This window comes from Lysobacter sp. A286 (assembly GCF_054052105.1).
The window spans coordinates 1-43,530 of record NZ_JBSVRJ010000002.1 but is presented as its reverse complement, the minus strand read 5'-3'; the positions used below and the strand labels follow the sequence as shown (position 1 = coordinate 43,530).

Annotated in this window: 45 protein-coding genes; 19 read left to right on the top strand and 26 right to left on the bottom strand. The window is 64.2% G+C overall.

Annotated features, from left to right (window positions below):
* The 3 genes from ACW7G0_RS10410 to ACW7G0_RS10400 form a co-directional block, all read left to right on the top strand.
* Positions 1–1,744: copper resistance system multicopper oxidase (locus tag ACW7G0_RS10410; RefSeq protein WP_456989558.1), on the top strand; the 1,744-nt coding region annotated here is incomplete at its 5' end.
* Positions 1,741–2,799, top strand: coding sequence for a copper resistance protein B (locus ACW7G0_RS10405; RefSeq protein ID WP_456989557.1), 1,059 nt, complete (start codon positions 1,741–1,743; stop codon positions 2,797–2,799). The genes ACW7G0_RS10410 and ACW7G0_RS10405, both read left to right, overlap by 4 nt.
* A 70-nt stretch (positions 2,800–2,869) precedes the next feature.
* Complete coding sequence (locus ACW7G0_RS10400; RefSeq protein WP_456989556.1) at positions 2,870–3,421, top strand: DUF411 domain-containing protein; 552 nt, start codon at positions 2,870–2,872, stop codon at positions 3,419–3,421.
* A 5-nt stretch (positions 3,422–3,426) separates the two neighbouring features.
* Here ACW7G0_RS10400 and ACW7G0_RS10395 read toward each other — a convergent pair whose 3' ends face one another.
* Positions 3,427–3,918 carry a hypothetical protein gene (locus ACW7G0_RS10395; protein ID WP_456989555.1) on the bottom strand — a complete coding sequence of 164 codons (492 nt, stop codon included), beginning with the start codon at positions 3,916–3,918 and terminating at the stop codon, positions 3,427–3,429.
* Positions 3,915–4,559 carry a DUF5671 domain-containing protein gene (locus tag ACW7G0_RS10390; protein WP_456989554.1) on the bottom strand — a complete coding sequence of 215 codons (645 nt, stop codon included), beginning with the start codon at positions 4,557–4,559 and terminating at the stop codon, positions 3,915–3,917. Before ACW7G0_RS10390 ends, ACW7G0_RS10395 begins: the two co-directional genes overlap by 4 nt.
* Before the next feature lie 186 nt (positions 4,560–4,745).
* Between ACW7G0_RS10390 and ACW7G0_RS10385 the strand changes: the two genes are divergently transcribed.
* The 4 genes from ACW7G0_RS10385 (at position 4,746) to ACW7G0_RS10370 (ending at position 7,797) form a co-directional block, all read left to right on the top strand.
* A complete protein-coding gene (locus ACW7G0_RS10385; protein ID WP_456989553.1) occupies positions 4,746–5,999 on the top strand; it encodes a sensor histidine kinase in 1,254 nt (417 codons plus the stop codon).
* Positions 5,992–6,774 (top strand): LytR/AlgR family response regulator transcription factor, encoded by a 783-nt coding sequence (locus ACW7G0_RS10380; protein ID WP_456989552.1) that lies wholly within the window; start codon positions 5,992–5,994, stop codon positions 6,772–6,774. The genes ACW7G0_RS10385 and ACW7G0_RS10380 overlap by 8 nt, the downstream gene beginning before the upstream one ends.
* A 12-nt stretch (positions 6,775–6,786) precedes the next feature.
* A complete protein-coding gene (locus ACW7G0_RS10375) occupies positions 6,787–7,215 on the top strand; it encodes a hypothetical protein (RefSeq protein ID WP_456989551.1) in 429 nt (142 codons plus the stop codon).
* A gap of 102 nt (positions 7,216–7,317) precedes the next feature.
* Positions 7,318–7,797: a DUF1203 domain-containing protein gene (locus ACW7G0_RS10370; RefSeq protein WP_456989550.1), complete on the top strand. Its 480-nt coding sequence runs from the start codon at positions 7,318–7,320 to the stop codon at positions 7,795–7,797.
* On the opposite strand, the gene rlmF is transcribed toward ACW7G0_RS10370, so the two are convergent.
* The 14 genes from rlmF to ACW7G0_RS10300 all read right to left on the bottom strand — a co-directional run bounded on the left by rlmF (position 7,794) and on the right by ACW7G0_RS10300 (position 21,282).
* Positions 7,794–8,774, bottom strand: coding sequence for a 23S rRNA (adenine(1618)-N(6))-methyltransferase RlmF (gene rlmF, locus ACW7G0_RS10365; RefSeq protein WP_456989549.1), 981 nt, complete (start codon positions 8,772–8,774; stop codon positions 7,794–7,796). The two genes, ACW7G0_RS10370 and rlmF, sit on opposite strands and share 4 nt — an antisense overlap.
* A gap of 61 nt (positions 8,775–8,835) precedes the next feature.
* On the bottom strand, positions 8,836–9,504 hold the full coding sequence (locus tag ACW7G0_RS10360; RefSeq protein ID WP_456989548.1) for a helix-turn-helix transcriptional regulator: 669 nt from the start codon (positions 9,502–9,504) through the stop codon (positions 8,836–8,838).
* 3 nt (positions 9,505–9,507) lie between these two features.
* On the bottom strand, positions 9,508–10,197 hold the full coding sequence (locus ACW7G0_RS10355) for a hypothetical protein (RefSeq protein WP_456989547.1): 690 nt from the start codon (positions 10,195–10,197) through the stop codon (positions 9,508–9,510).
* A 173-nt stretch (positions 10,198–10,370) separates the two neighbouring features.
* Entirely contained in the window at positions 10,371–10,874 is a 504-nt protein-coding gene (gene msrA, locus ACW7G0_RS10350) for a peptide-methionine (S)-S-oxide reductase MsrA (RefSeq protein WP_456989546.1), read from the bottom strand.
* Positions 10,871–11,320 (bottom strand): peptide-methionine (R)-S-oxide reductase MsrB, encoded by a 450-nt coding sequence (gene msrB, locus ACW7G0_RS10345; RefSeq protein ID WP_456963164.1) that lies wholly within the window; start codon positions 11,318–11,320, stop codon positions 10,871–10,873. Before msrB ends, msrA begins: the two co-directional genes overlap by 4 nt.
* Before the next feature lie 143 nt (positions 11,321–11,463).
* Positions 11,464–12,492 (bottom strand): glycerophosphodiester phosphodiesterase, encoded by a 1,029-nt coding sequence (locus tag ACW7G0_RS10340; RefSeq protein WP_456989545.1) that lies wholly within the window; start codon positions 12,490–12,492, stop codon positions 11,464–11,466.
* A gap of 26 nt (positions 12,493–12,518) precedes the next feature.
* Positions 12,519–14,057, bottom strand: coding sequence for a phospholipase D family protein (locus ACW7G0_RS10335; RefSeq protein WP_456989544.1), 1,539 nt, complete (start codon positions 14,055–14,057; stop codon positions 12,519–12,521).
* A 144-nt stretch (positions 14,058–14,201) separates the two neighbouring features.
* Entirely contained in the window at positions 14,202–15,515 is a 1,314-nt protein-coding gene (locus ACW7G0_RS10330) for an MFS transporter (RefSeq protein ID WP_456989543.1), read from the bottom strand.
* The gene (locus ACW7G0_RS10325) at positions 15,428–16,588 is read right to left on the bottom strand and encodes an MBL fold metallo-hydrolase (RefSeq protein ID WP_456989542.1); all 1,161 of its coding nucleotides are present in this window, start codon (positions 16,586–16,588) and stop codon (positions 15,428–15,430) included. Before ACW7G0_RS10325 ends, ACW7G0_RS10330 begins: the two co-directional genes overlap by 88 nt.
* Positions 16,589–16,624: 36 nt before the next feature.
* On the bottom strand, positions 16,625–17,344 hold the full coding sequence (locus ACW7G0_RS10320; protein ID WP_456989541.1) for a dihydrofolate reductase family protein: 720 nt from the start codon (positions 17,342–17,344) through the stop codon (positions 16,625–16,627).
* Positions 17,345–17,478: 134 nt separating this feature from the next.
* Positions 17,479–18,414, bottom strand: a complete 936-nt coding sequence (locus tag ACW7G0_RS10315; protein WP_456989540.1) for a TIGR03571 family LLM class oxidoreductase — start codon at positions 18,412–18,414, stop codon at positions 17,479–17,481.
* Between the two features lie 104 nt (positions 18,415–18,518).
* Entirely contained in the window at positions 18,519–19,502 is a 984-nt protein-coding gene (locus tag ACW7G0_RS10310; RefSeq protein WP_456989539.1) for an aldo/keto reductase, read from the bottom strand.
* 161 nt (positions 19,503–19,663) lie between these two features.
* Positions 19,664–21,097 carry a hypothetical protein gene (locus ACW7G0_RS10305; protein WP_456989538.1) on the bottom strand — a complete coding sequence of 478 codons (1,434 nt, stop codon included), beginning with the start codon at positions 21,095–21,097 and terminating at the stop codon, positions 19,664–19,666.
* Complete coding sequence (locus ACW7G0_RS10300) at positions 21,094–21,282, bottom strand: hypothetical protein (protein ID WP_456989537.1); 189 nt, start codon at positions 21,280–21,282, stop codon at positions 21,094–21,096. The genes ACW7G0_RS10305 and ACW7G0_RS10300 overlap by 4 nt, the downstream gene beginning before the upstream one ends.
* A gap of 181 nt (positions 21,283–21,463) precedes the next feature.
* Between ACW7G0_RS10300 and ACW7G0_RS10295 the strand changes: the two genes are divergently transcribed.
* Positions 21,464–22,459, top strand: a complete 996-nt coding sequence (locus ACW7G0_RS10295) for an RNA polymerase sigma factor (RefSeq protein ID WP_456989536.1) — start codon at positions 21,464–21,466, stop codon at positions 22,457–22,459.
* A 74-nt stretch (positions 22,460–22,533) separates the two neighbouring features.
* Positions 22,534–22,869: a rhodanese-like domain-containing protein gene (locus ACW7G0_RS10290; protein WP_456989535.1), complete on the top strand. Its 336-nt coding sequence runs from the start codon at positions 22,534–22,536 to the stop codon at positions 22,867–22,869.
* A 32-nt stretch (positions 22,870–22,901) separates the two neighbouring features.
* On the opposite strand, the gene ACW7G0_RS10285 is transcribed toward ACW7G0_RS10290, so the two are convergent.
* Entirely contained in the window at positions 22,902–23,315 is a 414-nt protein-coding gene (locus tag ACW7G0_RS10285) for a winged helix-turn-helix transcriptional regulator (protein WP_456989534.1), read from the bottom strand.
* A gap of 110 nt (positions 23,316–23,425) precedes the next feature.
* Between ACW7G0_RS10285 and namA the strand changes: the two genes are divergently transcribed.
* From namA to ACW7G0_RS10265, 4 genes are all read left to right on the top strand, one after another.
* On the top strand, positions 23,426–24,493 hold the full coding sequence (gene namA, locus ACW7G0_RS10280) for an NADPH dehydrogenase NamA (protein WP_456989533.1): 1,068 nt from the start codon (positions 23,426–23,428) through the stop codon (positions 24,491–24,493).
* 134 nt (positions 24,494–24,627) lie between these two features.
* Positions 24,628–25,626, top strand: a complete 999-nt coding sequence (locus ACW7G0_RS10275) for an LLM class flavin-dependent oxidoreductase (protein WP_456989755.1) — start codon at positions 24,628–24,630, stop codon at positions 25,624–25,626.
* Positions 25,627–25,839: 213 nt separating this feature from the next.
* A complete protein-coding gene (gene gstA, locus ACW7G0_RS10270) occupies positions 25,840–26,457 on the top strand; it encodes a glutathione transferase GstA (protein ID WP_456989532.1) in 618 nt (205 codons plus the stop codon).
* Positions 26,458–26,987: 530 nt separating this feature from the next.
* Complete coding sequence (locus tag ACW7G0_RS10265; RefSeq protein WP_456989531.1) at positions 26,988–28,181, top strand: serine hydrolase domain-containing protein; 1,194 nt, start codon at positions 26,988–26,990, stop codon at positions 28,179–28,181.
* A 43-nt stretch (positions 28,182–28,224) separates the two neighbouring features.
* On the opposite strand, the gene ACW7G0_RS10260 is transcribed toward ACW7G0_RS10265, so the two are convergent.
* The 4 genes from ACW7G0_RS10260 to ACW7G0_RS10245 form a co-directional block, all read right to left on the bottom strand.
* On the bottom strand, positions 28,225–29,394 hold the full coding sequence (locus tag ACW7G0_RS10260) for a serine hydrolase domain-containing protein (protein ID WP_456989530.1): 1,170 nt from the start codon (positions 29,392–29,394) through the stop codon (positions 28,225–28,227).
* Positions 29,395–29,548: 154 nt separating this feature from the next.
* On the bottom strand, positions 29,549–30,598 hold the full coding sequence (locus ACW7G0_RS10255) for an NAD(P)-dependent alcohol dehydrogenase (protein ID WP_456989529.1): 1,050 nt from the start codon (positions 30,596–30,598) through the stop codon (positions 29,549–29,551).
* Positions 30,599–30,626: 28 nt separating this feature from the next.
* Entirely contained in the window at positions 30,627–31,019 is a 393-nt protein-coding gene (locus ACW7G0_RS10250; RefSeq protein WP_456989528.1) for a cyclophilin-like fold protein, read from the bottom strand.
* A gap of 118 nt (positions 31,020–31,137) precedes the next feature.
* Positions 31,138–32,130, bottom strand: a complete 993-nt coding sequence (locus ACW7G0_RS10245) for an aldo/keto reductase (RefSeq protein WP_456989754.1) — start codon at positions 32,128–32,130, stop codon at positions 31,138–31,140.
* A gap of 396 nt (positions 32,131–32,526) precedes the next feature.
* Here ACW7G0_RS10245 and ACW7G0_RS10240 point away from each other — a divergent pair, with 396 nt between their 5' ends.
* The 5 genes from ACW7G0_RS10240 (at position 32,527) to ACW7G0_RS10220 (ending at position 36,972) form a co-directional block, all read left to right on the top strand.
* Positions 32,527–33,420, top strand: a complete 894-nt coding sequence (locus ACW7G0_RS10240; RefSeq protein WP_456989527.1) for a LysR family transcriptional regulator — start codon at positions 32,527–32,529, stop codon at positions 33,418–33,420.
* A gap of 42 nt (positions 33,421–33,462) precedes the next feature.
* A complete protein-coding gene (locus ACW7G0_RS10235; RefSeq protein WP_456989526.1) occupies positions 33,463–34,557 on the top strand; it encodes an alkene reductase in 1,095 nt (364 codons plus the stop codon).
* 23 nt (positions 34,558–34,580) lie between these two features.
* On the top strand, positions 34,581–35,606 hold the full coding sequence (locus ACW7G0_RS10230) for a GlxA family transcriptional regulator (protein WP_456989525.1): 1,026 nt from the start codon (positions 34,581–34,583) through the stop codon (positions 35,604–35,606).
* A 99-nt stretch (positions 35,607–35,705) separates the two neighbouring features.
* A complete protein-coding gene (locus ACW7G0_RS10225) occupies positions 35,706–36,347 on the top strand; it encodes an HD domain-containing protein (RefSeq protein WP_456989524.1) in 642 nt (213 codons plus the stop codon).
* Positions 36,348–36,375: 28 nt separating this feature from the next.
* Positions 36,376–36,972: a TfuA-like protein gene (locus ACW7G0_RS10220; protein WP_456989523.1), complete on the top strand. Its 597-nt coding sequence runs from the start codon at positions 36,376–36,378 to the stop codon at positions 36,970–36,972.
* An 18-nt stretch (positions 36,973–36,990) separates the two neighbouring features.
* On the opposite strand, the gene ACW7G0_RS10215 is transcribed toward ACW7G0_RS10220, so the two are convergent.
* From ACW7G0_RS10215 to ACW7G0_RS10205, 3 genes are read right to left on the bottom strand one after another with little or no spacing between them, the layout of a single operon-like run.
* Entirely contained in the window at positions 36,991–37,650 is a 660-nt protein-coding gene (locus tag ACW7G0_RS10215) for an SDR family oxidoreductase (protein WP_456989522.1), read from the bottom strand.
* Positions 37,651–37,660: 10 nt separating this feature from the next.
* Positions 37,661–38,206, bottom strand: a complete 546-nt coding sequence (locus tag ACW7G0_RS10210; protein ID WP_456989521.1) for a cysteine hydrolase family protein — start codon at positions 38,204–38,206, stop codon at positions 37,661–37,663.
* A 12-nt stretch (positions 38,207–38,218) separates the two neighbouring features.
* Positions 38,219–39,112 carry an MBL fold metallo-hydrolase gene (locus ACW7G0_RS10205; protein WP_456989520.1) on the bottom strand — a complete coding sequence of 298 codons (894 nt, stop codon included), beginning with the start codon at positions 39,110–39,112 and terminating at the stop codon, positions 38,219–38,221.
* Positions 39,113–39,235: 123 nt separating this feature from the next.
* Between ACW7G0_RS10205 and ACW7G0_RS10200 the strand changes: the two genes are divergently transcribed.
* A complete protein-coding gene (locus ACW7G0_RS10200; protein ID WP_456989519.1) occupies positions 39,236–40,231 on the top strand; it encodes a GlxA family transcriptional regulator in 996 nt (331 codons plus the stop codon).
* A 754-nt stretch (positions 40,232–40,985) separates the two neighbouring features.
* Here ACW7G0_RS10200 and ACW7G0_RS10195 read toward each other — a convergent pair.
* Positions 40,986–41,318 carry a low molecular weight protein tyrosine phosphatase family protein gene (locus ACW7G0_RS10195; protein ID WP_456989518.1) on the bottom strand — a complete coding sequence of 111 codons (333 nt, stop codon included), beginning with the start codon at positions 41,316–41,318 and terminating at the stop codon, positions 40,986–40,988.
* 658 nt (positions 41,319–41,976) lie between these two features.
* Positions 41,977–42,810, bottom strand: coding sequence for a hypothetical protein (locus ACW7G0_RS10190; RefSeq protein ID WP_456989517.1), 834 nt, complete (start codon positions 42,808–42,810; stop codon positions 41,977–41,979).
* Between the last annotated feature and the right edge of the window lie 720 nt (positions 42,811–43,530).

Genomic DNA, 43,530 nt, shown 5'->3' with positions numbered 1-43,530 from the left:
TGTCACCGCTTTTTCCGGGGGCGGCCTCGCGGCTGGCGGGGGGTTTGGGCGTTTCCGGGCTCTTCCCCCCAGCGCCGCTGCCCAGACCCTGCAGACCCTGAGCGGCACCGACTTCGACCTGTCCATTGGCGGCTCGATGGTCGACTTCACCGGTCGCGCGCGCCCTGCCGTCACCGTCAATGGCACGTTGCCTGCCCCGCTGCTGCGCTGGCGCGAAGGCGACACCGTGACCGTGCGCGTGGCCAACCGCCTGCGCGATGCGTATTCGTCCGTCCACTGGCACGGCATTTTGCTGCCGGCCAACATGGACGGCGTGCCCGGCCTGAGCTTTGACGGCATCGCTCCGGGCGAAACGTTCACCTACCAGTTTCAATTGCAGCAGTCCGGCACCTACTGGTACCACAGCCACTCGATGTTCCAGGAGCAGGCCGGGCTGTACGGCCCGATCATCGTCGAACCGCGCACACCGGCGCCTTACCACTACGACCGCGAGCACGTGGTGCTGCTGTCGGACTGGACCGACATGGATCCGACCGCGCTGTTCCGGCGCATGAAGAAGAACGCCAGCTACGACAACTACTACCAACCCACCTTCGGCGACTTCGTGCGTGATGCGCGCAGTGAAGGTCTGTCGGCCACGCTGCGGGACCGGATGATGTGGGGGCAGATGCGGATGACGCCGTCCGATATTTCCGACATCAACGGCCACACCTACACCTTCCTGATGAACGGCACCGCGCCGGCCGGCAACTGGACGGGCCTGTTCCGTCCGGGCGAGAAGGTCCTGCTGCGCTTCATCAACGGCTCGGCAATGACCTATTTCGACGTGCGCATCCCGGGCCTGAAGATGACCGTGGTCGCCGCCGACGGGCAGTACATCCACCCCGTCACCGTCGACGAGTTCCGCATCGCGGTGGCCGAGACTTTCGATGTACTGGTCGAGCCAGCGGGGGCGGACGCGTTTGCGATCTTTGCCCAGGACATGGGCCGTACCGGCTACGCCCGCGGCACTCTCGCGGTGCGTCAGGGCCTGCAACCGCCGGTGCCGCCGCTCGACCCGCGCCCGCTGCTGACCATGGACGACATGGGGCATGGCGGCATGGACCACGGCAGCATGGGTCACGGCAGCGCGGGTGATGCCGACACAGGGCATGCGGCCATGGGGCACGCCGGCCACGACATGCAGGCGATGTCCGGCATGGACCACTCGGCAGGCGGCATGCAGCAACACCCCGCCAGTGAAACCGGCAACCCGCTGGTCGACATGCAGGCGATGTCGCTGGCACCGAAACTGGACGACCCCGGCATCGGACTGCGCGACAACGGCCGCACGGTACTGACCTATGCCGCGATGAAGAGCCTGTTCGACGATCCGGACGGCCGCGAGCCCAGCCGCGAGGTCGAGCTGCACCTGACCGGCCACATGGAGAAGTTCGCCTGGTCGTTCAACGGCCAGAAATTCGCCGATGTCGAACCGCTGCGGCTCAACTACGGCGAGCGCATGCGCATCGTGCTGGTCAACGACACCATGATGAGCCACCCGATCCACCTGCACGGCATGTGGAGCGACCTGGAGGACGAGAACGGCGACTTCCATCTGCGCAAGCACACCGTCGATATCCCGCCGGGCACCAAACGCAGCTATCGCGTCCGCGCCGACGCCCTCGGCCGCTGGGCCTTCCACTGCCACCTGCTGTACCACATGGAAGCGGGAATGATGCGCGAAGTGAGGGTCGAGGAATGAGCCGTTCTCTTTTCCCCTCCACCACGGTGATGGCGCTCGCGCTGGGCATGGCTCTGCATGGCACTGCCGTTGCCCAGGATCATCACGACCACGCCGCGCCGACGCCGACGCCGGTTGACCATTCGGCAATGAACCACGGCGACGATGCCAGTCAAAAGGACATCGACCACGCGGCCATGGATCATGCCGCGATAGGGCATGGCAGCACGGATCAATCCCCACATCACCCGGCCACTGCATCACCTGCCAAGACTTCCGATCACTCGGGCATTGACCATGGCGCGATGGACCACTCGACCATGGATCACGCCGCGATGGGGCACGGCGCGCCACCACAGACGAAACCGATCACGCCGATTCCCACGGTAACCGATGCCGACCGTGCGGCCGCATTCCCGGTGCTGGCGCTGCCGATGACACACGCGCCCGAGATCAACCGCTACGTGGCGTTCAATCGCCTGGAAGCCTGGGATGCCCAGCCAGGCACGGGACAACTCTGGGAAGCTCAGGCCTGGGTGGGCAGCGACCTCAACCGGCTGTGGCTGCGCACCGAGGGCGAGCGCATCGGCGGCAAGACCGAAGCGGCCGAACTGGAAGCCTTCTACGGACGCAGCGTGTCGACCTGGTGGGACGTCCTGGCGGGCATCAAGCACGATTTCAACCCGGGTGGCTCGCAGACCTGGGCGGCCTTCGGAGTGCAGGGTCTGGCACCCTACAAGTTCGAGGTCTCGGCCACCGCCTACGTCGGCGAGTCGGGCCAGACGGCGGCCAACGTGGAGGTCGAGTACGAGTTGCTGCTGACCAACCGGCTGATCCTCCAGCCGCTGGTCGAGGTAACGGCCTTCGGCAAGGATGACCCGGCACGAGGAACCGGTTCCGGGTTGAGCACTGTGGAGGCCGGTATACGCCTGCGTTACGAGATCGACCGGAAATTCGCCCCGTATATCGGCGTGGTCCACGAACGCGCGTTCGGCAACACCGCGGACTTCCGTCGCAGCGAGGGCGAGGACACCCGCGATACCCGCCTGGTGGCAGGCGTGCGGATCTGGTTTTAGCCGCGGCGAACAGCCACTGCAGCCTCCACCCACGAGCCTTCACCTATCACGATACAAGTGAGAAACACGCATGAAACGCAACCAACTCGTATTGACCATCATCGCGCTAGCCTCTGCGCATGCTCTTACCGCATGCGCGCAAGCGCCCGACAACAACACTGCGCCGGCATCGTCGCCGACACTGTTCACCCACTCCGCATCGGACGTCTCCGCGCAAAGTCCGGTGCCCGCCCAGTCCGCCCTGCCGTTGATGGTCGTCAGCAAGAGCCCCAATTGCGGCTGTTGCCAGTTGTGGGTGGAGCACATGGAACACGCCGGCTTCACGGTCCAGGTCGTGAATACCCACAACGTGAATGCGATCAAGGAGCGGGTGGGCGTTCCGTATGGCAAGGGCTCCTGCCATACCGCGGAAGTGGACGGCTATTTCGTCGAAGGCCATGTCCCGGCGGATGACATCAAGCGACTGCTGACGGAACGGCCGGCAGGCAAGGGGCTGGTCGTGCCGGGCATGCCGGCCGGCTCACCGGGAATGGAACTGCCCGATGGCCGCGTCCAGCCCTATGTCGTCGAACTCGTCGCCCACGACGGCAGCACGTCCGCGTTCGCCCACCACGCGGATTGACACGCTCAGCCGATTGCAGCGCGCTGCGCCGGCGGTCCCTGGCCGGAGTCCGCCGCAGGCTCGTGCTTGCGGTCGAAGCAATGGCGACCGGCGGCGTGGTTCCACTCGACCCCGCTCCGCGGTTGGCCCGCTGCGGTGCGGGCGGTGTCGGTACTGAAGTTCGCGCAGAGACGATAGCCGCGCTCACCGGTGACCTGGTAGTCGTACGCCGTGCCGTCTACCGGGTCCAGCGGGACCTGCTGTCCCGGCAGGCTTGCCAGGGTGGCGATATCCGGTGGCAGTGCGTCGTGCTGCCGTGCATACAGATCCACCAACTGGACGATTTGCTGCAGGTCCTGCACCCGCTTGTTGTCCAGGGTGACCTCGCGCTGCGCCGAGGGTGAGCGCATCAGCGTGATCGCCGCCCCCACGGTCAGCACAACGACGACGGTGGCGACGATCGCCAACCAGCGACCCGCCCGCGCCTGCTCGCTACCCACTTGCCGGCCCTCACTCATGACGGCTTCTCCTCGCGGCGCAGATCCAGCAGGTAATAGCCGAAGATCGTGCCGGAAATCACGCCCACCACCAGCACCTTGAGCACGAAGCGCACCGACAGCTCTCCGCTCAGCAGGCTGTAGACCAGGGTGATCAGGTCGCCGATCAATATGCCGGCCGCGAGGAACAAGGTCAGATAGGTCAGCCAGCGACGCACCAGCGACTGCCGATCGACCGGACTGCGCGCCAGCTCCTTGCCCAAGTGGCGCGCGACAAACAGGAACACCGGGAACGCGATCACCAGCGATGCCACCGACCAGCGCATGGACTGGTCAATCTGGCGAACCGCGTAGCCCGAATCGGCCGGATCCGGGAACGCCCGGTTGATGAAGTCGAACAACAGTCCGCCCAGGTGATACGCCGACACGTACAGCGTCGCGAACAGGACCAGGTAGAGGAACGCCTCGCGCGCCGAGAGATACGGCCGCGGCCGTGGTACCGGCACCGGAAACTCGACATCGGCATACGCAGCCAATGCGCTGTGTGACTGCTCCGGTGGCCAACCGGCCGAGGTGAGGGCGGTCTCGATCGCATCCCTGGACACCCCCTTGGCGAGGGCGTCGCGTACGAACAGCTCCAGATCGTGCGTTGCGTTGGCCAAGGTGATCTCCTAGGTTCAGTGGTATCCAGTCGTGCAAGCTAGCAGGGTAATCCGCGCGCGGGGTCGACAACCAGACACGATTACCCCCGCTTCGTCGCCGTAGTTCCGGTTTCGTCACAATCCTTGTCGCTCCTCCAGCCTGGCTCGCTATGCTCCGGATCAGTCCAAAGCCGTGCGGGAATCACCGTGATCAGAAGCACCTTCTTCGTCCTCCGCCTTGCCATCGTCTGGATGCTGGCGATCTTCCTGTTCGCGGGACTGTGGTCCGAACTGCCGCTGATTGGCTGGCTGGAGTGGCCGATCGCGCTTGGCGGCATGATCATCATGGCACTGGTGGTCACCGGCGCGATCTCGCACCTGGGGCGGGTACGGTTGATTGCCGGTCACATCGACAAGTCCACGCTCGGCAACCGCCAGCGACGGCAGGTCGAGATCCCACTGGAAGCTGGCGAAGCCTTTGACCTGGTCGATGCGGCGATCCGGGAGTTGCCACGCATCCAGAGCGTCGAAAGCGCGCGCGACAGCCTTCAGGTCCGGGCCAAGGTCAAACGTCCCGACATCTACGGCGAACGTCCACTGGGACGCTGGAACCCGATGTTGTGGTTCGGCATCCCGCGCAACCAGATCCTTGCGACCGTCACCCCCGGCAATGACAGCGGCAGCGTGACCCTGATCTGCGAGCCGGAAAGTCCGGCCTGGAGTGACTGGTTCCTGGTCGACGACGGCACCAACTTCGAGAACGCCGAGGCGATCACCCGCGCCATCACCCGCCGTATCGCCGAGGGCCGTCGCAACGAGCAGGCCGCCGCCGCCCAGACCTCGACCGAGAAGGAGCTGACCGTGGCCAAGCTCAGCCTGTTGCACGCGCAGGTCGAGCCGCACTTCCTCTACAACACGCTGGCCAGTGCACAGTTGCTGACCCGCAGCGACCCGTCGGCGGCCGACGACATGCTGGGTCATCTCATCTTGTACCTGCGCCATTCGCTGCCGCGCACAGATGACGAACTCTCGACCCTGGGTGCGGAGCTGGAACGCGCATTGGCCTACCTGGAGATCCTCAGGATCCGCATGGGGGCGCGCCTGTCGGTGCAGGTCGACGTACCCGAGAACCTGCGCGCCACGCCATTGCCACCGATGATGCTGCAAACCCTGGTGGAGAACGCGATCAAGCACGGGCTGGAGCCACGGACCGGCGGCGGCACGGTGTGGATCCGCGCACGCCGCAGCGAGGAATCGGTGGCGGTGACCGTGGCCGATGATGGCGATGGCTTCAACAGCAAGACCAGTGGCACCGGCATCGGCCTGAAGAACGTGCGCGAACGGCTGCGGCTGATCTACGATTCCAATGCGGCGTTGACGGTGATTGCCAACTTCCCCGCCGGCGTCGCCGCGACCCTGACCGTCCCTGCCGGCCCCGCACAGGACCACCGCCATGTCTGATCCAGGCACCACCGGTACCTGCATCGTTGCCGAAGACGAAGCGCTGCTGCGCCAGTCACTGCTCGACCAGCTCCGCCACGCGTGGCCGCAACTGCAGGTGCTGGCCGAATGCGAGGACGGTGCCAGCGCGCTGGAAGCCCTGGCAGAGCACCGGCCCGACGTCGCCTTTCTCGACATCCGCATGCCGGGTCTCAGCGGCCTGGAGGTCGCAACGGCCGCCGCGGAAGTCAGCCCTGACACCCAGATCGTGTTTGTCACCGCATACGACCAGTACGCCATCGACGCCTTTGAGCGCGGGGCGATTGACTACCTGCTCAAACCCATCACCCCGGCGCGGCTGGCCGCCACCGTCACCCGCTTGCAGGCGCGCACCGGCAACAATGACGCCGCCACGCTGGCCGCACTGGTGGAACGGCTGGGCCCGGTCCGACCGCGCGACGACCTGCCCCCGCCGTTGACCTGGATCACCGCCAGCGCCGGCCGCGAGACCCGTCTGATCCTGGTCGATGACGTCGCCTACTTCCGCGCCGACCACAAGTACACGACGGTGATGACGGCCGAGGGCGAGGCCCTGCTGCGCACGCCGATCAAGGAACTGCTCACGGTGCTGGACACGACCACGTTCAAACAGATCCACCGCTCCACCATCGTCAACCTGAAAGCCATCGCCGGCATCGTCCGCGATGACAGCGGCCGCGGCGTCGTCCGCCTCAAATCGCGGCCCGAGACCCTGGCCGTCAGCGCACCGTTCATGACCCTGTTCCGGCATATGTAATCGAGGTGATTTATGAAATTCATGGCCCTGGTCTATTTCGTGTTGTCGTTGTTCGGCTGCGACATCGGCAGCAGTACGTATGTCACCCGCGCCACCGTCGACGGTGCCGACATCCTCTATAGCCAGGCCACCACCCAGGCCGGCGTCGCCCGTTTCGAATGCCTGCGCAGCGCCAGCGGTGCGTGCCACTACACGGTGTTCCCGCGGGAGTGTCCGTCAGCGTCCCAGCCGACGAATCCGCAGATCGAGCGCTGCGAATCCAAGCCAATCGAGCGCTTCACCGTCGCAAAAGGCGAGAGCCGCCAGATCGCCGGCCTGCAGGGTTTCCGGTTGTGCGTCAGTGCCGAAGACGAAGCCCCCGAGCGGGGTTGCGACCCGGAGGCCGCAGTATCCAATCCAGCACGTGATCGCATCACGGCATTCCATGCCGACAGCGACTGAAGGTCGTTACCCGTCGGCGAGCGTGGTATCGCGTCCGAATCCGGCGCGAAACGCCCCCGCCGCTCCACTAACCTGCCCGTCCACCGTCACCTGGACGCCGCCATGGCTTACCGCATTATCGGGCTCTCGCCCGCCCCGTTTGAACACCTGTTCGGACTGTCCGACCTGCAGTTGGCAGAGCATGGCGCCCAGCGCTGGATCGCGGACGCGGACTCCCGCCTACCCGACCGGGTGGAGATCCGCGATGCCGCGCAGGGCGAATCGCTGATCCTGGTCAACTACGAACATCAGCCCGCGGCCACCCCGTACCGCGCGGCTCACGCGATCTTCGTGCGTGAGGGCGCCTCGACCGCTTACGACCGTACCAACGTCGTTCCCGACGCTCTGCTTACGCGGATGCTGTCGCTGCGCGCGTTCGACGCGGCCCACATGATGGTGGCCGCCGAACTGGTCGATGGGCGGGACACCGAGTCAGCCATAGCGCGGCTGTTCGCTGATCCGCAGGTGAGCTATCTCCAGGCCCATTACGCCACCCGGGGATGCTATGCCGCCCGGATCGAGCGGGTACCCGCCGTTGCCTAATAGCCCTGCCCGTTCCAGCGCGCCGCGGCCCATGCCTCGCGGCGGGCCGCGTCGTGGAACGTCCAGGCGACGAACCGGCTTTGCTTGCTGCCCTGCGCCATCGCCACCTCGCGCACCTCATTTGCGCCGGCCTTGCGCAGTTGGCGGCGCACGTCGGCCAGGTGTTCGGACTTCGCCACCAGGCTGCTGAACCACAACACCTGCTGCGCGACGGCGGTGCTCTCGCGGATCATCCGGCGGATGAAGGAGGCCTCGCCGCCGGTGCACCACAACTCCGTGGCCTGGCCGCCGAAGTTCAAGGACGGGCCGTCGCGCGCCGGCGACGGTTTGCCGAGCTGCTGCCACTTGCGCCGGCTGCCGCTCGCGGCCTCCTTCGCGGAGGCGTGGAACGGCGGGTTGCAGAGACTCAGGTCGAACCTCTCATCGGGACGCAGCAAGCCGGCGAACACCTCACCTCGCCCGGACTGGTGGCGCAGCTCGATGGCCTCGTCCAGACCGGGATTCGCCTGCACGATGGCGGCAGCTGATCGCAACGCCGTGGCGTCGACTTCCGAGCCGACGAAACGCCAGCCGTACTCGCCGTGGCCCAGCAACGGATAGATGCAGTTGGCGCCCACACCGATGTCCAGCGCGCGCACCGCCGGGCCGCGCGGGACGATCCCGCCATTGGCCTCGGCCAGCAGATCCGCCAACCCGTGCAGGTAATCGGCCCGACCGGGGATTGGTGGACACAGGTAGCCGTCGGGGATGTCCCAGTGCGCAACGCCGTACTGGACCTTCAGCAGGGCGCGGTTCAAGGTCCGCACCGCTTGCGGATTGCCGAAGTCCAGGCTCGTCTCACCCGCGGGCGTGGTAATCAGGAAGGCTGACAACTCCGGGCAGCCGGCCGTCAACAGCGCGAAATCGTAGCGGCCTTGATGGCGATTGCGCGGGTGCAGCCCGACCGCCGCCGATCCGGATCGTGCCGGCGGCTTCAACCGTCGGCCCTGCGATAGCGTTCCCGGCAGCCCTGGTACCCAACGTCGCGGATTGCAGCGCTCACCGGTCGTGATCCCCGGAAGCCTTGTCGTGCTCCACCGCGGCGCCGAGCCGGAAGCGACAGGCGTCGCCGCCACGCACCAGGCATTCCAGGTGCTGCACCTGGTGCCCACTGGCTGCCTCCATGAAAGCGATGTCGAAACGGCACACCTCCGGATGATTGCGCGCCAGTTCGTGGAATACGCAGTTGTAGGCTTCGACCTGCATTTCGCCGTCGCGGCGGATGGCCTGCGCCTCGTAGCCCAGCGCGTCCAGTTGCTGCGCCAACGTCTTCGCAGCGTCACCCGTGTCGTTGGCGGTGTCGGTAGCCGCAGCCTGGTGACCAAGCTCGCGTCCCATCTCCACCAGCATCGTTTGCACCTGCGCGGGCCCGGCGTCGGTGTACAACCGTTCCAGCACTTTGGTTGCGATCAAGCCGTAATTGCGCGGGAACAATTCGCGCCCCGCCATCGTCAAAAGGTACCGCGCCTGAGGGCGACCGCCGCTCGCTCGCGCCACGCCGTGGCACACGAATCCACCCGCCAGCAACGCAGTGAGGTGCTGCCTCACTGCGTTGTGACTGATGCGCAGCGGCTTGCACAGCGCTTCGACCCCGAGGCCCTGCCCGGCGGGCAACAAGGCCCGCAACAGCTTTTGCTGGGTGGCGCCGAACCGGTGCAGGCCGCTCATGACTCAGCTCACCTTGTCCGGGAACTGCTTGGCAATCGCGCCAGCCAGCGCATCGGCGATTACGTCCATGTGCGCCTGCATGGCGACCCAGGTCTGCGCTTCGGCGTCCATGTCGCCGGTCATGATCTGCCGGGTCTGCGCGCCGTGATGGGCGCCGTGGGCGACCAGCAGCCCGCGAACCGCGTCGGCCGGCAGGTTCGGATTGGCGCCGGCCAGGAACGTGGCGATCTCGCCAGCGTTGGCGACCAGGTCGTCCATCGCCGCACTCGCCCCGGCGGTATCACCTTGGCGGTTGGCGTCGGTCAGCGCCTTGACACCACCCCAGTGGCCACCGAGCAGGCGCAGCATTTCTTCGCCGGCGGCGGCGCCATAGAAACCCGCCACCGCGTCGGAGATTGCCTTGGCGTTGTCGACGACCGCATGCGCAGCGAGGTCTGCGGCGGCGGCATCATCGGCTTTCACGGCGAGCGCATAGTTACGCGTTTCGACCGCGTGGCCGTGCCATAACCCGCGCAGGGCCGCTTGCAGCTTCGGCGCTGCGGGCGCGGCCTCGGCCTCGGCCTGCGTGGCGGTGGTTGCCGCTAACGCGGCGGGTGTCGTCAATGCGTGCTCGTGCGCCTGGAGAGGTGAGCCGGCGCACGCGAAGCCGGCCAAGGCGAGGGAAACAACGGTCGAGAGCAGTAAGGGTTTCATGGTCAAGGCTTCCAGTGTCTGGCCGCAGGAGTGCGGCAACACAAAGCGTGCCCGGTTTTCACATTAACTCAATTTGAATATGTGTAAAGGCCATGTTGCGTCGAAACTGCTGCATCCTGCCGGGCGAAACGACTGGCGCCAAACCTGCAAGAGGCGACCGTAGCAACGCGTATTCAGGCGTCGCGGCGCGGAAGCGTCCAGTCCGGCCGGATGAAGTGGCAGGTGTAGCCCTCGGGATAACGCTCCAGGTAGTCCTGATGCTCGGGTTCGGCTTCCCAGAAATCGCCCACCGGCTCGACCTTGGTGACCACCTTGCCGGGCCACAGGCCTGATGCATCGACGTCGGCGATGGTGTCCTCGGCAACCCGCCGCTGCTCGTCGGAGGTGGTGAAGATCGCCGAGCGGTAGGAACTGCCCAGGTCATTGCCCTGCCGGTCCGTCGTGGACGGGTCGTGGATCTGGAAGAAGAACTCCAGCACCTCGCGATAGCCCAGCTTCGACGGATCGAAGATGATCTCGATCGATTCGGCATGACTGCCGTGGTTGCGATAGGTCGCGTTGGGCAGATCGCCGCCGCTGTAACCGACCCGCGTGGAGATCACGCCGTCATAGCTGCGAATCAGGTCCTGCATGCCCCAGAAGCAACCGCCCGCCAGGACGGCACGTTCGGTACTCATTTCACGTCCTCCACCTGGTCCAGCCAGGCCTCGTAGCCCGCCGCCGCCATGTCATCCCGGTGGATGAACCGCAGCGATGCAGAGTTGATGCAGTAGCGTAGCCCGCCACGGTCCGACGGGCCATCGGGGAACACGTGTCCCAGGTGGCTGTCGCCATGTTTGGAGCGCACTTCAATGCGGGTCATGCCGTGGCTGGCGTCGTGCACCTCGTTGACGTGGGCCGGCTCGATCGGCTTGGTGAAGCTGGGCCAGCCACAATCGGAGTGAAACTTGTCGGACGAGGCGAACAATGGCTCGCCTGACACGATATCCACATAGATGCCCGGCGCCCGGTTGTCCAGGTACTCGCCCGTACCGGGCCGCTCGGTGCCACTTTGCTGGGTGACCCGATATTGCTCCGGCGAAAGCTTCGACAGGGCATCGGGGTTCTTGCTGTACACACTCATGGGCTTCTCCTGCAACAAACCCGGGCGCAGGCCGACAGGCGCGTCGGCGGCGGGGGAATGCTACCTAGATGGTGGTCATCCGCACCAATTCCAACACCCGATTTGCGTGGGCGCAGTATGACGGCACGCCGGGCAGGCGCCACTCAACGGCCGTCAAGCGCCTTGCGGCCAATCGCCGGAGCATCGGTGAAGAACGCATCGATGCCGGCATCCAGGCAGGCGCGGATCTCGGCGATCGAGCCGACTTCGTTGTACCTGCCCGGCTCGTCTCCCAGCCACAGATCACGCGGCAGGAACACGTTCTCCGGCCGGAACGTGTACGTATGCACCTCCAGTCCGGCCGCATGCGCGTCCCGCACCAGCGCCGTCGGCGTGCCCAGCGTGCCTTCGAGTGTGAGCGGAACGATCGCACGGGTGTCCGGACCGATCGCATCGGCATAGCCGGCGATCTCCTGCAGGCCCGCCGGCGTCATCATCTGCGCATAGCTGAGCGCAGCCCCGGCTGCCACCGCGTCGTAGGGTCGCTTCGCACCCACATCAAGCAACTGCAGCAGCCGGATGTTTTGCTGGCCGCCGGCAGCCAGCTTGCCTCGCAGGTACTTCAGGTTGGCGGTCTCGAACGACTGGATCTCCACCGGCGCCGTGCGCGTGTAGACATGCTCAGCCAACGTGCGCAGCAGCGCGTCTTCCATTGGCAAGCCAATTTGACGGAAGTAGGTCGGGTGCTTGATCTCCGGAATGATGCCGACCACCCGCCCGCAAGACGCAGCTTCGGCCGCCACGAAGTCGATGATCTCCGCCAGCGTGACCACGGGAAACTCGCCGTCGTAGCGTGTGCTGCGCCACTGCGGAAGCCGCTCACGCGCACGCAGCGTCTTCAACTCGGCCAGGGTGAAGTCTTCGCTGAACCAACCGCTGACCACGTCACCATTGATGAGCTTGCCGGTCTTGCGCGCGGCGAATTCCGGGCGCCCGGCAACGTCGGTGGTGCGGCCGATCTCGCTTTCGTGACGCGCCACCATCACGCCGTCTCGGGTCATCACCAGGTCCGGTTCGATGAAGTCGGCGCCGTCGACAATCGCCTGACCATACGCGGCCAGCGTGTGCTCGGGCCGCAACGCACTGGCACCGCGATGGGCAATGACCAGCACACGTTCCGCCAGTGGCTTCATGTTGTCCAACCCACCCGGTATGGCCGTCACAGCAACCACTCGATCGGCAGCACCGACATCACCGCCACTGCGGCGCGATCGAGAAAATCGGTGCCCGGTTCCTCGTCGTGCACGACCTGGTGGCCGTCGAGCATTTCCACCCACTGCAATTCACCGTCATCGCCAATGCGGAGGCGATAGGCATTGGCCGGGACCTGCAGCGAAAACAAGTCCGCGATCTGGCCGGCCAGCACCGGACTGTCGATCACGAAGCCCATCTCGGTGTTGAGCCGATCCGAGCGCGGATCGAAGTTGAACGAACCGATGAAAGCGTGCAAACCATCCAGCGAAAAGGTCTTGGCATGCAGGCTGGAGGCGGAACTGCCCGGCAGGCCGCGATCCCTGAGCCGGGATGACACCGTCTTGCGCTTCATCTCCCACAGGGTGACCCCGGCCTCCAGCAGCGGCTTGCGGCGCTTGGCATAACCGGAATGCACCGCGGCGACGTCGGTTGCCTCCAGTGAGTTGGTGAAGACAGTGACCTCGACACCCCGCCCGACCAGACCGGCAAAATAGTCGACCCCGTCCGCACCCGGGACAAAATAGGGTGACACCAGGTACAGCTCGCGCATCGGCGTGCCGATCGCCTCGCGCAGGCGCGTGGTCAGCAGGCCATCATCTTCGGCGCGCCCGAGCCCCTTGGCCGGGTCGTCGCTGACCAACCGCGTCGGCGCCCATTCGATCGGCAAACGTGCGGCCAGCAAGTCGCTCATGAACGCAGACGCGGCGATTGCCTCCAGGTACTCCCGCGCCGCCGGGTCGCGCGCCACCAACGCGGCGTCCCGGCTGAGCTCGTCGAGCAGGGCCAGATCGGCCGGCGCCAGGATGCGATCGGCCGGGTAGGACGAGGCACTGGCCCAGTAGCGATCAAAATCACGCGACACATCGTCGACCACCGGCCCGATCGCAAGCACGTCCAGGTCGGCGAACAGCAACTCGCCGCCCACGTCGAAGTACTCGTCGCCCACGTTGCGGCCGCCGATGATCGTGGCCTGGTTGTCGGCGGTGAACGACTTGTTGTGCATGCGCCGGTTCAGGCGTGGGAAATCCGTGAGGTAACCCAGCCAGCGCCAATCCCGGTTGACGAAAGGATTGAACAACCGCACCTCGATCTGCGGATGCGCGTCCAGCGCGGCCAGCCGCTGGTCGAGACCAACGGTGTTGTTGTCGTCCAGCAACAGGCGCACGCGCACGCCACGGTCGGCAGCGCGATGGGCCGACTCGAACAACAACGTGCCTGACAGGTCGTCATGCCAGATGTAGTACTGGATATCGAGCGTGCGCTCGGCCGCATCCGCCAGCAGGAAACGCGCGGCGAACGCATCGCGCCCCTCGATCAACGGCACGATGCCGGAGATGCCGGGATGGGCCGCGACGCGGGAGGCGATGGCGCGCCCCAACCGGGTATCAGCCGTGTCCGTCAACGTGGTCGAGACACTGCGCCCGCCAAGGTCGGGAAGCTCTTCGTGGCCCCACAGCAGGACGCTGATGGCCAGAAGCAGCGCCGCCAGCAGGATCCACCGCACGACGGGCTTTCGCGAAGGTCTCTTAGTCCCCGCCTGTAAATTTGATATAAATTTCTCCATCATTTACATCAAATTTACAGGACGACAGAAGATCGGCTCACGCTACCTGCTTATTCAGCGATCCGTCGGCTTCCACTCTGCATTTCAGGCAGGAGTCTTGTCGGCGCGTGACGCGAGGAACGCCAGGAATGCAGCAGCCAGCAACACCGCGGCGCTCACCACGAACGTGGTCGCATAGCCACTCGTGTCGAACAGCACGCCTCCGACCGTCGAGCCCAATGCGATGGACAACTGGATGACCGCCACCATCAGCCCGCCACCGGCCTCGGCGTCGTCCGGCATCGTCCTGGCCACCCACGACCACCAGCCCACGGGCGCGGCCGTGGCCAGAAGACCCCAGAGGCCGAACAGGACCGCCACGCCGACAAGCCAGCCGCCGAACGCGACCAGCGCCACGGCGATCACCGCCATCAGCACCGGGATCGCGACCAGCGTGCGGTAAAAATCCAGCTTCAGGAGCGTGCCGATGACCGCGGTGCCGATGAGGCCCGCGACGCCGATGATCAGCAGGATGAAGGACAGCGTGGCCACGTCCACCAGCGTCACCATCTCGAGGAACGGCCGCACGTAGGTGAACAACACGAACTGCCCCATGAAGAAGGCGCCGACCGCCAGCATGCCGAGGGTGACCAGCCGGCGCCTGAGCAGCCTGAAAACGTTTCCGGAGCTCGCCGTGCGCGGGCCGGGCGGCATCGACGGTAGGCTGATCCATTGCCAGACAAGCGCGATCAGCGCGACCGGCACCAGGCACAGGAACGCACCGCGCCAACCGACGGCCCCACCAAGCCACGCACCCAATGGCGCGGCCACCACCACCGCCAGCGCGTTGCCGCCATTGAAGATGGCCAGCGCCTTGGGCACCTTGTCGCTCGGCACCAGCCGCATCGCCACCGCCGCCGACAGCGACCAGAACCCGCCCACGACCACACCGATCAGCGCACGGCCGACCATGTAGGTCAGGTAGTCGGGCGCCAATCCAACGACCAGGCCCGAAGCGCACATCAGCCCGGTCAACACCAGCAGCAGGGTCTTGCGGTTCATGGTGCCGGCGAGCGTCGAGATGGACAGGCTGGTCAGCACCGCAAAGGCGCCGGAGATGGCGATCCCGTAGCCTGCCCAGCCTTCGCTGATCCGCAGATCCGTGGCGATCGGCGTCAGCAGGCTGACGGGCATGAACTCCGAGGCGATGAGCGCGAACACGCACATCGTCATCGCGAAGACGCCGCTCCAGTAAGCGGGTTCCGCCCCGGCCTGCTGCGCCGCGGGCGTGTCGCTGGCGGGGTTGCCGGGGTTGGCGGGATCGGCAGATGTCATGGCGTGCTTGCTTGTGTCGGAGCGGTCGCGGGCGCGGGATGCGCGCCTGCGGTCGCATCCTGACTGGTGCCGGACGTCCACCACGTCGTGAACACCTGCGGGCGATCGTCGAAGTGGACCGGCTGGCCGATCGTCGGCGTCCACAGAGCGTAGTCGCGCCCCTTGCTGGCCTCGACAAGACGTTCGAACGGGTCGTTCCAGTCATGCGGTGCGAGGGTGAAACGCCCCACGTGTTGCGGCGTCAGCGCCCGTGCCCCGAGGTCCACCGCGGCCTGGGCCGCCTGTTCCGGATTCATGTGCAGGTTCGCCCAGCGGGGGTCGTACTGGCCGGTGTCGAGCGCCACCCAGTCGAACGGGCCGTGGAGTTCCCCGATCGCGGAGAAGTGGTCGCCATAACCGGAATCACCGCTGAAGAAGATCCGCCGCTGCGGCGTCTGCATGGCGAAGCCGACCCACAGCGATTTGGCGCGGGTGAACGTGCGCCCGGAGTAATGCCGCGCCGGCGTGGCATGGAGCGCCAAGCCTTCCCCGAGCGCGAGCGTGTCGTGCCAGTCGAGCTCGTCGATCCTGTCGGCGTCGTAACCCCACGACTCGAAATGCGCGCCGACGCCGAGCCCGGTGACCACGCGATCGACCATCGGTTCGATCGCCAGGATCGTGGGGTAGTCCAAGTGGTCGAAATGGTCGTGCGTGATCAGCAGGACATCGATCCGCGGCAGGTCGTCCGCGGAGTAGATGCTGGTACCGGAGAACGCCTCGATGAAGCCCGGCAGCGGCGCCGCGTTGGCGCTGAACACCGGGTCGATCAGGATCCGTTGGCCCGCCAACTGCACGTACCAGGAGGAATGGCCGAGCCACACCACCAGGTCCTCGTTGACGTCAAGCGACTTCAGGTCGGTCTTCTGCGCGGGAATGTCATGCGGCGGCCGCGGATTGCCTTTCTCGGCCATCAGGTTGTCGATCTGGATCGACAGCTGGGTGGCGCCCGCAGTCAGGAAAGGCGTGTCGACCAGGTTCTGGAACCCGCCGTCGACATGGTTCGGAGACCGCTCGATGAGGATGAGCCGCTCGCCTTGCGGCATTTGCCCGAACACGGGCTTGCGCAAGTAGAGCAGCACGGAGACAACGACGATCGCGGCGATGGCGACCAGCACCATCAGGGAGCGGAACCAGGTGATGTTCTTCACTTCACTTCAATTCTTTATGGAATAGCGGATCCACAAGGTGCCGTGCTCCAGCTCCTCAACGGACTCGAGCTTGAAAGCCGTTTCCTTGACGGCGGTATACGGTTCTTTTGCGGCGAAAAACCGGTGGGCTGCTGGATCACCATTTGCGATGGGAGCCAGGATCACGCTCACTTCGTCGACCAGTCCGTTCTGGACGAACGACCAGTTGAGCGTTCCGCCGCCCCCGACCATCATCCGTTTGATGTGGAACAGGTTGTAGAACCTGTCCAGCATCAACTCGTAATCGATCTGATCCTTGCCGGCAACGATGTACGAGATCTTCTTCTTCCTGAGGAAATCCTTGAACGCGTTCGAAGCCTGCTCGGTCAGCACCTCGACGACGTGCGACGGGATGCCGCCATAGCCGAAGGTGTTGTCCTCGAACGCCAGCTCACCGCGCGCGTCGATCGACAGGTAATACATCGGCGCATCGGACACGGCAACGTAGTCCCCTTCAGGCACCGGGGCTGCGTTTTCATCGAGCTCGGGCTTACGGTAATGGGTGATGTTGTCTTGCGTTGACGTCTTGCCGTTCAGGTACCCCTGCACGTCCAACTGCTGCTTTTCAGGGGAGAGCGAAAGCTCTTGGTACTGCCGGCTCGCTTCCCTGAATTCCGGAAGATCCATGATGTCCAGATTGCCATCGATGGATGTGTGCGTATGGATGACGACGTAGGGCTTGTCCATTGTTCACTCCTCGTGGATTCAGAACCACAGTCTGGCGCGAACGCAATGCAATGATTAGATACTTGAACTTCATTGCACCTATTAGCTCGACTTATCAATCGAGGGCGATCTGGACGCGTTGCGGCGCCGGTCCCTTAGCCAAGAGCAGGTAGCACGTCGCGGGCGATGATCTCCAGGTTCTCATGCGCCTCCATGCCGTTCGGCACGATATTGAGGAGCGCGTGGTGGGTGCCGGCATCCCGCATGGCTTCCAGCACGCCGACCAGTGCAAGCGAGCCAGTTCGATAGCCGAGCTTGATGTCTTCGGCCGGAGCTGCGCGGTCTTCGACGAGTTCAATGGCCACCGCCACGCTGAAACTGCGGAACTCGCCCCCAGCGGAGCGATCGACAGCCGTCCGCCAAAGCGCATGTCGGTTGTGCTGCACTTCGGGCGGGCGATGATAGGTCGCCCATCCGCAGGCATTACGCGCGATCCAGTTGAGACTCTGACCGCCAGAACCGATGGCGAGCATGGGGATGATGCTTTGCGCAGAAGGCCGAAGCTCGAAGGCGATGTCCGGATTGGAAGCCGCCCGCAGGATGCGTGACGGCTGCTCCAGCGCCGCAGCGAGCTCGGCCCAGTGTGCGCGATAGAGTTCTCTGCGATCGTTGGAATCTGCCCCGAAAGCGGCAAACTCCTCGGGCCGATCGCCGGATCCGAGACCCAGCACGAAGCGCCCCGGGGCCAAGCGGTCGAGCGAGATCGCAGCCTTGGCGATATGGAGCGGATGCCGGAGCGTCAGCACGGTTGCTGCGGTGCCGATCGCGATGCGCGAGGTCGCGGCGGCAATGGCTCCCAGCATCGCGAAGGGTTCTGGATGACCGAACGCTTCGGGATACCACGGCCCATTCAGCGGAACGTCGCGCACCCAGACAGCGGCGAAGCCAAGCTGATCGGCAATCGCGGTCAATTCCACCTGTTGGCGAGCGTCAATATCCTCGGTCCCGGTTGCGCGGATCGGAAGCACAATGCCGATCGACATCTGACCTTCGCGAAACAGGCTTTCGCGGCTTTCCGGTTGTTGGGACATGATCGCCCTACTCCGAGGTTATCCATTGCGGTCCGACAGCAGCGAAGTTCCGGCTGATCTTCATGATGATTTCCTCGAAAGTTGTCTTGAAACGTCAACCGGCCTCAAGCCAGGGCGCTGGCATCGTCCAGGCTGGCGATATCGGTCGCAGTCAGCGTCAGTCGGGTGGCGCGGATCAGGCCGTCAACCTGCTCGACGCTGGTGGCGCTGGCGATCGGCGCGGTCACGCCTTCACGCGCGATCAGCCACGCCAGCGCGACTTCCGCCGGTTTGGCATCCCGCGCCTTGGCCACCGCGTCGAGCGCCGCGAGAATGCGCAGGCCGCGCGCATCGAGGTACTTCTCGACGCCGCCGCCGCGCACACTCTTGCCCAGGTCGTCCTTGCCGCGGTACTTGCCGGTCAGGAACCCCGCCGCCAGGCTGAAGTAGGTGATGACCCCCAGCTGTTCTGCCATGGCCAGGTCGCGCAGTTCGCCTTCGTAGCTTGAGCGGTCGTAGAGGTTGTATTCGGGCTGCAGCACGTCGTAGCGCGGCAGGCCGGCGTTGCCGGCGACATCCAGCGCTTCGCGCAGCTGCACCGCACTGTAGTTGGAGGCCCCGATGGCGCGCACCTTGCCCTGCTTGATGAGGGTTTCGTAGGCGCGCAGGGATTCCTCCACCGGCGTGTGTTCGTCGGGAAGGTGGCTGAGGTACAGATCGATGCGATCGGTCTGCAGCCGGCGCAGCGAGTCCTCGGCGGCGCCCACGATGCGCTTGGCCGACAAGCCGCTGCGATCCGGCCCCAGCGGCGAGCCGACCTTGGTGATGAGCACGACCTTGTCGCGGCGCGAAGCATCAACCTTGAACCACTGTCCGATGATGGTTTCCGATTCACCGCCCTCGTGACCCGGCACCCAGGCCGAATACACATCGGCGGTATCGATGGCGTTGAGGCCCGCACCGATGAAGCGATCCAGCATGGCGAACGACGTGTCCTTGTCGGCTGTCCAGCCGAACACATTGCCGCCAAAGACCAGCGGGGCGATCTGCAGGCCGGTCTTGCCCAGGGTGCGTTTGGCCGGGGGAGTGGCGTTGCTTTGAGTTGTCATGATCCGGTTGTTCCTGTTGTGCGGATAGGCTTCGTATGCGAAGTGCCGTCATCGAACAGCGCACCCTTGGCGACTTCGGATGGCTGATTTAGGTCTGGGTGGCGATTCATCTGACCATCGTCCTGATAGGGCCCCGCAAGCAGCGTTACATGAGGCCCACGCTACTTCGAATCAACTTTCCTCAGCCCGCTTGCCAGCTCCCCGGCTTTGTCCAGCATGGGATCCCGCAAGCTCGTGTAGTCGTCGAACGTGTACGGCACGCGGATGTCCGGTTCGAATGACGGGACGTGCATCGGGAACAACAGCGTTATCCAGAAGCAGCCGCGTTCGCCCCAGCATGGCTTGGTGTAGTCGTGGTAGCCGGTGGCGAAGTAGACCTTGATTTTGGAATTGGGCAGTGCGAACGAACCGCCTTCCGCCCAGATGCGCACTCGGTCGCCGGCGGGCTCCCCGATGACGGTAACCTTGTCGCCGCCATGTTCTTTCACCAATGCCAAGCTGACGTTGCCTGCGGAGAACGTCCACGCGCTGGTCAGTACATACACGTGCTGGATCGAATCCGTCTGCGTAGCAATGTGCTTCATCAACGAAGCGGTCTTCGTGAAATCGCCGCCTTGGTTCAGGCGCAGGTCGAGGACGATGAAACGCGGTTTGTCGGCAGCGATTCCTTGCTCCACGTGCGCAATGAATTTCCCGATGGGATGGCCTGGCTCGTCCATGTTGCTGCGGAATTGCACGTAATAGATCTGTTGGTCCGGCCACCACGCCGTCTGGAAAGGGTTGTCGTACTCGCGCAGAAACTGCGGTAGCTGGATGTCTCGTGGCAGCAGCGTTCTCCATTCTTCGCTTTCGCCGTCGATGCGCCGGGGCGACAGGAAGGAATCGGAATACACGCTGGGGGAGTTCGCATCAGGCGGATCGGCGATCACGGTCACGGCGCGCTGGCTGCCATCGAGCATCTGCACTCCCAGGCTTATTCGATCCGATTGTGTTGCGAAGCCTGCCGCATGCAGAATTTCTGGCGATTCTACGAAGATCTGGACAATGAACTGGTCGTAGTGATTGCGTGGGCCGAGCGTGTAGGCGTACATGCGATCAGCCACCGTGTCGATGGGCATTCCATCGATGGTCAACAGCTTGGCGCCGAGCAGTTCGGCACATTTTGGTTTTGCGCGAATGACGTAGTAGCCGTCCGCAAAGTGATAAAACCGACAGGGAATGCGGTTGTTTTGGGTAGACAGGTACCCCTTGGATACCGAGGAGTGGCCGTTGTCCGACAACGCAACCATCCGAGAGACTGCCAAGGCGAACCCTGTCGGCGATAAAGTGCCAGCGTTCGTCATCGCTTCGTCATGCAGGGCCTTCGCCTGCACGAGTGCTTCAGGCGAGTAGGCGCGGTTGAGCGTGAAGTAGTTCTGGAAGTAATCCAGGTCCTGCCGCTGCGCAGTGGCCAGATCCTGCGCCGGCGGGTAGTCCGCCTCCGGCGCGTCGGGATAGAAGGTATGGACAAAGACCAGCGCCAGCAACCCAACTACGGTCGATAACGCCAGCAAGCATCCAACGATCCATAAGCCAACTTTGTATCGAATTTTCACGTAGTCGTCCGGGTCAGGGCGTAATGCCAGTTCATGGCACGCAGTGGGCAACCGTACAGGAGGTGCCGCATGCGCCGGCGACAAACCCTGAGTCGACGGAATTGCAGCTTCGTCGAAGTCAGCCACTTCACGACCGTGGTGCCGGTCGCCTCGCGGAAGCGGCGGGTGAAGGTGCGGCGACTCATGTGGGCGGCTCCACGGCGACAGGATCGACCTTTGAGCTAGGCTCCACCGTATGTGCCAGCCAGTGCACGCCTGTCGCGTTCGGTGCGAGGCCGCTCGCCTTTTCCTGACCCGACGTAGGAGGTTCTGTCACATCTGCCTCGCTCGCTCGTTACTCATACAACACCTGACACATGGCCGACGATGAACGAGACAACTCCCGCGATGAACCCGGTCGGTGATGCCGACTTTTTCGCCGCCCAGCGCGGCGACCGAAACGCGTTCGGGCGGCTCGTGCTGGCGACGCAGAAGACCGTGGCGACCGTTGCGTTGGCGGTGACACGCGACGTGCAACTGAGTGAGGACATCGCGCAGGACACATACGTAAAGGCATGGCAGCGGATTGGCTCGCTGCGGAGCCCGGAGAGCCTACTGCCGTGGTTGCGGCAGGTCAGCCGGAACGGAGCGATCGACCATGTGCGGCGCCGTCGCCACCAGGAAGTCGCGCTCGACGTGGACGACGCGCGTATTGCCGGAGCCGCCGCGCACGGGCCGGAACCCGACGCCTGGGTGCACGACAGGCAACGCTCGGAACAGCTCGCTCGAGCGCTGGACGCCGTACCCGACGACAGCCGTGAAGTATTACTGCTCTTCTATCGCGAAGGTCAGAGCACCCGCCACCTCGCCGTCTTGCTGGGTCTCAGCGATGGCGCCGTGCGCAAGCGGCTGCAGCGAGCGCGCGATGCGCTGCAGTCCGAACTGCTGGCTCAGGTCGGCGAGGTCTCCCGTCACAGTGCCCCCGGCCTGGCCTTCGCTGCACTGGTGGTCGGCTCGCTGGGGCCGCGCGAGGCCGCAGCTGCCACGACCGCCTCGGCCGCGGGCGCGAAATGGGCGCTGGGTGCGATCGCAAGCGTGTTTGCGGCCCTGACGCTGGTGCTGGGCGCGGTGTTCATTGACGTCCGGCGTGCGGTGCGCCGCGCCCGTACACCCGCCGAACGCAGCGATTTGCTACGTCACGGCGTGATTTACGCAGGGGTGATGGCGAGCTTCGTCGGCGTCCTGTTCTGGTCGAAGCACGGCGACTGGTCGCTGGCACGGCTGCTGGTGGTATCAGGTCTGTATTCGCTGGTGATCATCGCTCTGGGCATCGGCCGGGCCCGCATCCATCGCCGCCATCGCCGCCATCGCCCCGATCGTTGAGCTTCTGTTTTGCGCTGCGCCCGGGCGACGGCCGTTGCGGCTTGCCCTGTCCATTTCCGCTGGAGAACGATCAAATGCTTGCATTGTTGATGGGCGTCAAGTCCATGTCCTGCAGGGACGTCCAGGCCCTGCCGTCCGACGGACGCGCGTGCGTGTTCGACGTCAACGATGAGTCGCGCTGGTTGGTTGCTCATGTTCCGGGCGCGCGAAACCTCAATCCGCGGGGATTCGCCGGGGATGAACTGCCCGCCGATACCGACACGCTGCTGGTTTTCTATTGTTCCAATCCGATGTGCCGCAAGGCACCGATGGCGGCGCGGCGGGCGAAGGCCATGGGCTATGCGAATGTCAGAATCATGGCGGCGGGGATCCAAGGCTGGATGGCTGCGAACCTGCCGGTGGAGCCCTAACGGGTTGTCGAGCGACCGGGCATCGCTGCCCGCTATCGCGGCGACCCTGCCGCTTGCCGTTCGCCAGCCTTGGCGGCCGGCTCGGAAAGTTCAACGCCCCGCGCGTCAAGCCACTTCTCCCCCCATTCGCTGAGCCCCACGAGGAAAGGCTCGAGACTGCGTCCCTCGTCGCTGACCGTGTACTCCACTCGCGGAGGTACCACCGGAAAAACGGTTCGGATCACCAGACCGTCTGCTTCCAGTTCCCGTAACTGTTTTACGAGCAATCGTGCGGTGATGCCCTTCAGGGCTCGCTGCAGCTCGTTGAACCGATGGGTGCCGTCCTTCAGCAGGTGGTAGAGGATCACCCCCTTCCACTTGCCGCCCATGATGTGCAGTGCCGCTTCGATCGCACAGCCAGGCGCTTCCTGGTAGTCCCTCAGTCTTCTTTTTGGGCTTGCATTCATACGCTACGCTTTTTTGTACTACCTACAGTTTTGTGCAGTAGATGCCACAGATGAAGTGACTCTAGCATGTCTCAACGCTGACACTTTCAAAGTGTCCTTACGGAGTTGATATGAGTTCTTTACTGCTGTCCCCCTTCGAGATCGCGGGCCTTGAGCTACGCAATCGCGTGGTGATGTCGCCCATGTGCATGCACGTCGCCGAGGAGGATGGTTTTGTGACCGACTGGCACCGGGTCCACTACGGCGCACGTGCCCAAGGGCAGGTGGGACTGATTTTTCCGGAAACCCTGGCGATCACTCGTGACGGGCGAACCGCTGACGGGGACCTGGGCATCTGGAGTGACGCCCATGTGGCCGGCCTGAAAAGCCTCGTCGACCTGTTGCATGGCTTCGGAGCCAAGGTCGGAGCGCAGATCGGCCATGGCGGGCGTAACGTTCTCCTATCGGGCGCCAATCTGATCGCGCCGTCCGCAATCCCTTTCAGCGAAGATCGCCCCGTGCCGAAGGCCCTTTCGAGGGATGAAATCGGGCAGGTGGTGGATGCGTTCGGGCAGGCGGCACAGCGCGCCGGGGCGGCGGGTTTCGATGTACTGGAAATCCATGCTGCGCACGGCTACTTGCTTAACGAGTTCCTCTCTCCACTGTCCAACACGCGGACCGACGAGTACGGCGGCGACGCCGAACGCCGCTACCGGCTCCTCGGGGAGGTCATCGACAAGGTGAAGCAGTGCTGGCACGGCCCACTTTTCGTCCGCATCTCCAGCACTGATTACACCGACGGTGGCAACACGCCCGAATCTTTTGTGAGATACGCCAAGCTGATGAAGGGTCAGGGGGTTGATCTCATCGACTGCAGCTCGGGGGGAATCGCGCCAGTCAAGGTCCAGAGCTATCCCAACTACCAGGTGCCCGCGGCTGAGCTGCTCCGTCGCGAGGCCGGCATTGCCACAGGGGCCGTCGGCTTGATTACGAGCGGACGGCAGGGGGAAGAGATCCTCCGCAATGGTCGCGCAGATCTGGTGTTCGTGGGGCGGCAACTGCTGCGCGATCCGTTCTGGGTTCGTACTGCCGCCGACCAACTATCTCAGCATATTCACACGCCGGTGCAGTACACCCGGTACGGCGCCGTCTGGCTGGATACCCCGCCTGCGCCTGCGGAGCAACAAAAAGCTGCGTAGCAGGTAGTAGTCTTTGGCCCGCGCCTCAGCCCCCTTTCCTGGAGTTAGCCGATGTCCTTCATGCGCCTTCATTACCCCCACTCATCCGCGCCAGGCGCAGCCGCCCCGGCGGTATCCCGATGACTGGCCATATCATGCCGCGCCTGTCGATCCTCGAGCTCGGTCGCGTACGCGAGGGAGGCGACCGCGGCACCGCGCTCGACGAGGCGCGTGAGCTCGCCCGCCAGGCCGAGGACTGGGGCTACCAGCGTTTCTGGATCGCCGAGCATCACAACATGCCGGCGGTCACCACCGCGGCGACCTCGCTGGTGATCGCCCACGTGGCCGCCGGAACCCGAAAGATCCGGGTCGGCGCCGGCGGCGTGATGCTGCCCAACCACTCGCCCTACATCATCGCCGAGCAGTTCGGCACGCTGGCCACGCTGTTCCCCGGCCGCATCGACCTGGGCCTCGGCCGCGCGCCGGGCACCGACCAGATGACCCTGCGCGCACTGCGCCGTGCCCCCGGCAACTCGGACAACTTCCCGCAGGACGTGCAGGAACTCCAGGCCTGGCTGGCGCCGGTGCAGCCGGGCCAGCGGATCGAAGCGGTGCCCGGCTCGGGCACCGAAGTTCCATTGTGGATCCTGGGTTCCAGCCTGTTCGGCGCCCAGCTCGCGGCCGAGCTCGGCCTGCCCTTCGGCTTCGCCTCGCACTTCGCGCCGCAGGCGCTGGACCAGGCGCTGGCCATCTACCGTGAGCGGTTCAAGCCCTCGGCGCAGCTCGACCGGCCCTATGCGCTGGTGGGCGTCAACATCGTGGCCGCGCCCACCGATGCCGAGGCCCGGCGCCTCGCCACCAGCCAGCAGATGTCGTTCACCGACATCTTCCGCGGCACGCGCGGCCTGACCCAGCCGCCCATCGACGACATCGAGGCCTACTGGACCCCGCAGGAAAAGGTCCAGGCCTCGCACATGCTGGCGCATAGCATCATCGGCAGCCCCGACACGGTGCGCGCAGGCATGCAGGCCCTGGTCGCGCGCACCGGCGCCGACGAACTGATGGTGGTCTCGGACATATTCGACTTCGAACTGAGGCTGCGCTCGTTCCAGATGACCGCGGAGATCATGGGAGCGCACCCGACGTCAGCGTAAGACTTCCGAACGCCGCTCTCGCATCAGCGCCGCCGCGAGAGCGGCTCGAGGATCGGGCTCCGCACGGAGCACACCTGATGGAGCCAACCCCGTATCGGTCCGCTGGGCGCATCGGAAACCCGTGGCGCGGGCGGGCCGATCAGCGTGAAAGTGGCCACCGTCCCTGGCGGTGCGGCGGCGGTTCCTGTCACCTATCAACATTGGAGATATTTCTTGAAGCTTTTCTACACGGCAGGCTCCTGCTCGCTGTCTCCCCATATTGTTCTACGTGAACTCGCGCTGCCATTTTCGCTTGAGGCCGTCGATCCCGGTACGAAGATGACCGCGTCCGGCGCGGACTTCACGAGCATCAATCCCAAGGGTTACGTGCCGGCGCTTCAACTGGACGATGGCGAGGTGCTGACCGAGGGTGCGGCTATTGTTCAGTACTTGGTCGACAAGTATGCCCCCGGCACGTTGGCGCCACTTTCCGGCACGGTCGAGCGCGCCCGCGTCAATGGTCACCTGAACTTCATCGCGACCGAACTGCACAAAGGCTGCGTTCCGCTCTTTAACCCTGCGATGGCGCCCGAAGCGCGAAAAACGGTCACAGAAAATCTCGAACGCAAGTTCGAGGTGATGGAACAGATCTTCACCGATGGACGACCTTATCTGACCGGCCCGGACTTTACAGTGGCGGACGCCTACCTGTTCACAATGCTGAGCTGGTCGCCCAGGATTCAAGTCGACCTCGAATGCTGGCCAAACCTCGCCGCGTTCAGCAAGCGCGTGCTGGCGCGCAAGGCCGTGCAAGCCGCTCTGAAGGCGGAAGGGCTACGACAGGCTGCTTGAAGACTGCCACGGGCGGGCACCTGGCTGTAAGGCCTTCGCCCGCCACGCCGTTTTCAAGAAGCCCGCCTTGGACCGGCAAGTTAGGGGTCAGGCCTGACATTCCGACATATGGTCCTTGATGGGTCAGGCCCGGAATCGATTACCGCCGATTTAGTGAACAAGAGCAGGAAAAGGATTTATGTAGTTCACTGCGTTGCTCGCGGGACGGTTCCATGGCACTCCGTCTTATGGCGGCACTTGCGCCATCCGTTGATTCCGATGCGCACGTCTTGGTTCCTGATAGACGTCACCCTGTCAAACGGGCGGACGTTCCGGAGCAAGATTCAGCGGGCCCCCCGCCAGGTGGGCGATTGAGCAGTGCCGCCTAACAATGCGTTCAAGTGTGCCAGATGTCCGCTTCTGGCCGAGAGCAGACCTACGCACCACGCGAATATTGAACCCAGTCGAGGCTGGAATCCCGGTCGGACTCTGAGGCGCGCAGCACGCGTCAGTAGAATGACCCTCCTGCAACCACTTCGGTATGCGCTGCCATGCGTCCCAGCATTTTCTTACGCCTATTCACGACCGCACTCTGCCTGACCGCATCGCTGCCGTTGGCAGCCAGCGAGTCACCATCCACTCCCACCATCGGCGAGCAACGCGAGGCGGTGTTGTTCTGGCCGCAGGCGCAGCGGGAGGCGGAGTTCCGGCAGGTGGATCGGCGCTTCCCCAGCGACCGCGTCGAACGCGGTACGCATGTCCGTGAGTTGCCGGAAGGCGCGCCATTGACGTTGGGCGAGACGGACGGGTCGTCGTGGTTGGGCAACTACATGACCCAGCACCACATCGCCGGCGTGATGGTGCTGCAGGACGGTCGTGTTCGCTTGCAGCGGTATGCGTTGGACTTTCGTCCAGAGCAGCGCTGGGAATCCTTCTCGGTCGCCAAGTCGGTCACGTCCACCTTGCTCGGCATCGCGCTGCAGCAGGGGCACATCGCCAGCCTGGACGACGCGTTGCTCACCTACATTCCCGAGTTGCGCGACAGCGCCTACGCCGATGTCACGGTGCAGCAGTTGCTGACGATGACCTCCGGCGTGCGTTGGAACGAGGACTATGCCGACGCCGAGTCGGACGTGGCGCAGATGTATCGCGGTGCCTGCGTCGACGGTCGTGCGCACGTGCTGTCGTACTTGATGAAACTGCCGCGGCAATGGCCGGCCGGCACGCAATGGAACTACAACACCGCCGAGACCGACCTGCTCGGCATCGTGGTGGAGCGCGCCACGCGCCGTTCGCTGGCCACCTACCTGTCAGACACCATCTGGAAGCCGTATGGCATGGCGGCCGACGCGACTTGGATCAAGGACGAATGCGATGGCAGCGACACCGGCGGCAGCGGTCTGTCGGCGACCTTGGGCGATTACGCGCGGCTGGGGCAGTTCATGCTCGACGGTGGCCGCATCGCGGGCGAACCGGTGATCGCCGAGGCGTGGCTGCAAGGCGCGATGCGTGAGCAGGAAAGCCTGGACGCGCCCGAGCGCGGCTACGGGTATCTGTGGTGGACCGATACCGATGGCAGCTATGCGGCGATCGGTATCTTCGGTCAGATGGTCTACGTCGATCCCGCGCGCCGGCTGGTCATCGCCCAGGTCGCGGCCTGGCCGCAGGCGACGTCGAAGGAGCTGGTCGCCGCGCGGCGCGGGTTCGTGGCCGCGGTCAAGCGTGCAGTGGATGCGGATCGGTAAAGTGCAATACACGCAATGACGGACGCTCGGCACGCTGAAGGGCCTACGGCCCCTTCGAGTGATCCGCGTTTTCCGCGATGAAGTGCTGGTACAGGGCCCTGTTGACCTCGGTCCGTACTTCCATGTCCCGGGTTCCGTTGGTGATCACCACGAAGCCGTACTTCTTCTCGGCGTCGAAGAACATGGAGCTGTACAGCCCGTAGGCGGACCCGGTGTGTCCGGTCAGCTCGACTCCGGGAATCAGGGCCCTGTCGATGCGAATGGCCAGGCCGTATCCGGAATCCTCGTCGACTTCGACCGTGGGCGTCTGCATCGCCTTCGCGTGTTCGGCTGCGATGATCCGCACGCCATTCCATTCGCCATGGTTCATGTGCATCAGCATGTACTTGGCCAGGTCGGGCGCCGAGACCTTGAGACCACCGGTCGGAGAGAACATCGGCGTGCTGTAGCCCATTGTGTAGCCGTCCAGGCGCTCACCCAGCGGCGCATACGCCTGGTCCGAGCGCACGAACCCCTCGCCCTCGCGCCAGCGGTAGATCCGCGCGAAGCGGTCCGCATCCAACGCTTCCGGCGCATAGCCGCCGTACAGCCCGAGCGGATCGAGCACATGTGCCTTTACGTAGGCATCGAATCGCTGCCCGGATACACGCTCCACGATCGTCCCGACCAGGTTGTAGCCGAGGTTGGAGTACTCGTAGCGCTCGCCGGGGGCACGGTCGGCGTAGCTGTCCTGCCAGGTGGCGTTGACGCCCGGATTGATGATGTCGAGGCTGCTGTATCGCTGCTTGTCGGTGATCGACGAGGTATGGTTCAGCAGCATCCTGAGCGTGATCGCCTGATCAGGAAATCCGGGGTTGCGCAACGGGAATCCGACCAACTCGCCGACGTCGTCACTCAGCGAGATCCGGCCTTGCTCCACCAGCTGAAAGATCGAGGTCACGGCGAACGACTTGGAGATGGAGGCGATCCGGAAGACGTCGTCCTGCTCGAGGGGAATCCTCGCGTCCCTGTCCTTCCAGCCGAGGCTGTTGCCATAGACGACGGCATTGTCCTTGACCACCACGACTGCCAGGCCAACCGTCCCGTGCTCGGCCATCAGCTCTTCCAGCCTGTGTTCAATGCCTTGGGCCATGGCAGGCTGCAGGCAGGCCCACGACAACACAAGCGCCGCGCACAGTGCCAGGACGCGGCTCGAATTTCTGCTTTCCTTCATGACCCCTCCAACAGGTATTACTGACTATGGATGCCAGTGGGGCGAAGGGAATTGCTGTCGGCGGTTGCCTTCGCTCTGTCGGACTCTAGCGACTTTATGAAGGTGCAAGGCCTCGCTTTTGGGTCTGACGACATAACCTGAAGCTATGTCGGGATCAGGACTTCAAAGAAGCGTTGTCGATCACGAACCGGTATTTCACGTCGCCCTTGAGCATGCGTTCGTAGGCCTCGTTGATTTCATCGGCGCGGATCATCTCGATGTCCGCCACGATGCCGTGCTCGGCGCAGAAATCCAGCATCTCCTGCGTCTCGGGGATGCCGCCGATCAGCGAGCCCGCCAGGCTGCGACGTTTCGCGATCAGGTTGAACACCTGCGGCGAGGGATGCGGCGTGGCCGGCGCGCCAACCAGGGTCATCGTGCCGTCGCGCTTGAGCAGCGCGAAGAAGGCATCCAGATCGTGTGGCGCGGCGACGGTATTGAGGATGAAGTCCAGGCTCTTGGCATGCGCCGTCATCTCATCGGCATTGCGCGAGACGACGACCTCATCCGCGCCCAGCGCCTTGGCCGCCTCGCGCTTGGATTCGGACGTGGTGAACGCGACGACGTGGGCACCCATCGCATGCGCCAGCTTGATGCCCATGTGCCCGAGCCCGCCGATACCGACCACGCCGACCTTCTTGCCCGGCCCCACCTTCCAGTGGCGCAGCGGCGACCAGGTGGTGACGCCCGCGCACAGCAGCGGCGCCACGGCAGCCAGTTGCTCTTCGGGATGGCGGATGCGCAACACGTAGCGTTCGTGCACGACGATCTGCTGCGAGTAGCCGCCCAGCGTGTGGCCGGGCGCGTCCGGCGTCCGGCCGTTGTAGGTGCCGACCATGCGGTCGCAGTAGTTCTCCAGGCCAGCGTCGCACTCCTCGCAATGCTGGCAGCTGTCGACGATGCAGCCGATGCCGACCAGATCGCCCGGCTTGAAGTCGGCGACGTCGGAACCGACGTCTGTCACCTTGCCGACGATCTCGTGACCGGGCACGCACGGGAAGACGGTGCCCGCCCATTCCGCGCGCACCTGGTGGAGGTCGGAGTGGCACACGCCGCAATAGGCGATGTCGATCTGCACGTCGTTCGCGCCCGGCGCACGCCGGGTGATCTGCATGGGTTCGAGTGGTTGGTCGCCCGCATGGGCGCCATAGGCTTGGATGGTCATGGTGAGGACTCCTGTGTCGATCGGAAAATCAGTTCTTGGAGAATACGACCTGCACGTCATTCCGTCCGAATGCCTGAGCCAAGCCGGCGGGGTCGTCCACGTGACCTAGGCGGGTGTACGAGTACGACGAGTTGGACGTCAGATAGAAGACCACCACGGTGTCCGTGCCAAACAGCATGAGGTCGCCATTGCGGGTCGTTCCTGGCCGGCTTGCGTTCGTGGGCAGCGCCTGTGGCAGGCTGGCGAACTTCTCGTTGCCGTTGTGCTCGCGCATGTCCAGCGTCAGGGGCAGCAGCGCGGCGAATGCACGCGCGGCCTCGCCGTCAGCCAGGGTGATGGCGAAACGGCGTTCGCCGACGGTCATCCACATGCGTGATTCCTCCGGTTTGGCGGATGCCGGCGCGGCATCCGGGGCAGTCATGGGCGCCGCCGCTGGGGTAGGCGACGGGGCGGCATCGCAAGCACCGAGCATGAAGAGGCACAGTGGCAGGCACAGCCCGCGCATAATCCGCAGGTGCCAGGTGCGGCGACGACCCATCTCAGTCCTGGCCAATCTGCGCCATCTGTATCGCATCCATGCGGCCACCGTAGATCACAAGCCGGGCCAGGCCCGTCTCGATCTCGCGAAGATCCGCTGCTGTGAGTTGAACATCGACCGCGCCCATGTTCTCGCGCAGGTGATCCATGTTGCCTGTGCCGGGGATCGGAACAATCCACGGCTTCTGCGCCATCAACCATGCCAGCGCGATCTGGGCCGGCGTTGCGCCCCGCTTGCCGCCGAATGCCGTCAGAAACTCGATGATCGGCTGGTTGTTCTTCATGACCATGGGGGAGAAGCGCGGAAACGTCGCCCGCAGGTCGTTCTTCGGGTCGAAGGTGGACTGGGCATTCACATCCAGTGTCCCGGGCAAGAAACCTTGTCCCAGCGGCCCCCACGGAACAAAGCCGATGCCCAGTTCCTCGCAAGCTTCCAGAACGCCGTTGTGTTCCGGGCTTCTGTCGATCAACGAGTACTCGGTCTGGATGGCCGCGACCGGTTGAACCGCATGCGCGCGGCGAATGGTTCTCGCGCTGGGTTCCGACAGACCGAAGTGCAGAACCTTTCCCTGCTGGATCAGGTCCTTGACCGTGCCGGCCACGTCTTCGATCGGTACGGTCAGATCGACCCGGTGCTGGTAGTAGAGATCGATGTGGTCGGTCCTGAGACGTCGCAGCGATTCCTCGACCACCCGCCGGATGCGCTCCGGCCGGCTGTCGAGCTTGATCGTTCCATCAATCGCGAAGCCGAACTTGGTGGCGATTTTGACCTTGTCGCGGACAGACGCCAGCGCCTCGCCCACCAACTCCTCATTGACGTAGGGGCCGTACACTTCAGCGGTGTCGAAGAAGGTGACGCCGCGCTCGTAGGCGTCGCGAATCACGCGGATGCCCTGGGCCCGATCCACACCCGGACCGTAGTGGCCACCGCTGAGACCCATGTTGCCGAAGCCCAGTTCCGAGACCTCCAAGCCTCCCAGACTGCGGGTTTTCAGCTTGCCTTTTGCGGCGCGCTCGACGGATTGCGCAGCTGCTGGGGTCGCCCATGACGCTGCCGCAACGGGCAGGACAGCCGCAGCGGCGGCAGCGCCCGCCATTTTCAGGAAGCGGCGCCGATCTGATGTCAGGCCTGAGTCTTGTTCTGCCGTTTTCCGGCCGTTGTCGGGCTGCATGTTCATAGTCGATGTTCTCTCAGAGGCACTGACCCCCTGCATGTTGCGCCAGGGGCGAAGTAGTGGCGGTGACGACACACACTGGATTCGAGGCGAAAACAGGTGGATTGGTCTTGGCACCGATGCATTCTTTCGCCCGCGCGACGGCTTTACTAGCTAATGCATGCTTAAAGATCATATAAGCATCACTAATCAATCCTTCGTGGAGAATGCACATCCATGGTCAGACGCAACCTCAACGATCTGCTGTCATTCGTCACGGTGGCGCGGGAAGGCAGCTTCACCCGCGCGGCCGCACTGCTGGGCGTGACCCAGTCGGCGCTCAGCCAGGCCATCCGCGGCCTCGAAACGCGACTCGACATCCGGCTGCTCACGCGCACCACGCGCAGCGTCTCGCCCACTGCTGCCGGTGAGCGTCTCTTCCAGGCGATCGGTCACCGCTTCGACGAGATCGAAACGGAACTGGATGCGCTGACGGAGCTGCGCGACAAGCCGGCCGGCACGGTGCGCATCACCTGCGGCGATCATGTGTTGCGGACCACGCTGTTGCCGAAGATCGCGCCGCTGCTGCGCGAGTATCCCGACATCAAGGTGGAGTTCGACGTCAATTACGGATTCAGGGACATCGTGGCGGATCGTTTCGACGCCGGTGTGCGCATGGGCGACACCATCGACAAGGACATGATCGCGGTACCGATCAGCCCCGAACTGCGCATGGCCGCCGTCGCCACGCCGTCCTATTTCGCCGCGAACCCCAAGCCCAAGACGCCCCACGATCTGGTGACGCACCGCTGCATCAACCTGCGTTTTCCAACCGGTGGCGGGGTGTACGTCTGGGAGTTCGAACGCCGGCGGCGCCCATTGAATGTCCGCGTCGATGGCCCGCTCGTTTTCAACACGACGCCGCCTGTCGTGACGGCCGCGCTGGAAGGACTGGGCATCGCGTTCCTCCCGGAAGAAGAATTTGCACCGCACATCGAGCAGGGCGAACTGGTGCGCGTGCTGGAAGACTGGTGCCCGCCGTTCCCGGGCTACTACCTGTACTACCCCAGCCGCCGCCAGCCGCCGCCCGCGTTTTCCATCGTCCTCGACGCATTGCGCCTGCACGCCTGACGCCGCGCCGCGCTTTTTACCCGCATCCCCAGGAAACAGACCATGAGCCAATTGTTCACCCCCGTCCGCATCGGCCGCGTCACCGCGCCGAACCGCATCGTCATGGCGCCGATGACCCGCTCGCGTGCCGACGAGCAGGGCGTGCCCGGCGACATTGCCGCGACTTACTACGCCCAGCGCGCCAGCGCCGGGTTGATCGTCACCGAGGGCACCTTCCCCTCTGCCACGGGCAAGGGCTATGTCCACACACCCGGCATGGCCACCGATGCCCAGGCGGCCGGCTGGAAGAAGGTGGTGGAGGCCGTGCACGCCCGCGGCGGTCGCATCTTCATGCAGTTGATGCATTGCGGCCGGATCTCGCATCCCTCGCTGATTGATGGCGCGATGCCCGTGGCACCTTCCGCGATCCGGCCCGAGGGGCAGGCCTGGACGCCCATCGCCCAGGTGGATTACGTCACGCCGCGCGAGTTGGGCGTGGATGAGATCGCCGGCATCGTCGAGGACTACCGCCAAGCGACCGGTCGCGCCATCGACGCGGGCTTCGACGGCGGGGAACTGCATGGGGCGTCCGGCTACCTGCCCGAGCAGTTCCTGTCGTCGGGCAGCAACCAGCGACAGGACGAATACGGTGGCTCGGTCGAAGGCCGCGCCCGCTTCTTGCTGGAGGTGCTGGCCGCGATGGTGGAGGAGGCCGGAGCCGACCGCGTCGGCCTAAAGCTATCGCCGGAAATGAACTTCAACAGCATCACCGACGCCGCGCCGCAGGAAACCTATACCTACCTGGTCGACCAGCTGCGCGGCATCGGCCTAGCCTACCTGCATGTCGCCCTGTTCGGCGCGAAGACCGATTACCACAGCCTGTTGCACCCGCGCTTCGGCGGCACCTACCTGATCGGCGGCGGCCTGACCCGGGGCAGCGCCGAAGACGCACTCGCCAAGGGGACGGCCGACGCTGCGGTATTCGGCAGCGCCTTCCTCGCCAACCCCGATCTGCCGGAACGCTTCCGCCAGGACGCCGCGCTCAACACGCCCGACCGCGACACCTTCTACGCGCCGCCTACCGGCGAGGGTTACACCGACTATCCGACACTGGTAGCGGACGGAGCCGCCGACAAGGGCCCGCCGAAACAAGCTTAAGCTTGTCTGCCCGCGATGACCCGGTGTACAGCCGCGTCAACCGCGGAGCAGGAAGCGGAGGTCACGTGGCGACACTTACGATCGCGATTGCAATACACGAGCATGTGCAGGCGCTGGACGTCGCCGGGCCGGCCGACGTGTTTGCCGAGGCAAACGGTCATGTTCCGGCCGGGGATCACTACAAGACGGTCCTGGTTGCAGCGGATCGTAAGCCGCTGCGGACATCCGGCGGCATGCTGGTGGTGGCCGACATGACGTTCGAGGAGGCGCGACGCGACTTCGACATCATCCTGGTGGCAGGCGGGCCGGAGCTGCCGGACACGGTGCCCGATGCTGAGCTGCTGGAGTGGGTGGGGGAAGCGCCGCGCAGGTCGATGACCTACGGTTCGATCTGCACGGGCGCATTCGTGCTCGGCCATGCCGGCCTGCTCGATGGCCGGAGGGTCACGACCCACTGGCAGAGTGCCGCCCAGCTGGCACGCATGTTCCCCGAAGCGAAAGTCGAAGCCGATTCGATCTATGTCCGGGACGGCCGGCTCATCACGTCTGCCGGCGTCACGGCGGGGATCGACCTCGCCTTGGCGCTGGTCGGTCAGCGTCATGGGCCGGAGGTGGCCGTGGCCGTCGCCAAGCGGCTCGTCGTGGTGGCGCAGCGCCAGGGCGGCCAATCCCAGTTCAGCCCCTATCTCACGCCTCCCGTCGATTCCACGTCATCGGTGGCGCTCGTCCAGCAACACGTCGCGGCGCATCCCGCCCAACGGCACGCGCTCAAGTCGCTTGCAGGCGTGGCAGACATGAGTCCGCGCAACCTGATCCGCCATTTCGTCCAGGAAACCGGCATCACCCCGCACGAGTTCGTCCTGCGGGCACGGATCGACGCAGCCCGCAAGATCCTGGAAAGCAGCGACCTGCCATTGAAGACCGTGGCATACGACTGCGGTTTCGGGACCGCGGACCGCATGCGGATCGTCTTCAGGGAACGCCTTGGCGTGACTCCCGCGCAATACCGCGCCCGGTTCCGGCACCAGGAAACATTCCCGGTGTCATGAAATCGCGCTGTTCTGTCACGATCCGGCGCAAGCATTCGATTGTGGCCAAGCGGGCAACTGCCGACACTTGAGGACAGTATTTTCCTGGAGTGGATTTTCATGACCGAGACCATCGCAGGCATCCGGGTGCCCGACAGCCCGCTGGTGCGCGCCGCCACGCAGCTTGTGCGCGACACCGAAGACGACCTGCTCTACAACCACAGCCGGCGGGTGTTCTTCTGGGGGGCGCTTTCCGGCAACCGGCGCGGCCTCGAATACGATCCGGAGCTGCTTTACCTGGGTGCCATGTTCCACGACATGGGGCTGACGGAACGGTACTCGAGCGCCGACTTGCGCTTCGAGGTCGACGGCGCCAACGCGGCGCGCGACTTCATGAGCGGCTATGACGTGCCCGAGCGCGACGTCGAGGACGTCTGGACGGCCATCGCACTGCATACGACGCCCGGCATCCCCGGGCACATGCGGCCGACCGTGGCCTTGGTGACCGCTGGCGTCGAGATGGACGTGCTCGGCATCGCCTACGACGAGTTCAGCCAGGAGCAACGTCACGAGGTCTGTGCCTGCCATCCCCGCGAGGCGGACTTCAAGGAAGGCATCATCGACCACTTCGCCGATGGCATCAGGAAGAAGCCGGAAACCGCGTTCGGCAACGTAAAGGCGGACGTGCTGGCGCTGAGGGTGCCGGGATACCGGCGGACCGACTTCTGTTCCATCATCCTCGGTTCCGCCTGGCCGAATTGATCCACGGTCCCGCGCCACGAGGGAGCGCGTGAGGCCGATCGTATTCCTGGGCCTGAGCCTCACCGGAGCGGAAGCGCGCGCTGTCCTGGATGCGGAGTACCGCGCGCCCATCGTCCGCGGCGACCTGGATGCCATCGTTGCACCGGCGCAGGTCGTGATCGTCGACGGCATGCTTGACCCTGACCTGCGGCTGCATCCCGAGGAAGCCGCCCGGGCGCTCGCTCGCGGCCTCGACCTCCACGGGGCCGCGAGCATGGGCGCGGTGTTGGCGGTGCGGCTGGAACCCCTGGGCATGAAAGGTGCAGGGCAGGTGTTCCACATACTGCGGACGCTGGGTGGCGACCGGGAGGATCTGGTCCAGGCACTGTTTGTGCGCGACGGATTGGAGTTCAGGCCACTCACGGTGCCGCTGATCAACGTGGTGGCCGGCCTTTGGTCGAGTGGATTGGGAGCCGGAGAACTTGCTGCGCTCGTCCACGTGCTCCGCGCCATTGCGCTGGATGCGCGGACCTGGGAGAACATCGAGGCCGCCGTTGCCGGCGCGGGTTTCCGCCTGCCACCTGCGATCCGTCTGATGGACGCCAAGCGTGAGGACGCGCTCTGTCTGCTTCGGCAACTCAGGTAGCTGAGGAAAGCCGGCGACTCAGGCGTGCACCAGGCGCGCCACGGACTCTGCAACCGGCGCCTCGCCTTCGGTCAGCTCGATGATGATCCGGTTCACCGCCGGGTGTTCGATGATCTCCAGTAGCGTCGCGGCCACGTCGTCGCGTGGCACGTCGCCGTACGGGATGGCCAGCCCCGCGCGCACCTTGCCGGTGCCGGACGCGTCCAGCAGCGTGCCGGGGCGCAGGATGACCCAGTCCAGGTCGGACTCGGCCAGATGCACGTCGGCGAGTTTCTTCACCGCCATGTAATGCTCGAACGTCTCCGACACCTGCTTGCCGCGGGCGGCATCGGGGAAGGCTGAGACCAGCAGGAAGCGCTGGATGCCCGCCTGCCGCGCCGCCGCGACCGCCAGCTCCAGTCCGCGGCCGTCGATGGCGTCGATCATCTCCATCCCGCCCTTGCCGCCAGCGCCGGCCGAAAACACGACCACGTCGCTGCCGGCCATGCGCTGCGCCAGCCCGTCGGCGTCGAGTTCCAGCAGGTTGCCCTCGACCGGGACGGCGCCCAGGGCCTCGAGTTCGTCGGCCTGCTCCGGTTTGCGGTACAGCGAGCGCGGTTCGTGGCCCCGCGCCGCGAGTTGCTGGGCGAGGCGGCGGGCGACCTTGCCCGAGCCGCCGATGATGAAGATCTTGCGCATGATGAATTCCTCAAGCCAGATAGGCGTCCGTGGTCGTGATCGCGGCATAGCCGAACGCCAGCGCGGCCATCGCGGTGGCATGCACGTGGGCCGCGGGTACCACCGTTCCGCCGAATTCGAGATCCATCGTCGCGCAGGCATCGTGCACCACGGTGACGGGGTAGCCGAAGTCGGCGGCGGCGCGGGAGGTCGCCTCCACACACATGTGGCTCATCGCACCGATCACCACCAGTTCCTCGACACCCTGTTCGTCCAGCATCGGCTTCAGGCCGGTGTCGCGGAACGAGTTGGGATAATTCTTGACGACGACAGGCTCACCATCAACGGGCGCCACGGCGGGGATGATCTGCACCCCATCGCTTCCCGGCACGAAGATCGGCGCATCGGGCGTGGCGACCTCATGCCGGACATGGATGAGCAGATCGCCATTGGCGCGAGCCGCGGCGATGAGACGGGCGGCGTTGGACAATGCGGATTCCATGCCGACCAGCGGTACTTTGCCGGTGGAAAGGTACTCGTTCTGAAGATCTACGACGACGATTGCTCGCTTGCTCATGGGATTACCTCTTTAGAAAGTGTAGGACTCGCCGTCTGCCGGAACCAGTACGCGCTCCGGATCCATGCCCGTTGCCTTGATGTGGTCGTGTAGGTCCTGGCGCGTCTGCATGGCGTGATTGACGGCTTCCATGTGGCTGCCGATCACCTTGGCCTGTGGCGCTGCCTGGTAGGCCCGGTAGAGATCGTCCTTGCCCATGATGATGGAGCCGTCCACGCCCAGCATTCGCGCATAGCCGGTGTTGAGGACGATCACATCCGGCTGGTACTGCTGGATCGAATCTTCGACCTGGGTGTTCCAGATGGTGTCTCCGGCCAGGTACACCGTCTCGTGGCCCGGGCGCTGGAAAACGACGCCCATCACTTGGCCGAGACTTGGGAAATCGGCCATGGTCTGGTCATCGCCATGCTGTCCACCGGTGATGCTCAGCTGCGTACCGTTGAAGACGGTGTCGCGGGTCATCACGCGCACGTCCGTGAAGCCATCCTTGCGGATGCTTTCGGCGTCGGCTTCGTTCTGGACAAACAGTGGAAGATTCCTGGGCAGGCTGCGCTTGGCCTCGTCATCCCAGTGATCGGCGTGGGTATGGGTGACGATGATGGCGTCGGCGTCCATCACCTCGGACATCGGCATCGGCAGCTCGACCAGCGGGTAGCGCACCTCGCTGTTGTAGGTGCCCTCGAAGCCGGGGTAGGCGTCCTTCGCTGCGAGCATCGGGTCGATCAGGAACGTGGTGCCGGCGTAGTCCAGCTTGATCGTCGCGTTACGGATCTGCTGGAAGCCGACCGCGCCGGCGTCTTCGGTGTTGGCGTCCGGGGTGGCTGCGGTGCTGGTGGCGCCGCAGGCGGCGAGCGCGAGGGTCAGAGTCGCGACGGCAGCGCCGCGCAGCAAGGTTCGATGGGTCATGGGAGTCTCCTGGAGTGTGGAATGACGGCCATTGTCTGGAGACTGCGCGCCCGGCACCATTGGCCCAAATGACATTTATCGATATAATCGGGCCATTCTTTTTCACGCCCTCCGGAGACCTCCATGCAGCCCGTTCGCGTTGCCGTGCTGGCGTTCGATGGCATCAACCTGTTCCACCTGTCCGTTCCCGGCCAGGTGTTTGGCGTCCAGCCCGCGCCACCGGGCCTGCCGCCCTATGAGGTGCGCTATTGCGCGCCCACACCCGGCCCGGTGCGCACGATGCAGGGGCTGCAGATCGACGTGCCGGACGGGCTGGACGCGATGCGGCGGGCCGATATCGTCATCGTGCCGGCGTGGGATCACCCGGAGACGCCCGCGCCCGCCGAGCTCACGCAGGCGTTGCAGGCGGCGCATGCGCGCGGCGTACAGGTGGTCGGGTTGTGCCTGGGCGCGTTCGTGCTGGGCGACGCGGGTCTGCTCGACGGCCGCCGCGCCACCACGCACTGGGTCGCGCGCGACGTGTTTGCCCGTCGCTTTCCCACCGCCGATTTCCGCCCGGACGTGCTGTACATCGACGACGACGGCATCGTGACTTCAGCAGGAACCGTCGCCGCGATCGACTGCTGTCTCAACCTCGTACGCGTGCGTCACGGCGCCGACGTGGCCAACCGCATCGCGCGGCTGCTGGTGACGCCGCCGCACCGCCAGGGCGGGCAGGCGCAATACATCGAGCAGCCGGTGCCCGAGCTGCCCAGCGAGAACCGCTTGCCGGGCGTGCTGGACTGGGCGCGCGAGCGTCTGGTCGAACCGCTGTCGGTGGACGCACTGGCCGACGCCGCCCACATGAGCCGCCGCACCTTCACCCGCCGCTTCCGCGAGGCGACCGGCACCACCGTCGTGAAGTGGCTGGCGTCGGAGCGGCTGGCGCGCGCGCAGCAGCTGCTTGAAACCACCGACCTGCCGATCGAGCAGATCGCCACCGAGGCCGGTTTCGGCACGGCGCTGTCGCTGCGGCAACACTTCGCTGCGCAACTGGGGACACCGCCATCGGCCTATCGAAGGAACTTCTGTGGCGACGACAGCCGGCCCCTGGAGTCCCGGGTTGCCGGGGGCACATAGTTCACTGCATCACGTCCGCTATCGGCCAGAAGCAGACGTACGTTTTACACCCAGATTTTAGTAACAATCGACCATGCCCCGCCCTTCCCGGGCGCCCGCTACGACTTCTTGGCGAAGTACTTCGACGCTTGGTTGATCTCCCAGGATTGATGCCGGGTCGGTAGTGGATTCAGCGCGGCAAGGCGTATCGCGCGGGACAACCTTCACGATAGGCCGACTCTCGGGCGACCTTCGCGACTCCGAAGACAGGATGGTGTCCACCAGCGCGTTGGCAAGTTCCAGTTTGGGGAGGCTGAACTGGGTGGCGCCCTTGTACAGTCTGGACAGTGCCGCACCGGGATTCTTGTCCGCCCTGCATGTCGCGATCTCGGAAGCAGTGAAAAGGTGCCGACCTTGGGAGACGAGCGATAGGGCTCGGGCTAGCTCGGTGTCGGAGAAATTGTCAAACTCGAATGCGGCTTTCCAAACATGGATTTACTCAGGCCGCGTCACCCGTGCCCTCTTGCCATAAGTGGAGTTCGCGGTCTTCGATGCGTGCTTCAGCTTGATGGCATTGTTCTCATTGTCGAGGAGGATCTGCACCTCCCTCGATTTCCACGAACTCCATTTGCAAGCTTTGCATGCGGCCTAACGCCTGAGTTAAGCCGACCTGCGTAGCGGAGCCGACAACATGGCAAGCTTTACCTGCCATGTTGTTGGTGTAGCGAAGCAGGTTCGGCTTGAACGAATTGTTAGGCCGCAGCCTACGGGTGGGTCAGAGCGACGGCAAGTGGCGGGGAACCGTCGCCTTGAGACGGCGAATGAGGTCCGGGCCCATGAACTCGTACTCGTCTGGAATCTCTAGGCAAACAACGCGTGCTTTGCCCAGGTGTGGCTTGAACTTGGCGGAGAGCTTGGAGCGATGGGTGCGCTCCATAACAAAGATGATGTCTGCCCACTGCAGCAGCTCAGGTGTGAGCGGATTCTCTGCGTCATGGTTGAGGCCAGCGGAGGAGGTCTCTATGCCGGGCCAGTCTGCAAAAACTTGCTCTGCGGTGGGACTCCGGAGGCGATTTTGACTGCAGACGAAAAGGACTTTGTGCGCCATGAACCTTGCTCTGCGGCCTAACGCCTGAGTTAAGCCGAACCGCGTAGTGGAGGCAAAGGCATGGCAGGCTTTCTATGCCATGCCTCTGCCGGAACGAAGCGGTTTCGGCTTGAACGAATTGTTAGGCCTACTGCCTGCGAAGTTGGGCGCAGTAGTCGTAGACCTTATATGTGGTAATCGTATTGTCTGTAACGTCCGCCTGCATTTCCGGGTTGACCACACAGAAGATGGCCCCCTGCTTGAGCAGCCCAACGTACGCCTGATCGCTGCGCCATTTTGGATGTACAACAAAGTAGCCAACCTCTGCGAAGTCGTAAGTGCCGGAACGCTTCCGGTAGGCAAAGGAGCCTGTCGCTGAGCTTTGCGGCGCTTTTAGGAGCCAACCTTCGGGAAGTGGCTCCGAAACGGTGCGAAGCTCAGCGCTAAGGCGTCGTCCGTCCATTCCTGTCCAGGTCACGCCGGCCATCTCAGGCGCGCGAACGCTAGCGCAGCCGGAAAGAACGAGTGACGTAAGGATTGTCAGTAGCGCAAGGTGTTTCACAGTGGGCCTAACGCCTGAATTAAGCCGAACCGTAACGTGGAGGTTGTGGGCCGACACGGTGTGAGTTATGGCAGAAATACAACGAAGCCAAGATACGGTTTCGGCTTGAATGAATTGTTAGCCCTCATTGCGTGGAAGCCCCGTAGGTGGGGATGCCGTTATGGTGTCAAGCAAGTAGATACCGTCGAAACCTGCCCGCTGTGATGCGCCATTCAAGTAACCGAGGGTGCGTTCGTTTGCCCAGGACGAAGGCATTCGGCGGCTACCGCAACTACCGGTCATACACACCCAGGCTGTGCCTGTGCGAAAGGCAACAAGAATAGTAATTGGCGAAGCATCAATGAGATAAAAAGCAGTGGATTGGGAATCTTGGCCAAACGTTGATTCTTTGGCTTTGCTTGCATGTACGTTGCCAGTCAAGACTACAAAATCAGCATCTGGACTTGCCGCCATTTCGTACTTGATCACTGTAGCCATTGAAGCGTCTCGCGATTGGTTTGCGCTTGGCTTATCGATCGCCACAAGCCGGATATTGCCGCCATTGGCTTTGATTTGGCGAGTACGATCAATCAGCTTTAGTACGGCGGAACTGGATCTACCATCCTGCCGCTGCAATTCCCTTGTCCAGAACTGACCAGTTAGCAATTTTGATCTGTCACTTGGAAGGCCGTTACTTGTCATGTAATTGTTCAGTCGCGACTGTTCTTCGGACGGAATCTCAAGTCCCAACGTAACTTTCTTTCCCTTCGAGGCCAGTGAACAAACGTACTCGCCCACTAGTGCAGGAGTTTCCACGGTGCCGTGGACTTCACCAAATAAAACAAGGTGTCCATTAGGGAGATCAGTTGGCGACGCGCATGCAAATCGTGCGGGATCAACTGCTTGGGTAGGTACGCATGCGGCAATTAGTGCCGTTGAAATGATTGCAAGGGTAGCGATGCGCTTGATCATGAGGGCTAACGCCTGAATTAAGCCGACCCTCGAAGCGGGTTCGGCTTGAATGAATTGTTAGAGCCGCTCATCGCATTTCCGAGTGCGGCACCGGCTGCGCCGTACAGTGACCACACCGCAGCAAGTGCAAGTGAACTGACAAATAGTTGCGCCAGATAGCCATCCGGTAGGTGAGCCACTAACTCAGCACTATTTATACAGCTCGCGATAGCCGCAGCGACTGCTCCACAGAGGACTGGTCGCCGGACTGCTATGAGTCCTGTAAGCATCCACGGAAGTATGTGCAGCAAGGCGCCGAGAAAATTGGGCTGAACTACCTTTAAGAAGTGGATGACTTGGAGCGGGAGAACCCTCACGGTATCCGACTGCCGAAAGACCAGCCAGTCCAGGAGCAGCCACGCTGCTATGCCAATAGCAATGCTGATAATTGCACGCATCGAATCTCCCCGCGGCGCTAACGCCTGAGTTAAGCCGACTTGCGTAGCGGAGCCAACAACATGGCAAGCTCTTTCTGCCATGTTGTTGGTGGAGCGAAGCAAGTTCGGCTTGAACGAATTGTTAGCCGCCAAGCAGTGTAGCTGTGATTGACTGTGCGATGCCGCTACGCACAAGCCAAACGACAACTGCAACATTGACGATCACGGCAACCCAGAAAATCTGCTGGAACGACGCCTTTACGGTCTTATGGCGGAACTGTTGTTGCGCAATGAGCGCGCCAGG

Excerpts from the sequence above, each read along its gene's own strand:
- ACW7G0_RS10405 (WP_456989557.1), top strand. The coding sequence starts at position 1,741 with ATGAGCCGTTCTCTTTTCCCCTCCACCACGGTGATGGCGCTCGCGCTG.
- ACW7G0_RS10400 (WP_456989556.1), top strand. The coding sequence starts at position 2,870 with ATGAAACGCAACCAACTCGTATTGACCATCATCGCGCTAGCCTCTGCG.
- ACW7G0_RS10395 (WP_456989555.1), bottom strand. The coding sequence starts at position 3,918 with ATGAGTGAGGGCCGGCAAGTGGGTAGCGAGCAGGCGCGGGCGGGTCGC.
- ACW7G0_RS10380 (WP_456989552.1), top strand. The coding sequence starts at position 5,992 with ATGTCTGATCCAGGCACCACCGGTACCTGCATCGTTGCCGAAGACGAA.
- ACW7G0_RS10375 (WP_456989551.1), top strand. The coding sequence starts at position 6,787 with ATGAAATTCATGGCCCTGGTCTATTTCGTGTTGTCGTTGTTCGGCTGC.
- ACW7G0_RS10370 (WP_456989550.1), top strand. The coding sequence starts at position 7,318 with ATGGCTTACCGCATTATCGGGCTCTCGCCCGCCCCGTTTGAACACCTG.
- ACW7G0_RS10360 (WP_456989548.1), bottom strand. The coding sequence starts at position 9,504 with ATGAGCGGCCTGCACCGGTTCGGCGCCACCCAGCAAAAGCTGTTGCGG.
- ACW7G0_RS10355 (WP_456989547.1), bottom strand. The coding sequence starts at position 10,197 with ATGAAACCCTTACTGCTCTCGACCGTTGTTTCCCTCGCCTTGGCCGGC.
- msrA (WP_456989546.1), bottom strand. The coding sequence starts at position 10,874 with ATGAGTACCGAACGTGCCGTCCTGGCGGGCGGTTGCTTCTGGGGCATG.
- msrB (WP_456963164.1), bottom strand. The coding sequence starts at position 11,320 with ATGAGTGTGTACAGCAAGAACCCCGATGCCCTGTCGAAGCTTTCGCCG.
- ACW7G0_RS10340 (WP_456989545.1), bottom strand. The coding sequence starts at position 12,492 with ATGAAGCCACTGGCGGAACGTGTGCTGGTCATTGCCCATCGCGGTGCC.
- ACW7G0_RS10325 (WP_456989542.1), bottom strand. The coding sequence starts at position 16,588 with ATGGTGCTGGTCGCCATCGCCGCGATCGTCGTTGTCTCCGTGCTGCTC.
- ACW7G0_RS10320 (WP_456989541.1), bottom strand. The coding sequence starts at position 17,344 with ATGGACAAGCCCTACGTCGTCATCCATACGCACACATCCATCGATGGC.
- ACW7G0_RS10315 (WP_456989540.1), bottom strand. The coding sequence starts at position 18,414 with ATGTCCCAACAACCGGAAAGCCGCGAAAGCCTGTTTCGCGAAGGTCAG.
- ACW7G0_RS10310 (WP_456989539.1), bottom strand. The coding sequence starts at position 19,502 with ATGACAACTCAAAGCAACGCCACTCCCCCGGCCAAACGCACCCTGGGC.
- ACW7G0_RS10300 (WP_456989537.1), bottom strand. The coding sequence starts at position 21,282 with ATGAGTCGCCGCACCTTCACCCGCCGCTTCCGCGAGGCGACCGGCACC.
- ACW7G0_RS10295 (WP_456989536.1), top strand. The coding sequence starts at position 21,464 with ATGAACGAGACAACTCCCGCGATGAACCCGGTCGGTGATGCCGACTTT.
- ACW7G0_RS10290 (WP_456989535.1), top strand. The coding sequence starts at position 22,534 with ATGCTTGCATTGTTGATGGGCGTCAAGTCCATGTCCTGCAGGGACGTC.
- ACW7G0_RS10285 (WP_456989534.1), bottom strand. The coding sequence starts at position 23,315 with ATGAATGCAAGCCCAAAAAGAAGACTGAGGGACTACCAGGAAGCGCCT.
- namA (WP_456989533.1), top strand. The coding sequence starts at position 23,426 with ATGAGTTCTTTACTGCTGTCCCCCTTCGAGATCGCGGGCCTTGAGCTA.
- ACW7G0_RS10275 (WP_456989755.1), top strand. The coding sequence starts at position 24,628 with ATGCCGCGCCTGTCGATCCTCGAGCTCGGTCGCGTACGCGAGGGAGGC.
- ACW7G0_RS10265 (WP_456989531.1), top strand. The coding sequence starts at position 26,988 with ATGCGTCCCAGCATTTTCTTACGCCTATTCACGACCGCACTCTGCCTG.
- ACW7G0_RS10260 (WP_456989530.1), bottom strand. The coding sequence starts at position 29,394 with ATGAAGGAAAGCAGAAATTCGAGCCGCGTCCTGGCACTGTGCGCGGCG.
- ACW7G0_RS10255 (WP_456989529.1), bottom strand. The coding sequence starts at position 30,598 with ATGACCATCCAAGCCTATGGCGCCCATGCGGGCGACCAACCACTCGAA.
- ACW7G0_RS10250 (WP_456989528.1), bottom strand. The coding sequence starts at position 31,019 with ATGACTGCCCCGGATGCCGCGCCGGCATCCGCCAAACCGGAGGAATCA.
- ACW7G0_RS10240 (WP_456989527.1), top strand. The coding sequence starts at position 32,527 with ATGGTCAGACGCAACCTCAACGATCTGCTGTCATTCGTCACGGTGGCG.
- ACW7G0_RS10235 (WP_456989526.1), top strand. The coding sequence starts at position 33,463 with ATGAGCCAATTGTTCACCCCCGTCCGCATCGGCCGCGTCACCGCGCCG.
- ACW7G0_RS10225 (WP_456989524.1), top strand. The coding sequence starts at position 35,706 with ATGACCGAGACCATCGCAGGCATCCGGGTGCCCGACAGCCCGCTGGTG.
- ACW7G0_RS10215 (WP_456989522.1), bottom strand. The coding sequence starts at position 37,650 with ATGCGCAAGATCTTCATCATCGGCGGCTCGGGCAAGGTCGCCCGCCGC.
- ACW7G0_RS10210 (WP_456989521.1), bottom strand. The coding sequence starts at position 38,206 with ATGAGCAAGCGAGCAATCGTCGTCGTAGATCTTCAGAACGAGTACCTT.
- ACW7G0_RS10205 (WP_456989520.1), bottom strand. The coding sequence starts at position 39,112 with ATGACCCATCGAACCTTGCTGCGCGGCGCTGCCGTCGCGACTCTGACC.
- ACW7G0_RS10200 (WP_456989519.1), top strand. The coding sequence starts at position 39,236 with ATGCAGCCCGTTCGCGTTGCCGTGCTGGCGTTCGATGGCATCAACCTG.
- ACW7G0_RS10195 (WP_456989518.1), bottom strand. The coding sequence starts at position 41,318 with ATGGCGCACAAAGTCCTTTTCGTCTGCAGTCAAAATCGCCTCCGGAGT.
- ACW7G0_RS10190 (WP_456989517.1), bottom strand. The coding sequence starts at position 42,810 with ATGATCAAGCGCATCGCTACCCTTGCAATCATTTCAACGGCACTAATT.